This window comes from Burkholderia sp. MSMB1078WGS (assembly GCF_001528895.1).
GTDB lineage: Bacteria > Pseudomonadota > Gammaproteobacteria > Burkholderiales > Burkholderiaceae > Burkholderia.
In genome coordinates this window covers 57043-113940 of the sequence record NZ_LPDI01000085.1, presented here as the reverse complement: position 1 = coordinate 113940, position 56898 = coordinate 57043, and the positions used below count along the sequence as shown (strand labels likewise).

At 67.1% G+C, this 56898-nt stretch carries 53 protein-coding genes and 1 pseudogene (1 of these 54 only partly in view); 38 read left to right on the top strand and 16 right to left on the bottom strand.

Features of this window, described 5'->3' with window-relative positions; translation table 11 throughout:
- Together WT24_RS21005 and WT24_RS21000 are read right to left on the bottom strand one after the other, a co-directional pair.
- A protein-coding gene (locus tag WT24_RS21005; protein ID WP_060035756.1) for a mechanosensitive ion channel family protein crosses the window boundary here: on the bottom strand, positions 1 to 1597 show its 5' portion. The gene continues 866 nt to the left of window position 1, outside the view; 1597 of the gene's 2463 nt are visible here — the first part of the coding sequence; its start codon is at positions 1595 to 1597; the stop codon falls past the left edge of the window.
- A 338-nt stretch (positions 1598 to 1935) separates the two neighbouring features.
- Complete coding sequence (locus tag WT24_RS21000; protein WP_156441853.1) at positions 1936 to 2901, bottom strand: LLM class oxidoreductase; 966 nt, start codon at positions 2899 to 2901, stop codon at positions 1936 to 1938.
- Positions 2902 to 4096: 1195 nt separating this feature from the next.
- On the opposite strand from WT24_RS21000, the gene WT24_RS20995 reads away from it, so the two are divergent.
- The 4 genes from WT24_RS20995 (at position 4097) to WT24_RS20980 (ending at position 7692) form a co-directional block, all read left to right on the top strand.
- Positions 4097 to 4999, top strand: coding sequence for an NAD-dependent protein deacetylase (locus WT24_RS20995; RefSeq protein ID WP_059793967.1), 903 nt, complete (start codon positions 4097 to 4099; stop codon positions 4997 to 4999).
- Positions 4996 to 5637 (top strand): DUF938 domain-containing protein, encoded by a 642-nt coding sequence (locus tag WT24_RS20990; RefSeq protein ID WP_060035755.1) that lies wholly within the window; start codon positions 4996 to 4998, stop codon positions 5635 to 5637. The genes WT24_RS20995 and WT24_RS20990 overlap by 4 nt, the downstream gene beginning before the upstream one ends.
- Before the next feature lie 97 nt (positions 5638 to 5734).
- Positions 5735 to 7147: an NADP-dependent phosphogluconate dehydrogenase gene (gndA, locus tag WT24_RS20985; protein ID WP_060035754.1), complete on the top strand. Its 1413-nt coding sequence runs from the start codon at positions 5735 to 5737 to the stop codon at positions 7145 to 7147.
- 200 nt (positions 7148 to 7347) lie between these two features.
- Positions 7348 to 7692, top strand: a complete 345-nt coding sequence (locus WT24_RS20980; RefSeq protein WP_034205207.1) for a DUF4148 domain-containing protein — start codon at positions 7348 to 7350, stop codon at positions 7690 to 7692.
- Between the two features lie 111 nt (positions 7693 to 7803).
- On the opposite strand, the gene WT24_RS20975 is transcribed toward WT24_RS20980, so the two are convergent.
- The gene (locus tag WT24_RS20975) at positions 7804 to 8124 is read right to left on the bottom strand and encodes a hypothetical protein (RefSeq protein ID WP_011694691.1); all 321 of its coding nucleotides are present in this window, start codon (positions 8122 to 8124) and stop codon (positions 7804 to 7806) included.
- Positions 8125 to 8552: 428 nt separating this feature from the next.
- Here WT24_RS20975 and WT24_RS20970 point away from each other — a divergent pair, with 428 nt between their 5' ends.
- Positions 8553 to 9287, top strand: a complete 735-nt coding sequence (locus tag WT24_RS20970) for a peptidoglycan DD-metalloendopeptidase family protein (protein WP_059501179.1) — start codon at positions 8553 to 8555, stop codon at positions 9285 to 9287.
- A 65-nt stretch (positions 9288 to 9352) separates the two neighbouring features.
- On the opposite strand, the pseudogene WT24_RS20965 reads toward WT24_RS20970, so the two are convergent.
- Positions 9353 to 9987 (bottom strand): annotated as a pseudogene (locus tag WT24_RS20965) (Pr6Pr family membrane protein).
- Positions 9988 to 10212: 225 nt separating this feature from the next.
- On the opposite strand from WT24_RS20965, the gene WT24_RS20960 reads away from it, so the two are divergent.
- The 5 genes from WT24_RS20960 to WT24_RS20940 all read left to right on the top strand — a co-directional run bounded on the left by WT24_RS20960 (position 10213) and on the right by WT24_RS20940 (position 15843).
- Positions 10213 to 10749, top strand: coding sequence for a cytochrome b (locus tag WT24_RS20960; RefSeq protein ID WP_060035753.1), 537 nt, complete (start codon positions 10213 to 10215; stop codon positions 10747 to 10749).
- A gap of 155 nt (positions 10750 to 10904) precedes the next feature.
- Positions 10905 to 11273 (top strand): DUF2946 domain-containing protein, encoded by a 369-nt coding sequence (locus WT24_RS20955; RefSeq protein WP_059793920.1) that lies wholly within the window; start codon positions 10905 to 10907, stop codon positions 11271 to 11273.
- 83 nt (positions 11274 to 11356) lie between these two features.
- Positions 11357 to 13489 carry a TonB-dependent copper receptor gene (locus WT24_RS20950; protein ID WP_060035752.1) on the top strand — a complete coding sequence of 711 codons (2133 nt, stop codon included), beginning with the start codon at positions 11357 to 11359 and terminating at the stop codon, positions 13487 to 13489.
- Positions 13490 to 13710: 221 nt separating this feature from the next.
- Positions 13711 to 14805 (top strand): triacylglycerol lipase, encoded by a 1095-nt coding sequence (locus WT24_RS20945; protein WP_060035751.1) that lies wholly within the window; start codon positions 13711 to 13713, stop codon positions 14803 to 14805.
- A 3-nt stretch (positions 14806 to 14808) separates the two neighbouring features.
- Positions 14809 to 15843 (top strand): lipase secretion chaperone, encoded by a 1035-nt coding sequence (locus WT24_RS20940; RefSeq protein ID WP_060035750.1) that lies wholly within the window; start codon positions 14809 to 14811, stop codon positions 15841 to 15843.
- Positions 15844 to 15873: 30 nt separating this feature from the next.
- On the opposite strand, the gene WT24_RS20935 is transcribed toward WT24_RS20940, so the two are convergent.
- Positions 15874 to 17394, bottom strand: a complete 1521-nt coding sequence (locus tag WT24_RS20935; protein ID WP_060035749.1) for a PLP-dependent aminotransferase family protein — start codon at positions 17392 to 17394, stop codon at positions 15874 to 15876.
- A 107-nt stretch (positions 17395 to 17501) separates the two neighbouring features.
- Between WT24_RS20935 and WT24_RS20930 the strand changes: the two genes are divergently transcribed.
- The 5 genes from WT24_RS20930 to WT24_RS20910 all read left to right on the top strand — a co-directional run bounded on the left by WT24_RS20930 (position 17502) and on the right by WT24_RS20910 (position 23639).
- Complete coding sequence (locus tag WT24_RS20930) at positions 17502 to 18602, top strand: ABC transporter ATP-binding protein (protein ID WP_060035748.1); 1101 nt, start codon at positions 17502 to 17504, stop codon at positions 18600 to 18602.
- Positions 18603 to 18678: 76 nt separating this feature from the next.
- Positions 18679 to 19725 carry an ABC transporter substrate-binding protein gene (locus tag WT24_RS20925; protein ID WP_059501171.1) on the top strand — a complete coding sequence of 349 codons (1047 nt, stop codon included), beginning with the start codon at positions 18679 to 18681 and terminating at the stop codon, positions 19723 to 19725.
- 111 nt (positions 19726 to 19836) lie between these two features.
- Positions 19837 to 21093: an ABC transporter permease gene (locus WT24_RS20920; RefSeq protein WP_060035807.1), complete on the top strand. Its 1257-nt coding sequence runs from the start codon at positions 19837 to 19839 to the stop codon at positions 21091 to 21093.
- A gap of 37 nt (positions 21094 to 21130) precedes the next feature.
- The gene (locus tag WT24_RS20915; RefSeq protein WP_027782591.1) at positions 21131 to 21967 is read left to right on the top strand and encodes an ABC transporter permease; all 837 of its coding nucleotides are present in this window, start codon (positions 21131 to 21133) and stop codon (positions 21965 to 21967) included.
- A 253-nt stretch (positions 21968 to 22220) separates the two neighbouring features.
- Positions 22221 to 23639: an MFS transporter gene (locus WT24_RS20910; protein ID WP_082742251.1), complete on the top strand. Its 1419-nt coding sequence runs from the start codon at positions 22221 to 22223 to the stop codon at positions 23637 to 23639.
- Between the two features lie 63 nt (positions 23640 to 23702).
- Here the strand turns inward: WT24_RS20910 and WT24_RS20905 are convergent, their stop codons facing one another.
- Positions 23703 to 25436, bottom strand: a complete 1734-nt coding sequence (locus WT24_RS20905) for a protease pro-enzyme activation domain-containing protein (protein ID WP_060035747.1) — start codon at positions 25434 to 25436, stop codon at positions 23703 to 23705.
- Positions 25437 to 26086: 650 nt separating this feature from the next.
- Here WT24_RS20905 and WT24_RS20900 point away from each other — a divergent pair.
- From WT24_RS20900 to WT24_RS20890, 3 genes are read left to right on the top strand one after another with little or no spacing between them, the layout of a single operon-like run.
- Positions 26087 to 26410 (top strand): helix-turn-helix transcriptional regulator, encoded by a 324-nt coding sequence (locus WT24_RS20900; RefSeq protein ID WP_059501169.1) that lies wholly within the window; start codon positions 26087 to 26089, stop codon positions 26408 to 26410.
- The gene (locus WT24_RS20895; protein WP_060035746.1) at positions 26410 to 26841 is read left to right on the top strand and encodes an SRPBCC domain-containing protein; all 432 of its coding nucleotides are present in this window, start codon (positions 26410 to 26412) and stop codon (positions 26839 to 26841) included. Before WT24_RS20900 ends, WT24_RS20895 begins: the two co-directional genes overlap by 1 nt.
- Positions 26838 to 27269, top strand: a complete 432-nt coding sequence (locus WT24_RS20890; RefSeq protein WP_059501167.1) for a DUF1801 domain-containing protein — start codon at positions 26838 to 26840, stop codon at positions 27267 to 27269. Before WT24_RS20895 ends, WT24_RS20890 begins: the two co-directional genes overlap by 4 nt.
- Positions 27270 to 27402: 133 nt before the next feature.
- Here the strand turns inward: WT24_RS20890 and acnA are convergent, their stop codons facing one another.
- From acnA to WT24_RS20865, 5 genes are all read right to left on the bottom strand, one after another.
- A complete protein-coding gene (acnA, locus tag WT24_RS20885) occupies positions 27403 to 30120 on the bottom strand; it encodes an aconitate hydratase AcnA (RefSeq protein ID WP_059501166.1) in 2718 nt (905 codons plus the stop codon).
- Between the two features lie 48 nt (positions 30121 to 30168).
- The gene (locus tag WT24_RS20880; protein WP_059501165.1) at positions 30169 to 31620 is read right to left on the bottom strand and encodes a bifunctional 2-methylcitrate dehydratase/aconitate hydratase; all 1452 of its coding nucleotides are present in this window, start codon (positions 31618 to 31620) and stop codon (positions 30169 to 30171) included.
- Positions 31621 to 31642: 22 nt separating this feature from the next.
- The gene (locus tag WT24_RS20875) at positions 31643 to 32158 is read right to left on the bottom strand and encodes a hypothetical protein (RefSeq protein WP_059501164.1); all 516 of its coding nucleotides are present in this window, start codon (positions 32156 to 32158) and stop codon (positions 31643 to 31645) included.
- Between the two features lie 230 nt (positions 32159 to 32388).
- Positions 32389 to 33396 (bottom strand): CoA ester lyase, encoded by a 1008-nt coding sequence (locus tag WT24_RS20870; protein WP_060035745.1) that lies wholly within the window; start codon positions 33394 to 33396, stop codon positions 32389 to 32391.
- Positions 33397 to 33579: 183 nt separating this feature from the next.
- Positions 33580 to 34566: a malate dehydrogenase gene (locus WT24_RS20865; protein ID WP_006487742.1), complete on the bottom strand. Its 987-nt coding sequence runs from the start codon at positions 34564 to 34566 to the stop codon at positions 33580 to 33582.
- A 288-nt stretch (positions 34567 to 34854) separates the two neighbouring features.
- On the opposite strand from WT24_RS20865, the gene WT24_RS20860 reads away from it, so the two are divergent.
- From WT24_RS20860 to gltA, 7 genes are all read left to right on the top strand, one after another.
- Entirely contained in the window at positions 34855 to 35679 is an 825-nt protein-coding gene (locus tag WT24_RS20860; RefSeq protein WP_082741959.1) for a GntR family transcriptional regulator, read from the top strand.
- Positions 35680 to 35847: 168 nt separating this feature from the next.
- A complete protein-coding gene (sdhC, locus tag WT24_RS20855; RefSeq protein ID WP_034205188.1) occupies positions 35848 to 36264 on the top strand; it encodes a succinate dehydrogenase, cytochrome b556 subunit in 417 nt (138 codons plus the stop codon).
- Between the two features lie 4 nt (positions 36265 to 36268).
- A complete protein-coding gene (sdhD, locus tag WT24_RS20850; protein WP_006487767.1) occupies positions 36269 to 36637 on the top strand; it encodes a succinate dehydrogenase, hydrophobic membrane anchor protein in 369 nt (122 codons plus the stop codon).
- 3 nt (positions 36638 to 36640) lie between these two features.
- Positions 36641 to 38416 carry a succinate dehydrogenase flavoprotein subunit gene (gene sdhA, locus WT24_RS20845; RefSeq protein WP_034205187.1) on the top strand — a complete coding sequence of 592 codons (1776 nt, stop codon included), beginning with the start codon at positions 36641 to 36643 and terminating at the stop codon, positions 38414 to 38416.
- Positions 38417 to 38437: 21 nt separating this feature from the next.
- On the top strand, positions 38438 to 39139 hold the full coding sequence (locus WT24_RS20840; protein ID WP_006479352.1) for a succinate dehydrogenase iron-sulfur subunit: 702 nt from the start codon (positions 38438 to 38440) through the stop codon (positions 39137 to 39139).
- 7 nt (positions 39140 to 39146) lie between these two features.
- A complete protein-coding gene (locus WT24_RS20835; protein ID WP_034205186.1) occupies positions 39147 to 39419 on the top strand; it encodes a succinate dehydrogenase assembly factor 2 in 273 nt (90 codons plus the stop codon).
- 54 nt (positions 39420 to 39473) lie between these two features.
- Positions 39474 to 40775, top strand: a complete 1302-nt coding sequence (gltA, locus tag WT24_RS20830) for a citrate synthase (protein WP_034205185.1) — start codon at positions 39474 to 39476, stop codon at positions 40773 to 40775.
- Positions 40776 to 40865: 90 nt separating this feature from the next.
- Here the strand turns inward: gltA and WT24_RS20825 are convergent, their stop codons facing one another.
- Positions 40866 to 41843 (bottom strand): AraC family transcriptional regulator, encoded by a 978-nt coding sequence (locus tag WT24_RS20825; RefSeq protein ID WP_060035805.1) that lies wholly within the window; start codon positions 41841 to 41843, stop codon positions 40866 to 40868.
- A 71-nt stretch (positions 41844 to 41914) separates the two neighbouring features.
- On the opposite strand from WT24_RS20825, the gene WT24_RS20820 reads away from it, so the two are divergent.
- The 5 genes from WT24_RS20820 to WT24_RS20800 all read left to right on the top strand — a co-directional run bounded on the left by WT24_RS20820 (position 41915) and on the right by WT24_RS20800 (position 46860).
- A complete protein-coding gene (locus tag WT24_RS20820) occupies positions 41915 to 42304 on the top strand; it encodes a VOC family protein (RefSeq protein ID WP_060035744.1) in 390 nt (129 codons plus the stop codon).
- A gap of 110 nt (positions 42305 to 42414) precedes the next feature.
- Positions 42415 to 43665 carry a DUF1479 domain-containing protein gene (locus WT24_RS20815; RefSeq protein WP_060035743.1) on the top strand — a complete coding sequence of 417 codons (1251 nt, stop codon included), beginning with the start codon at positions 42415 to 42417 and terminating at the stop codon, positions 43663 to 43665.
- A gap of 209 nt (positions 43666 to 43874) precedes the next feature.
- Positions 43875 to 44633 (top strand): dimethylarginine dimethylaminohydrolase family protein, encoded by a 759-nt coding sequence (locus WT24_RS20810; protein ID WP_059501371.1) that lies wholly within the window; start codon positions 43875 to 43877, stop codon positions 44631 to 44633.
- Positions 44634 to 44730: 97 nt separating this feature from the next.
- Positions 44731 to 45195 (top strand): Lrp/AsnC family transcriptional regulator, encoded by a 465-nt coding sequence (locus tag WT24_RS20805; protein WP_060035742.1) that lies wholly within the window; start codon positions 44731 to 44733, stop codon positions 45193 to 45195.
- 102 nt (positions 45196 to 45297) lie between these two features.
- Positions 45298 to 46860 (top strand): amino acid permease, encoded by a 1563-nt coding sequence (locus WT24_RS20800; protein ID WP_060035741.1) that lies wholly within the window; start codon positions 45298 to 45300, stop codon positions 46858 to 46860.
- Between the two features lie 83 nt (positions 46861 to 46943).
- Here WT24_RS20800 and WT24_RS20795 read toward each other — a convergent pair whose 3' ends face one another.
- The gene (locus WT24_RS20795; protein ID WP_060035740.1) at positions 46944 to 47858 is read right to left on the bottom strand and encodes a LysR family transcriptional regulator; all 915 of its coding nucleotides are present in this window, start codon (positions 47856 to 47858) and stop codon (positions 46944 to 46946) included.
- Between the two features lie 204 nt (positions 47859 to 48062).
- Here WT24_RS20795 and WT24_RS20790 point away from each other — a divergent pair, with 204 nt between their 5' ends.
- Complete coding sequence (locus tag WT24_RS20790) at positions 48063 to 49448, top strand: MFS transporter (protein ID WP_060035739.1); 1386 nt, start codon at positions 48063 to 48065, stop codon at positions 49446 to 49448.
- Positions 49449 to 49591: 143 nt separating this feature from the next.
- Positions 49592 to 49990 carry a hypothetical protein gene (locus tag WT24_RS20785; protein ID WP_059783990.1) on the top strand — a complete coding sequence of 133 codons (399 nt, stop codon included), beginning with the start codon at positions 49592 to 49594 and terminating at the stop codon, positions 49988 to 49990.
- A 27-nt stretch (positions 49991 to 50017) separates the two neighbouring features.
- Here WT24_RS20785 and WT24_RS20780 read toward each other — a convergent pair whose 3' ends face one another.
- The 3 genes from WT24_RS20780 to WT24_RS35430 form a co-directional block, all read right to left on the bottom strand.
- Positions 50018 to 50743: a glutathione S-transferase gene (locus WT24_RS20780; RefSeq protein WP_060035738.1), complete on the bottom strand. Its 726-nt coding sequence runs from the start codon at positions 50741 to 50743 to the stop codon at positions 50018 to 50020.
- 121 nt (positions 50744 to 50864) lie between these two features.
- Positions 50865 to 51038, bottom strand: coding sequence for a hypothetical protein (locus tag WT24_RS35435; protein ID WP_257127535.1), 174 nt, complete (start codon positions 51036 to 51038; stop codon positions 50865 to 50867).
- Positions 51035 to 51565, bottom strand: a complete 531-nt coding sequence (locus WT24_RS35430) for a hypothetical protein (protein ID WP_257127534.1) — start codon at positions 51563 to 51565, stop codon at positions 51035 to 51037. The genes WT24_RS35435 and WT24_RS35430 overlap by 4 nt, the downstream gene beginning before the upstream one ends.
- A gap of 15 nt (positions 51566 to 51580) precedes the next feature.
- Here WT24_RS35430 and WT24_RS20770 point away from each other — a divergent pair, with 15 nt between their 5' ends.
- The 6 genes from WT24_RS20770 to leuB all read left to right on the top strand — a co-directional run bounded on the left by WT24_RS20770 (position 51581) and on the right by leuB (position 56835).
- Complete coding sequence (locus WT24_RS20770) at positions 51581 to 52402, top strand: hypothetical protein (protein ID WP_060035737.1); 822 nt, start codon at positions 51581 to 51583, stop codon at positions 52400 to 52402.
- 35 nt (positions 52403 to 52437) lie between these two features.
- Complete coding sequence (locus WT24_RS20765; protein ID WP_059501152.1) at positions 52438 to 53196, top strand: hypothetical protein; 759 nt, start codon at positions 52438 to 52440, stop codon at positions 53194 to 53196.
- Positions 53197 to 53412: 216 nt separating this feature from the next.
- On the top strand, positions 53413 to 54822 hold the full coding sequence (gene leuC / locus WT24_RS20760; RefSeq protein WP_059501151.1) for a 3-isopropylmalate dehydratase large subunit: 1410 nt from the start codon (positions 53413 to 53415) through the stop codon (positions 54820 to 54822).
- A 3-nt stretch (positions 54823 to 54825) separates the two neighbouring features.
- A complete protein-coding gene (locus WT24_RS20755; protein WP_034205173.1) occupies positions 54826 to 54972 on the top strand; it encodes an entericidin A/B family lipoprotein in 147 nt (48 codons plus the stop codon).
- Between the two features lie 65 nt (positions 54973 to 55037).
- Positions 55038 to 55688 (top strand): 3-isopropylmalate dehydratase small subunit, encoded by a 651-nt coding sequence (gene leuD / locus WT24_RS20750; protein ID WP_059501150.1) that lies wholly within the window; start codon positions 55038 to 55040, stop codon positions 55686 to 55688.
- 79 nt (positions 55689 to 55767) lie between these two features.
- Positions 55768 to 56835 (top strand): 3-isopropylmalate dehydrogenase, encoded by a 1068-nt coding sequence (leuB, locus tag WT24_RS20745; RefSeq protein ID WP_060035736.1) that lies wholly within the window; start codon positions 55768 to 55770, stop codon positions 56833 to 56835.
- Positions 56836 to 56898 lie beyond the last annotated feature (63 nt).

Below are 56898 nucleotides of genomic sequence, written 5' to 3'. Positions count from 1 at the left end.
GCGCGACGATCGCCGCGATCGCGATCGTCACCAGCGCGGAGGCGAGCCGGTGGCCGATCGTACCCGTCTCGAACGCGCGGAAGATCGGCACGCCCCAGATCTGCAGCAGCAACAGGACGGTCACGACGCCGAGCGCGCCCGACACGATCCGGCGCAGCAGCGGGTAGTAGCGGTACGCGTGCAGATGAACGAGCGTGCGCTCGTCCTCGCGGCGCTGGAACAGCCGTGCGAGCGCGCCGAACACGACGATCGACACCATCCGCATCGCGATCATCACGGCGATCGAGCGGCCGCCGAGCGTGATCAGCACGCGGTAGCCGTTGTGGACGTCGAGCGCCCACACGAACCACAGTGCCATCACGATGAAGACCGAGACGGGCGCCCACGCGTCCGCGAGTGCGTTGCCGACGACCGTGAAGGTCGGACGATCCGCGCCGGCGGCACGGATCCGGGCCGCGACCGGCCGGCGGCACTGGAGGATCAGCACCGAGATCATCACGTGCCCGACGAGCGCGACGGCCTTCAGCAGCGCGACATGGCCTGCTTCGGTCAGGCCGAAGTTCGCGGCGATCTCGACGGCCGCCGTGCACGCGCCGACCACGATCGCGATCCGCGCGATCGAGCGTTGCGCGAACTCGGCCCATGCATCGCTGATATGCAGCAGCCGCAATTGCCGTGCGTCGGGCTGGAAGAACAGCCGGCTGACGATCGTGACGAGCCGGCAAATCACGTAGGTGTCGATCAATGCTTCGAGCGCGGATTCGATCGGCGTGCCTGCTTCGACGAGCAACGACATCGTCAGGCTCGCGACACCGACGAACACGAGCAGCGGCACCACGCGCAGCGCGAGACTGACGAGCGCGCGCGGCATCCGGTGCAGCAGCGTGGTGTGCCGGCGCGCGTGGCCTCGGCTTGGGGAGGGCGCGGTGTCCGCAGCATTGGCGGCTGCGGTGTCGGGCGGGGTGGACGTGTCGGGCGGCGGCGCGTGATCCTCGTCCGATGCGTCGGAATCGGGCGCGGGGCTGCGCGATGCATCGGCGCGGCGCGCGGCCACCGTCGCCAGCGCGCGTCGCAGCAGCCGCTTCGCGAGCCATTCGACGATGAGCGCAGGCAGCAGCACCGCGAGGAGGATCCCGAGCGTGCGAGTCAGATCCGCACGCTGGTCGGCGCGCGCGAGCTTGTCGTGCCACCAGCTTCCCACCGAACCGATGTCGAGCAGCGAGCGCAGCGATTCCTGCAGCGCGTTGCCGATCTGGGCGGCCCAGCGCGATCCCTGGCGGACGAGCATCGATGCGAGCCCGTTCGACGTGAGCGCGGCCGGCGCCGCCGCAGCCGATGCGCCGCTGGCCGCAGACGCCGCGCTTGCCGGCACGGCGGGCGCGCTCAGCGCGCCGACGGCCGCGATGGCGCGCAGCGTCGTTTCGACCTGCGCGCGCTCGCGCGGGTTTTCCAGCACATTCAGTGCCTGTCGCGCCTCTTGCGGCGTCAGCGCGGGCGTGGCGTCGGAGGCGGCCGACGCGGCGGCCGGCACAGGCGTGGCCGCGTGGGCGGCCGAGACGACGGCGGCGAGCAGCCAGCCGAGGAGGATATGTCGCATGGCGTGGGCATGCGGGTGCGTCTCGTCACGCGGCCCGCGAGGCTGAATGATGGACGGAAGTTAACATGATCGCGATCGGAACCGAATAGTTCCGTCGCCGGCTGTTCGATCGGGCGTAAGCGAGGCGGCGCGGGCGTTGGCGAGGCATGCGCGCAAGCCGTGTGCCGGATGCAGGCTGCCGATCGTCCGATATCGGCGGGAACGTCCTGCTTGCCTGGTCGTAAGGCGTCTGTAACGCGTGTACGCCGGTGCCGATCGGCGAGGCGCCGCGGCGCGAGCGTTCGTCCGGCCACGACCGACGCTTGCACCGCATCGTATGGATCGGGATTCCTGACAAATCACGCTCGCTCGTCATGAAATACCGGCAAGACATGCTCGGCGATTTCTTCGATGACGTCGCGCACGGGCCGGTCCGATCCAGGGTTCAGCGTGACGTGGTGCGTGCCCGCCGCGCGCATCTCGTGCAGGATGTCGACCAACGCGCGCCGCCCGGTTGCATAACCGAGCGGCAGCGCGGTGGTCGGCGTATCGGGATGCGTGGCGAGATCGAGCCGCATCGATACGCCGAATGCGCGAAATTCCGGCGACGCGAGCCGGTCGACCGCCGCGCGCCACATCGAATAGCGGGCACGCTGCGTATCCGGATCGCGGTGATACGTCATCCAGCCGATCGAATGCCGGGCGATCCAGTCGACGCTCTGTCCGCCCGAGCCGACCGCGAGCATCGGCACCGCATCGCCGCCGCGCGGCAGCAGCGTGAATTCGGGCGCATCGGGCGGCGCGTGGTCGGGCAGCACGCGCGACGGCACGCCGAGCGCGGCCGCGACGACGTCCCAGTGCGCGCGATAGCGGTCGCGCCGGGTTTCCGCGTCGACGCCGAACGCCGCATATTCGGGCGGCCGGTCGCCCGAGCCGAGCCCCAGGATGAAGCGCCCGCCCGACAGCGTCGCGACCGACAGCGCGCCTTTCGCGATATGCAGCGGATGACGCAGCGGCAGCACGATCGCGCCGCTGGCGAGCGCGATCCCGCGGGTGCGCGACGCCAGCGCGCCGAGCAGTACCCACGGGTCGAGGTGGCCGACCGGGTCGGGATAGTCGGCGCTGTTCAGCGGCACGTCGCGAATCCACAGCGCGCGAAAGCCGAGCGAATCGGCCAGCGCCGCGAGTTCGAGCTGTTCGTTGAAGTCCGCGACGATGCGGCCGCTGCGAAGCAGCGGAAGCGTGAGGCCGATCGACAGCCGTCCCGCCGAGAAGACACGATGCGCGACGTCGGGGCGGGTGGGAGTGGGGGTGGGGATGGTCATGGCGAATCCTTGGCGGCGAGGCAGCGGGAACGCGCGGCGTTCAGTGTCCGAATGCTAGCGTGTTTGCGCGATGCACGAGCGGGACGGGCAAGCCTCGCGCAGCCTGACCCGCAGCGTCGCGCCGTGCGGCGCGAGTCCGGTCGTGACGCCATGCACTGCGATGCGCGGTTGCGACCGGTGCGATAGACCGGCGTGCGGGAGCCGATATCCAGCCGGTGCTTCGTGTCGGACATGCGGCGCGTGCGGGTTCCGGCCGGGCGGTGGCGAATCGCGGGAACGAGTGAGGCCGGCCGGTCGCGTCCGATCGCGGCGCGACGTCGGATGTGGGGCGTAAGGTGATCGGCCACGCCGCACGGCGACGACGCGACGATGCCGGCGGTGCGTTTCAGTTTCGAAACGTTCGCGCTTTCCGACGGGGCGCGATGCCTGCCCGCGGCCCGCGAGGCCTTGCCGCATGAAGCATGGTGCGCTCCTTGCATGGTTGTATGGGCCGTGAGTGCGATCGCGGGTGCAGTCGGCTCGGCAATCGCTTCAGTGGGTCGGACATATCGAACACGGGGACAAGAGAATGAAAAAAGACCGAAACGCAACGCATCGTGTTGCAAACATGAATCGCCGACCTGCCAGGGTATTCGCTTCGCCGTTGATTGCGGCGACGTGAGCGAGCGGCTTTCCGTTCCATCCGGGTAATCGGTTTCGTTCCGAACGATGGCGTGCAGGCGTGACGCACGAGTCCGACCGGTGCCGGTCGGCCGTCGGCGGCGAACCGCGTGCAGGCGGATGGCCCCGGCCGGATCCCGGAATCGTCATACCTTGGCGCAACGACGTCGTCGCGCGGCGCATGCGTTTGCACGCCGCGCATTGCGCGGGCACGACGAGCGCACCGAACGGGATCGGGTCGGGAAAGCCGGCGACGCGCCGACGTGCGCGGCCGGGCGGAACACGCGGAGTCAGGGGGAACGTCCGTCGAATGCGGCATGACGGACGTCGCAACATTGTGCTGTCAGTTGATCCACTACCCCGATGGATCAATTGTTGAAGCGCCCGTCGCCGAGCGGCGGCGGGCGTCTTTTTGCGTGCCCGCGTGCCATGGCGGCGGCCAGCCCGATCGCACGGCGTTCTGTATCATGTGCTGGCGTGCGTGGCGGCCCGTGCGGGCGCACGGCCTGCCGGCGCGACCGATCACGTTGCCAACATGAACGATAACGCCTTGCCCGATTCTTCCATCGTCGACGCCGATCCGGCCGCGCTCGATGCGCTGCAGACGTTCGTCGAGCGTCATCCTCGCCTGCTCGTGCTGACCGGCGCGGGCATCAGCACCGATTCCGGCATTCCCGGTTACCGCGACCGCAATGGCCAATGGATGCGCTCGCCGCCGATTCAGCTTCACGAATTCCTCGGCTCCGACGCCGCGCGGCGCCGCTACTGGGCGCGCAGCATGATCGGCTGGCCGGTCGTCGGCCGCGCGCGGCCGAACGGGTCGCATGTCGCGCTGGCGCGGCTCGGCGGCGCGGGCCGGATCGAGCGCCTCGTCACGCAGAACGTCGACGGCCTGCATCAGCGCGCGGGCAGCGGCGACGTGATCGAGCTGCACGGCGGCATCGACGGCGTCACCTGCCTCGAATGCGGCGCACATCATGCGCGGGCCGCGATCCAGACCGTGCTCGAAGCCGACAATCCCGAGCTGCTGGGCGCGCAGGCCGAGCCGGCCGCGGACGGCGACGCGCATCTCGAATGGGCCGCGCTCGATACGTTCCGCATCCCGGCGTGCCCCGCGTGCGGCGGCCTGCTGAAGCCGGCGGTCGTGTTCTTCGGCGAGAACGTGCCGCGTGAGCGCGTGGCGCTGGCGTCGCAGGCGCTCGAGGCAGCCGACGCGTTGCTCGTCGTCGGCTCGTCGCTGATGGTGTATTCCGGCTACCGCTTCTGCGTGTGGGCGCAGGCGCAGCACAAGCCGGTCGCCGCACTCAATCTCGGCCGTACGCGCGCCGACCCGATGCTGACGCTGAAGGTCGAGGCGCGCTGCGCTCCCGCGCTCGACGCACTCGTGGCGCGGCTGGGGCTCGGGCGCAACAGCGACACGAAGGAGCATGCATCGTGACCGGCGCCGCTACTTCGCCCGATCCGTCCGCACGGCTGTCGGCGCCGGCGGCCGAACGCAATCGCGGCCCGATCCTCGACGTGCTGCGCCGCGTGCTGCCCGCGAGCGGCAGCGTGCTCGAAATCGCGAGCGGCACGGGGCAGCACGTCGTGCACTTCGCGCAGGCGTTGCCGGGCTTGCACTGGCAGCCGAGCGATCCCGATGCGCACGCGCGGCGTTCGATCGCCGCGTGGGTCGCGCATGCGGCCCTCGAGAACGTCGCCGGGCCGCTGGCGTTCGACGTACGCGACACGCCGTGGCCGGTCGCGGCGCTCGACGCGATCGTCTGCATCAACATGATCCATATCTCGCCGTGGGCCTGCACCGACGCGCTGTTCGCGGGTGCGTCGCGCGTGCTGCGGCCGGGCGGCGTGCTGTTCCTGTACGGTCCGTACCGTCGCGAAGGCCGGCATACGGCGCCGTCGAACGAAGCCTTCGACCGGCAGTTGCGCAGCCGCGACCCGTCGTGGGGCGTGCGCGATCTCGAGACCGTGGTCGCGCTCGGCCTCGATCGCGGGCTCGACTGCATCGAGGTCGTCGAGATGCCGGCGAACAACCTGAGCGTCGTGTTCCGGCGCCTGCCGCACGCGGAGCAATGACACGCAAGCGGGCAGCGCCGCCGGGTTTCCACTATCCTTTCGCCTGTGCGCGCGGCCCGGCTCGGGTCGCGCCCCGTTTTTTCCGGAGAATTGACTAATGGGCAAACAAGCAATCGGTGTGATCGGGCTCGCGGTGATGGGCCGCAATCTCGCACTCAATATCGAGAGCCGCGGTTACGCGGTGTCGGTGTACAACCGCAGCCGCGAGAAAACCGACGAACTGATCGCCGAATTCCCCGGCCGCAATCTGGTGCCGACCTATACGCTCGAGGAGTTCGTCGCGTCGCTCGAAACGCCGCGCCGGATCCTGATGATGGTGAAGGCCGGGGAAGCGACCGATGCGACGATCACATCGCTCAAGCCGCTGCTCGAGAAGGGCGATGTGCTGATCGACGGCGGCAACACGCACTTCACCGACACGATCCGCCGCAACCAGGAACTCGCGCAGTCGGGCCTGCATTTCATCGGCACCGGCGTGTCGGGCGGCGAAGAGGGCGCGCTGCGCGGCCCGTCGATCATGCCCGGCGGCCAGCGCGACGCGTACGACCTTGTCGAGCCGATCCTCAAGCAGATCGCCGCGAAGGCGCCGTCGGACGGCGAGCCGTGCGTCGCGTACATGGGCCCGGACGGCGCGGGCCACTACGTGAAGATGGTTCACAACGGCATCGAATACGGCGACATGCAGCTGATCGCCGAAAGCTACTCGGTGCTGAAGGACGTCGCGGGCCTGACCAACGACGAACTCGGCGCGGTGTACACCGAATGGAACCAGGGCGAGCTCGACAGCTACCTGATCGAGATCACGTCGAAGATCTTCGGCAAGAAGGACGAGGAGACCGGCAAGCATCTCGTCGACGTGATCCTCGATCGCGCCGCGCAGAAGGGCACCGGCAAGTGGACGAGCCAGAATGCGCTGGATCTCGGCGTGCCGCTGCCGCTCATCACGGAGTCGGTGTTCGCGCGCGTGCTGTCGTCGCTGAAGACCGAGCGCGTCGCGGCCAGCAAGATCCTGTCGGGCCCGGCTGCCGCGCCGTTCGACGGCGATCGTGCCGCGTTCGTCGAAGCGGTGCGCCGCGCGCTGTACCTGAGCAAGGTGATCTCGTACGCGCAGGGCTTCGCGCAACTGCGCACGGCGTCGGAAGAGTACGGCTGGAACCTCGATCTCGGGACGATCGCGAAGATCTTCCGCGCGGGCTGCATCATCCGCGCGCGCTTCCTGCAGAAGATCACCGACGCGTACGCGAAGGATCCGGCGCTCGCGAACCTGCTGCTCGACCCGTACTTCAAGGACATCGCCGCGAACTACCAGGCGTCGCTGCGCGACGTCGTGGTGGCCGCGGTGAAGGCCGGCGTGCCGGTCCCGGCGTTCGCGTCGGCGGTCGCGTACTTCGACAGCTACCGTTCCGAGCGGCTGCCGGCGAACCTTGTGCAGGCGCAGCGAGACTTCTTCGGCGCGCATACGTTCGAGCGCACCGACAAGCCGGGCAGCTTCCACGCGAACTGGTCGTAACCGGCGTGCGGCGGCGGCATTGTTGCGAAAATCTATTCTTTGAATAGGGTTTTTCTATCCCGGATGCCGACATTGTTGGCTCCGGGGAAACAGTGTTTTCGCTCTTTCATGGTTTTCCCTAGGTGCTGACGGGACTAAACTCTGTTCCATCGCTGCAGACATGGTGTGTGCGGCGGAGCAAAAAAATCCCGGAGGTAATCATGAAATCGCTGATCGCAACGTTCGCTGCTGCTGCTGTCCTCGCCGTCCCCGCCGTCTCGTTCGCCCAACAGAACGCGCCCGTCACCCGTGCACAGGTGAAGGCCGAGCTGGTCCAGCTGCAACAGGCCGGCTACAAGCTGGGCAGCGACCGGACCAACTATCCGGAAGGCATCCAGGCTGCCGAAGCCCGTGTGAACCCGCAACAGAACGTCGCTGCGGCCGACACGACCGGCTACGGTGCACAACCGGCCGCCGGCCAAGAGTCGGGCGCACCGGCTGCGGCCAAGACCGGCTGGCAAGTCAAGCGCATCTCGGACGGCGCACCGGTCTACAAGGGTCGTTAATGGTACGGCCGCGCTGGCGACCGCATCCGACCCCCTGTAGTACAACGGCCCGTCGTACCGCATAGCGGTACGACGGGCCGTTTTCATTGGCGGCGCGCGATGCGCCGCCGTTCAGTGCAGCGGGCGTCTGCCGCGCCCGATATCGCGAAACAGCGCTTCGGCGGGTTCCAGTACCTGCAGCCACGTTTCGTCGTAACCGCTCAGCGTATCGAGTGCGTCGCGCAGCCGTTCGATCGCGAGGACCGGCAATTCGACGCTGTGGCGCGTGGCGCCCGTCAGGTGCGTGACGCTCGCCAGCTGGACGAGCGCATCGGCCGCTTCGGCGACGTCGGTCGCGAACAGCAGGTGCCGGTTGAGCAATTCGACCAGACCGCTGGAACCGGCGAAATCGTCGGCGTCGAGCTGCACGGAGAGAAACGTCGCGTTATTCATTGTCATGCTCCTCGTTGTCGTTGGATCGCGCTGCGCATCGTCGAGTATAGGCGGCGATCGAAGCGGAGAATATGACGGGGCCGATACGGTCGGCGAGGATGACGGCACCCCGCAGGGAAACCTTCGAAGCCCCGGCCGAGCGGCCCGCCTGGCACGGCTCGCGGCCCGCCGGCGCGCCCGCGCGACGCCGCAAGATTGTTTCCGGATCCGCCAACTGTCGGGGCCTCGACCGCGACAAATGGTATCTTTGCCGATCGGGACGCGCGAAAAAGGGGCCGGTGAGCTCATTCGCGCCGACGTCCCGCTGTGGAAACTGACGGCCGCGACAGCGGTCGGATACTGGTTGATCCGGCCGTTCGGCCGGACATCGTGCGTCGCGTGCCGGGGGGGCGGTGGGCGGCGCAACGACGGCAAATCCGGGAGGACCCTTGAGAGAAACTATTCCCATCCACGACGCGCTCACGCGCTGGCTGCCGCAGGCGGCGCTCGTTGCCGCGGCCATCGCGCTTGCGGGCTGCACGATGACGCCGTGGACCGACAGTTGGCAACCCACGCGTCAACCGGCGCCCACGTCGGCTGCGACGCCGGGCGTGATTGCCGGCTATTACCGCGTGAACCCGGGCGATACGCTGGCGGGCATCGCGAACGCCTACGGGCAGCGCGTGCAGGACGTGGCCAGCTGGAACCACATGGCGCCCACCGACGCCGTGTCGCCGGGCCAGGTGCTGCGGGTCGCGCCGCCGCCGGCCGCGGCCTCGTACGGGCAGCCTCCCGCGGCGGCGGCCCAGCCGGGCTCGCTCGCATGGCCGGCCACGGGCATCGTCGCGACGCCGTTCTCGGCCGGCAAGACGCGCGGCGTCGTGATCGCCGCATCCGGGCCCGACCATTCGGTGCGGGCCGCGGCAAACGGGCGCGTGGTGTACGCCGGCTCCGGCGTCAAGGCGTACGGTCCGCTCGTGATCCTGAAGCACGACAACGGGCTCATCACGGCTTACGGGCACAACGGCAAGCTGCTCGTCAACGAAGGCGACGCGGTGCGCCAGGGGCAGCCGGTCGCCGAAATGGGCACCGACGCGAGCGGTCGTTCGACGTTCGAGTTCGAGGTCCGTCAGAACGGCAAGGTCGTCGATCCGATGAACTTCCTGCCGCGCAACGGCGGCTGATCGCCGGCATCGCCACGTGTGCGCCGGGTGGCGCACACGTTCCTACCTCTTTCACCCGTTCCCCTTCATCCTTCCCTGAGCGTCGCGCCGGCAGACTGTGTCGCACGATTGCCGAGCCAGCAAATGCCCAATGCGAGCGCCGCCGCGCCGAACGCGATCAGCGAACACTGGATCGCGACGGGCAGGTAGCCGTGCGGCCGCGGATCGACGAACGGGTAGGGATACCAGTTCTCCACCGCGCCGCGCACGAGCGTATAGCCGAGATAGACGACCGGAAAGCCGAGCCATGCGAATGCACTGCGGCGCGGAATCGGCGAGCGCGGTTCGACATACAGCCAGTCGCACAGCATCACGAGCGGCACGATCCGGTGCAGTACCCAGTTGTTGAACGCCGGCGTGACGTGGCGCAGTGCATCGAGCCGTGCGAGCAGGAGCTCGTAGACGATCGCGGTGATCAGTACAGCACCGCCGCGCCGCGCATCGATTCGTAGCGGGCCGAGCCGGGGCGCGCGATGCGCCACAGCCCCGCGGCCAGCATCGCGGCCGCGTAGAGGCTGCTCAATTGCGTGAAGTAGCTGAGATAGTTGCCGAGATGGAAATTCGGTAGGCGCCAGTAGTCGGCGACGCTGTGCAGCGTGGTGGACACCGCGAGCAACGCGGCGATCAGCCGGTAGGCCGCAACGAAGAACGCTTTGCTCATGATGCCCGCGCGCCGTCGCACCAAAGCTTCATCGTGCCACAGCCGCCTGCGTGCGCGATGCGGATTTTCCATAGGGCGGCCTTGCGCGGCGCGCGTCGACGATTCGTCGGATATTTGATCGCGCCGTGCAAAACCGGACGCCCATGCGGCTACAATCGCCACAGCGTTGCCAGGCGTCGGCCGGTTGCAGCTGGCGCCCTCCCCGAATACAACACGAGACGAAGCATGAAAAACATCCTCGCGAAACAGACGCGCTACAGCTCGCCCGCGATCTTCTTCCACTGGGCCATCTTCGTGCTGGTCGCGCTGGCCTACCTGGCCATCGAGATTCGCGGACCGAAAGGCAGCGACAGCCGTGCGTTCTGGATGAACGTGCATCTGACGGCCGGTACGTTGGTCCTCGTGCTGTCGGTGCTGCGCGTGCTGTGGCGGGTCGTCAGCCGCGTGCCGGAAGCGATCCCGCAGGCGGCGCTGCTGCGCTGGCTGTCGAAGCTCGCGCATGTCGCGCTCTACGTGTTCATCATCGCGCAGCCGCTGCTCGGCATCATGACGGTCAACATGGGCGGCAAGCCGGTGTCGCTCGACTGGCTCGGCGTGTCGTTCACGCTGTTCGGCCCCGACAAGGCGCTGCGGCCGACGATCAAGGAAGCGCACGAGCTGATCGGCAACGCGTTCTATTTCGTGATCGGCCTGCATGCGCTGGCCGCGCTCTACCATCACTTCATCCGGCGCGACGACGTGCTGCGGCGCATGACGCCCTGATCGTCCCGTTTCCGGAGTATGCAGCAGGCGGGGGCGCATGGTTGCGTTGGCAACCATGCGCCCCCGGTTCGTTTACTTTCGCCCGCACTGTTCACCGCGTCGAACATTCTGTAACATCTCGGCTGCCTTTACATTCCGCTTACTCGTCGCCGCGCATGCTGCACCGACATCGTCACCTGACTGCCTGGCTTGGCCTGCTCGCGATCTGGATCGCGATCGCGGCGCCGCTGGTGTCGCAGTGGCGTATCGCGCAGGCGGCCACCCCCGATGCGATCGTCTGCAGTACCGAGCATGGTGCGCATCGTTCGTCCGATACGGGCGGCATGCACGGTCATGCACTGCATCTCGACGCGTGCGGCTACTGCGGCTTCTTCGCGCATAGCCCGGCCATCGGCGCGCCTGCCGCCGCATCGGTCGACTCCATTCCCGTCGTTTCCGCTTCCGCCGTCGCGTCGCCTGCCGTCGCGGCGCGCAGCGACCGCTATCCGCGCGCCTATCCACGCGCACCGCCCGAGCGCGCCTGACGCGTTTCCCGCCGTTCCTACTTCCGCCGATATCCGTGCGGCCCGTCGAGGCCGCGTGGAGGGCGTCACTCGGGCTTTCGATCATGACCAATTTCCAGTTGCGTGCGCCGTGTGCGTCACGCAATGCCGGTGCGCGACCGCTGCCGCGCATGCTGAAACTTACCGTTCCCGCGCTGGCCGCCAGTGCGCTGGCCGCGAGCGCCGCCGCGGCCGACACCCCGCATGCGGCCGGCGCGACGGCGGACGCCGCCGCCGTGCTGTTGCCGCCCGTCGAAGTCGTCGCGTCGCCGCTGTCGACGCCGCTCGTCGTCGTCACGGATCCGAAGGCGCCGCGCCAGCCGCTGCCCGCGAGCGACGGCGCCGATTACCTGAAGACGATTCCCGGCTTCACGTCGATCCGCAGCGGCGGCACGAACGGCGACCCCGTGCTGCGCGGGATGTTCGGGTCGCGGCTGAACATCCTGGCGAACGGGATGCCGACGCTCGGCGCGTGCCCGAACCGGATGGACGCGCCGACGTCGTATATCGCGCCGGAAAGCTACGACAAGGTCACCGTCGTGAAGGGGCCGCAGACCGTGTTGTACGGTCCGGGCGCGTCGGCCGGCACCGTGCTGTTCGAGCGCGTGACGCCGCGTTTCGAGCGCCCCGGCATGCGCTTCGACGGCAGTCTCGTCGGCGGGTCGTTCGGCCGCAACGACCAGAATCTCGACCTGAGCGCCGGCACGCCGGACGTCTATGGCCGCGTGACCGCAAACCACGCGCATTCGCAGGACTACGAGGACGGCAACGGCAATACCGTGCCGTCGCAGTGGGACAAGTGGAACGCCGATGCGGCGCTCGGCTGGACCCCCGACGACCATACGCGCGTCGAGCTGACCGCCGGCACCGGCGACGGCTATGCGCGCTATGCAGGCCGCGGGATGGACGGCGCGCATTTCCGCCGCGAGACGTTCGGCCTGTCGTTCGACAAGCGGCATCTCGGCGACGTGCTCGACCGGATCGAGGCGCGCGTGTATTACAACGAAGCCGATCACGTGATGGACAACTATACGTTGCGGCAACCCGACCCGACGAGCAGCATGCCGATGCGAATGGCCTCGGAAGTGCGACGCCGCACGGTCGGCGCGCGTGCGGCCGCGACGTTTCGCTTCGGCGACGACTTCAAGCTCGAAACGGGCGTCGATGCGCAATCGAACCGGCTCGATTCTCGCGCGTCGATGGGGCAGCAGAACTACCGCGACCAGCCGTGGGGCGCGCAGGCGACGATGTGGAACGCGGGCGTGTTCGGCGAGCTGACGTGGTATGCGAGCGACGTATCGCGCGTGATCGGCGGCGCGCGCGTCGACTATGCGAGCGCACGCGACAAGCGTGCGATGCAGCGCGGCATGATGACGAGCAAGCCGAACCCGACCTTCGACGACGATCGGACGAAGGTGCTGCCGAGCGGCTTCGTGCGTTACGAGCGCGATCTCGCGTCGCTGCCCGTCACGTGGTACGCGGGGATCGGCCACGCGGAGCGTTATCCGGACTACTGGGAACTGTTCTCCGCGACGCGCGGGCCGGCCGGTTCGGTCAACGCGTTCTTGGCGGTGCAGCCGGAGAAAACCACCCAGCTCGATATCGGCGCGCAATACAGGAGCGACCGGTTCGATGCATGGGTGTCGGCGTACGCGGGCTACGTACAGGACTTCATCCTGTTCAACTATGCGGCCGGCATGATGGGGCCGACCACGCAGGCAACCAACGTCAACGCGCAGATCATGGGCGGCGAAGCCGGCGTGTCGTGGCGACCCGTCGCGCCGCTGCGCGTCGAGACGTCGCTTGCGTATGCATGGGGGCGCAACGTGGCGAGCGGCGATCCGCTGCCCCAGATGCCGCCGCTCGAGGCGCGCATCGGGGTCGAATACACGCGCGGCGCATGGTCGGCGGGCGGCCTGTGGCGCATCGTTGCGCCGCAGCATCGCTACGCGCCGAACGAGGGCAACGTGGTCGGCAAGGACTTCGGCCCGAGCGCCGGATTCGGCGTGCTGTCGCTGCATACGCAGTACAACGTCAGCAAGACCGTGCAGATCTCGGTGGGCGTCGACAACGTGCTCGACAAGGCCTACACCGAGCATCTGAACCTCGCCGGCAACGCGGGCTTCGGCTACCCGGCGAACGCGCCGGTGATGGAGCCGGGGCGTACCGCGTGGGTGCGCGTGAGCGCGAAGCTCTAGCGCGCATCGCGCATGTGCGTCGCAGCATGCGCCTGCCGGAACGCCGCACCGCCCGAACGGGCGGTGCGCGTCAACCGATTAGAGAACCGTATCTAGTCGGGGCGCAAACGTTCGCGAGTCGTGCTTCACTCCCGCAGTCGACACACACGGTGCGCGCGATGCGGCATGCGTGTCGATCCGGTGTCATTCGCACCGGCAGCACAATAATCAGGAGAACATGCATGGCCAGATCGATGCGTTCCAGGGTAATGGCAGGGGCAGTGGCATGCGCGATGAGCGTCGCGCCGTTCGCGGGGACGGCCGCGCTGATGACGCTCGCGACGACGCGCACGGCGATGGCGGCAACCGCGCCAGTCGACGACTATGCGACGACGCGCTATCCGATCATTCTCGTGCACGGGCTGACCGGCACCGACAAGTATGCGGGCGTACTCGAGTACTGGTACGGCATCCAGGAAGACCTGCAGCAGCATGGCGCGACCGTCTACGTCGCGAACCTGTCGGGCTTCCAGAGCGACGACGGCCCGAACGGGCGCGGCGAACAGTTGCTGGCGTACGTGAAGACGGTGCTCGCCGCGACCGGCGCGACCAAGGTCAATCTCGTCGGTCACAGCCAGGGCGGGTTGGCGTCGCGCTATGTCGCGGCCGTCGCGCCCGATCTCGTCGCGTCGGTGACGACGATCGGCACGCCGCATCGCGGCTCCGAGTTCGCCGATTTCGTGCAGGGCGTGCTCGCGTACGATCCGACCGGGTTGTCGTCCACGGTGATCGCTGCATTCGTCAATGTGTTCGGCATCCTGACGAGCAGCAATCACAACACGAACCAGGACGCGCTCGCGTCGTTGAAGACGCTGACCACCGCGCAAGCCGCCACCTACAACCAGAACTATCCGAGCGCGGGCCTCGGCGCGCCCGGAAGCTGCCAGACCGGTGCGTCGACGGAAACCGTCGGCGGCAACACGCATCTGCTGTATTCGTGGGCCGGCACGGCGATCCAGCCGACGCTTTCCGTGCTCGGCGTGACGGGGGCGACGGACACGAGCACCCTTCCGGTCGTCGATCCGGCGAACGCGCTCGACCTGTCGACGCTCGCGCTGTATGGCACGGGCGCGGTGATGATCAATCGCGGCTCGGGCCAGAACGACGGGCTCGTGTCGAAGTGCAGCGCGCTGTACGGCAAGGTGCTGAGCACGAGCTACAAGTGGAACCATCTCGACGAGATCAACCAGTTGCTCGGCGTGCGCGGCGCGTATGCGGAAGATCCGGTCGCGGTGATCCGCACGCATGCGAACCGGTTGAAGCTCGCGGGCGTGTGATCGATGGCGGCACGTGAAGGGCGCGCGCCGCTGGCGCGGCGCGTGGCGATCTATGGTGTCGCGGGGCTGGCGGCGGTTGCCGGCGTCGCGATGTGGAGCGGTGCGGGATCGCATCGCGGCACGGGCGCCGCGGGCGATGCGCCGGCGGCGGCAGCGGTGGGCGGCGTGGCGGCTGCCGCACCGCATCCCGCCGTGCCGGCGAGTGCGGGCCTGCCGCCGTCGCTCGCCGGTTCCAGCGCACCACGGTTGCCGCTCGATGCGGGCGGGCATCTAGCGAAGTCGCGCGCGGTGCGCGATTTCTTCGACTATTGCCTGAGCGCGCAGAGCGACCTGAGCGCGTCCGCGCTCGATGCGTTCGTCGTACGCGAGATCGCCGCGCAGCTCGACGGCACGGTCGCGCAGGCCGAGGCGCTCGACGTGTGGCACCGGTATCGCGCGTATCTCGATGCGCTCGCGACGTTGCGCGATGCCGGAGCGGCCGACAAGTCGGACCTGGGCGCGTTGCAGCTTGCGCTGGATCAGCGCGCGTCGATCGCGTACCGCACGCTCGGCGACTGGAGCCAGCCGTTCTTCGGTGCGGAGCAGTGGCGGCAGCGCTACGACCTGGCACGGTTGAAGATCGTTCAGGATCGCTCACTGACGGATGCGCAGAAGGCCGAGCGGCTCGCGGCGCTCGAACAGCAGATGCCGGCCGACGAACGCGCGGCGCAGCAGCGGGTGGACCGGCAGCGCGCCGCGATCGACCAGATCGCGCAATTGCAGAAGAGCGGCGCGACGCCCGATGCGATGCGCGCGCAACTGACGCAGACGCTCGGCCCCGAGGCGGCGGCACGCGTCGCGCAGATGCAGCAGGACGATGCGTCGTGGCAGAGCCGTTACGCGGATTATGCGGCGCAGCGTGCGCAGATCGAATCGGCCGGTCTGTCGCCGCAGGATCGCGACGCGCAGATTGCCGCGCTGCGGCAGCGCATGTTCACGAAGCCCGGCGAAGCCGTGCGCGCGGCATCGCTCGATCGTGGAGCGGGCAGCGCGCATTGACGAATCGGGTGTCGCCGTATGCGGCGGGCTTCATGCCGCGCGCGTGATGTCTCGCGGCAGATGGTGCTCGATGGTATCGGCGAGCGTGTCGAACGCGGGGCGGATGCCTTCGTGCGCGACGCATGCATAGCCGAGCAGCAGGCCCTGTCGCGCGGTGTCGAGGTTGCTGTAGTAGCTGGTGAGCGGGCGCACGATCACGCCCGCGTCGAATGCGCTCTGCGTGACGGCGCGATCGTCGCACGCGTCGGGCAGGCCGAGCACCAGATGCAGGCCGGCTTCGTCGCCCATCACCGGCAGCGCGTCGCCGAAGCGCGCGCGGATCGCGTCGATCATCAGTTGCCGGCGCTCGCCGTACAGCGTGCGCATTCGTCTGACGTGCGAAGTGAGATGGCCGTCCATGATGAATTCGGCGAGCACGGCCTGCTGCATCAACTGGCCTTCGCGATACAGCTCCGACAGCCCGGTGCGGAAGGTGTCGACCAGATGCTCGGGCACGACCATGTAGCCCATCCGCAGCCCCGGGAACAGCATCTTGCCGAGACTGCCGACGTAGATCACGCGGCCGCCATCGTCGAGCCCCTGCAGCGACGCGAGCGGGCGGCTGCCGTAGCGGAATTCGCTGTCGTAGTCGTCCTCGATGATCCAGCAGCGGTGCTGGCGCGCATATTCGAGCAGCATGCGGCGCCGCGCGAGACTCATCACCATCCCGAGCGGGTACTGATGCGACGGCGTGACGAGCACGAGCCGCGGCGGACGCTGCATGTCGCTCGCGCGCGGGTCGAGCCCTTCCTGGTCGACCGGCACCGGCGCGAGCGTGAGGCCGGCCGCCTGCAGGACGCTGCGCACGCCCCAGTAGCAGGGTTCCTCGACCCACGCGCGATCGCCGATGTCGGACAGCAGCCGCACCGCGAGATCGATCGATTGATGGATGCCCGTCGTGATGATCACCTGGTCCGGCGAGCATTTGACCGAGCGCGCGACGCGCAGGTAATCGGCGAGCGCGCGCCGCAGCGGCCGGTAGCCGCCGCCCGGCGCATAGGTCAGCAGTTCCGGATTGGCCTCCTTCCACAGCCGCGCCTGCAGGCGGCTCCACGTGCGGCTCGGGAATTCCGACACGTCCGGCACTCCTGGCATGAACGCCCCCCACTGGCGCCGCGAGACGCCTGCATGCTCGATCAGTTGCCGCCCGCGCATCGACAGGCTGCCCTGCGCGTCGGGCGGCGGCGGTTCGTCCGCGACCGACGACGGCGCGGCGCCCGGCGCGCGGATCGCGGCGGCGTCCGGCCGCGTGTCGGCCACGTAGGTGCCGCTGCCGGTCGTCGTCAGCACATAGCCTTCGGCCGTCAACTGGTCGTACACGTGCAGGACCGTATTGCGCGCGATCGACAGGTCGCCCGCGAGCGTGCGCGAACTCGGCAGCTTTGTTCCCGGCCCCAATTCTCCGGTCAGGATGGCCTGCTGCATCAGTTGCAGCAGTTGCCGGTACATCGGTTCGGGCGAACTGCGGTCGATGCGGGCGGAGAGCCAGTCGGCGACGATCACGGTATCCAAAGTGGTCCTACTTGGAATATTGAAATGGTTCCCTATTGTAGAACCGTGCGCGCCGTATAGTGACTCGCATCTCAAAATCAATTGCGCGGAGCCAGGGGGACAGCACGATGAAGTCCGATGATGTGATCGTCAGCTTTCGCGGCGTGCGGAAGACCTACGACGGCGAGACGCTCGTCGTCAAATCGCTCGACCTCGACATCCGCCGCGGGGAATTCCTGACGCTGCTCGGGCCGTCCGGCTCGGGCAAGACGACCTGCCTGATGATGCTCGCCGGCTTCGAATTCCCGACGGGCGGCGAGATCCGCCTCGACGGCGAGCTGCTGAACAACGTGCCGCCGCACAAGCGCAACATCGGCATGGTGTTCCAGAACTACGCGCTGTTTCCGCACCTGACGGTCGAGCAGAACGTCGCGTATCCGTTGACGGTACGCAAGCTGCCCGCCGCCGAGCGCGCGGAGCGCGTCGCGCATGCGCTGAGGATGGTGCAGATGGAGCGCTTCGCGAAACGCTATCCGGCGCAACTGTCGGGTGGCCAGCAGCAGCGCATCGCGCTGGCGCGCGCGCTCGTGTTCGAGCCGAAGCTGGTGCTGATGGACGAGCCGCTCGGCGCGCTCGACAAGCAGTTGCGCGAACACATGCAGTACGAACTGAAGGCGCTGCACGAAAAGCTCGGCGTGACCTTCGTGTACGTGACGCACGACCAGGGCGAGGCGTTGACGATGTCCGATCGCGTCGCCGTGTTCGACAAGGGCATCGTGCAGCAGCTCGACACCGTCGACCGCCTGTACGAATCGCCGTGCAACGAATTCGTCGCGAACTTCATCGGCGACAGCAACCGGCTGCGCGGCACCATCGCGCGCGTCGACGGCGAATTCTGCGAATTCCGGCTCGACGACGGCACGAAGCTCGTCGGCCGCCATATCGGCGAAGCCGCCGAGGGCGCAGCGGCCGTCGCGTGCATCCGCCCCGAGCGCATGAGCCTCGCGGCGCACGGCGCGAATGGTGCGAACGGCACCGCCAATTGCGTGAGCGGCGAGGCGCGCAGCCTCATCTATTTCGGCGATCACGTGCGCATGCGCTGCGCGCTGCCCGGCCAGGACGAATGTTTCGTGAAGGTGCCGCTCGGCACCGGCGCGCTCGACGCGTTTTCGCCCGGCGCGCCCGTCTCGCTTGCGTTCTCGCCCGAACATTTGCGCGTATTCGCGTGAGCACGGTTTACCTAGTTTTCCGCAGCACGTCGTCAACAACAAAGCCCACTTCCACCACGAGAGGAGAGGAACCATCATGAAACGAGCAAGCTTCACCGCGCGCCGCACGGCGCTCGCGCTGGCACTGGCCGCGTTCGGCGCATCGGCCACGGCTGCCGAGCTCACGGTCGTCAACTTCGGCGGCGCGAACGGCGACGCGCAGAAGGTCGCATTCAACCAGCCGTTCGAGAAGGCGACCGGCAACAAGGTCACGGCCGTCGAATACAACGGCGAGCAGGCGAAGGTGAAGGCGATGGTCGAGGCGAAGCACGTCAACTGGGACGTGGTCGAAGTCGAATCGGGCGACCTGAACCGCGGCTGCGACGAAGGGCTGTACGAGAAGCTCGACTGGTCGAAGATCGCGAAGAAATCCGACCTGATCCCGGAATCGCCGCAGGTGTGCGGCGTCGGCTTCTTCGTGTGGTCGACGGCGCTGTCGTACAACGCGGACAAGCTGAAGTCGGCGCCGACCGGGTGGGCCGACTTCTGGAACGTGAAGAAATTCCCCGGCAAGCGCGGGATGCGCAAGGGCGCGCGCTACAACCTCGAATTCGCGCTGATGGCCGACGGCGTCGCGACGAAGGACGTCTACAAGGTGCTCGGCACGAAGGCCGGCCAGGATCGCGCGTTCAAGAAGCTCGACGAGCTGAAGCCGTACATCCAGTGGTGGGAAGCGGGTGCGCAGCCGCCGCAGTTCCTCGTCGCCGGCGACGTCGTGATGTCGACCGCGTACAACGGCCGCATCGACGCCGCGCAGAAGGAAGGCAAGAACCTGAAGGTCGTGTGGAACGGCAGCATCTACGACCTCGACTACTGGGCGATTCCGAAGGGCTCGCCGAACAAGGCGCTCGCCGAGCAGTACATCGCGTACACGCTGACGCCGAAGCCGCAGCAGGCGTATGCGCAGCACATCGCGTACGGCCCGGCGAACATCGCCGCGATCAAGTCGCTCGACGCGAAGACGCTCGCGAACCTGCCGAACTCGCCGGCCAACGGCAAGAACGCGGTGCTGGAGGACATCGGCTTCTGGACCGACCACAGCGACGAGCTCGAACAGCGCTTCGCCGCGTGGGCAACGAAGTAACCGGTCAGGCATCCTCACGGGTGTCGCGATGCAACCGGCCGCGCGACGCGTCGATCGCGTCGCGCGGCATTCCGCCGGAACGTGCCCGGCCGGAGAGAACCGTTGAATACGATGACGATCGCGCCTTCCTCGCCGTCGACCGCCGCGCTCAAGCGCGAGCTGAAGGCCGCCGAGGCCCGCAAGCGCACGATGGCGCTGCTGCTGGTGGCGCCGCTCGCGATTTTCCTGCTGCTGATTTTCGTCGTGCCGATCGGCACGCTGCTCACGCGCGCGGTGCAGAACCCGGAGATCGCGACCGCCTTGCCGAACACGGTCGCCGCGTTGTCGGGCTGGGACCGCAAGACGCCGCCGGCGGACGCCGCGTATGTCGCGCTCGCGGCCGACATGACCAAGGTGGCCGACAGCGAGGCGATGGGCGCGCTCGCACGGCGGCTGAACACCGAGATTCCCGGCTATCGCTCGCTCGTCGCGAAGACGGCGCGTGCGATGCCGCTGAAGGGCGACGGCGACGCGGCGCCGACGCCTGCGCAGGCGCGCGCCAAGCTGATCGACCTCGATGCGCGTTGGGGCGAGCTCGCGTACTGGCAGGCGATCGCGAAGAACGGCAGCCAGGTGTCGCCGTTCTACCTGCTCGCGGCGCTCGATCACAAGCAGGATGGCTTCGGCCGCATCGTGCAGGCCGATCCCGACCAGTCGATCTACCTCGCGATCTTCGGCCGCACGTTCGTGATCGGCATCGCCGTCACGCTGTTCGCGCTGCTGCTCGGCTATCCGCTCGCATACTGGATCTCGACGCTGTCGGAGCGGCGCGCGAACCTCGCGATGATTCTCGTGCTGATTCCGTTCTGGACCTCGGTGCTCGTGCGCGTCGCCGCATGGATCGTGCTGCTGCAGAGCGAAGGGCTCGTCAACAAGGCGCTGCTCGGCAGCGGGCTGATCTCGCATCCGCTGACGCTGCTGTTCAACCGCGTCGGCGTGTACATCTCGATGACGCACATCCTGCTGCCGTTCATGATCCTGCCGCTCTACAGCGTGATGAAGTCGATTCCACCGACCTACCAGCGCGCGGCCGTGTCGCTCGGCAGCCACCCGTTTGCCGCGTTCTGGCGCGTGTACGTGCCGCAGACCTATCCGGGCGTCGGCGCGGGCGCGCTGCTCGTCTTCATCCTCGCGATCGGCTACTACATCACGCCCGCGCTGCTCGGCGGGCCGAACGACCAGATGGTCAGCTACTACGTCGCGTACTTCACGAACGTGACGATCAACTGGGGCATGGCGTGCGCGCTCGGCGGGCTGCTGCTCGCGGCGACGCTCGTGCTGTACGCGGTGTACGGGCGCTTCACGCGCACCAACGTGAGCCTCGGCTGAGCGCCGGGCACTGGAAAACGGGAAGGGGATGCCCACCATGAAACTCGCCAGGCCGCTGTTCGCGCCGCACATGTCGTTCGTCGAGCGCGCGTGGTACGTCGCGTTGCGCGTGCTCGTCGTGCTGACGCTGCTGTACCTGATCCTGCCGGTGCTCGCGATCGTGCCGCTGTCGTTCTCGTCGAGCACGTTCCTCGTCTATCCGATTCCGGGTTTCTCCACGCGCTGGTACGAGAACCTGATCGCATCGGACGAGTGGCGGATGGCCGCGAAGAACAGCTTCATCGTCGCGCCGTCGGCGACCGTCGTTGCGACCGTGCTCGGCACGCTCGCGGCCATCGGCCTGACGAAGGCCGACTTCCGCGGCAAGGGGCTGCTGATGGCCGTGCTGCTGTCGCCGATGATCGTGCCGGTCGTCGTGGTCGGTGTCGGCATGTACCTGTTCTTCGCGCCGCTCGGGCTCGCGAATACGTACACGGGGCTGATCGCCGCGCACGCGGCGCTCGGCGTGCCGTTCGTCGTGACGACGGTGGCCGCGACGCTGCAGGGCTTCAACCAGAATCTCGTGCGCGCGAGCCTGTCGCTCGGCGCGAATCCGGTCACGACGTTCTTCCGCGTGACGCTGCCGGTGATCGCGCCGGGCGTGATGTCGGGCGCGCTGTTCGCATTCGCGACGTCGTTCGACGAAGTGGTCGTCACGCTGTTCCTCGCGGGCGCTGACCAGACGACGCTGCCGCGCCAGATGTTTACGGGCATTCGCGAGAACATCAGCCCGACGATCGCCGCGCTCGCGACGATCCTGATCGTCTTCTCGACGAGCCTGCTGCTCGCGCTCGAATGGCTGCGCGGCCGCAATGCGCGGCGTGCGGTGTCGTAAATAGCGGCGCCGGCCGCCCCGTTCGGCGGGCCGTAAGGCCGCCGATCGTTGCGTCTTCAACGATGCCGCGCACCCGGCGCGGCGTGGCGAAGCTTTCATTTTGCCGACTGACGAGGCGGCCGCCTGCACGTTCGATGCGGCTCTGCAACAATACGGCTCGCGGCGCCGCGCGCTCCGTTGCCGTTGCACGGAGGATGCGGTGCCGCGCCGCTCAATCCGCGACGCTGCGCGTCGCTCGTCAGCCGAGCCCATCTTGTCCGAATTCGCTTCCCCCGCCGGCGCGCATGAGCCGGCCGTCAACTGGCGCGCGATGTCCGCCGTGCTGCTGGCCGTCGCGCTCGCGACGCTCGACACCGCGATCGCGAACACCGCGCTGCCCGCCATCGCGGCCGACCTGCATGCGTCGCCGGCCGCGTCCGTGTGGATCATCAACGCCTATCAGCTCGCGATGGTCGCGACGCTGCTGCCGTTCGCGTCGCTCGGCGACATCGTCGGCCACAAGCGCGTGTATGTCGCCGGGCTGGCGGTGTTCACGCTGGCGTCGCTCGGGTGTTCGCTCGCGTCGACGCTGCCGACGCTGACGGCCGCGCGCATCGTGCAGGGCTTCGGCGCGAGCGCGATCATGAGCGTCAACGTCGCGCTGATCCGTGGCCTGTTTCCCGCGCATCGGCTCGGGCGCGGCGTCGGTTTCAACGCGCTCGTCGTCGGCGTGTCGTTCGCGGTGGGGCCGACGATCGCGTCGCTGATCCTGTCGGTGGCCGCGTGGCCGTGGCTGTTCGCGGTGAACGTGCCGCTCGGCGTGTGCGCGCTCGCCGTGGCGATTCCGTCGCTGCCGCAGACGGCGCGCGGCAAGCATGCGTTCGATCCGGTTGCGGCGCTGTTCAACGTGATCACGTTCGCGTCGCTGATCTTCGCGCTCGGCGAATTCGCGCAGCGCGGGCCGCTGACGGTCGTGTTCGCGGCGGCTGCGATAGCCTTCTCGTTCGGCTGGCTGCTGATCCGCCGCCAGGCCGGGCATCCGGCGCCGATGCTGCCGGTCGACCTGTTCCGTCGGCCCGTGTTCACGCTGTCCGCGCTGACCGCCGTGTGCGCGTTCGCCGCGCAGGGGCTCGCATTCGTGTCGCTGCCGTTCTATTTCGAAACCGTCCTGCATCGCAACGCGGTCGAAACGGGGTTCCTGATGACGCCGTGGTCGGCGATCGTCGCGCTCGCCGCGCCGATCGCGGGGCGGCTGTCGGATCGTTATCCGCCCGGGCTGCTCGGTGCGATCGGGCTGGCGTTGCTGAGTGCGGGCATGGTGTCGCTCGCCGCGCTGCCGGTGTCGCCGGGCGTCGTCGATATCGGCTGGCGGATGATGCTGTGCGGCGCGGGCTTCGGCTTCTTCCAGTCGCCGAACCTGAAAGCGCTGATGTCGAGCGCGCCGCCCGAGCGCAGCGGCGGCGCGAGCGGGATCATCGCGACCGCGCGGCTGATCGGGCAGGCGACGGGCGCGGCGCTGGTTGCACTGTCGTTCGGGATCGCGGGGCGCCACGGGCCGACGCTTGCGTTGATGCTCGGGGCGGGCTTTGCGGGCGCGGCGAGCGTCGCGAGCGGGCTGCGGCTGTTCGCGCCGTCGCATCGGGCCGGCGCACCGGTCGTGTCGGAGCGCGTAAAGGAACCGGCGACGGAGTAGGGCACGGCACGATCCAAGCCGGCGCCCGGCAACCATCGCCGCGCGCCGGTCTTCATGCATCGCTCAGAACCCGCCGGACTTGATCAGCTGGTTGAGGTTCGCGATGTTCAGGCTGCCGAAGCCGGTCGTCGGATCCCAGCCGGTGCCTGCGTTGTAGCCGTACCCCTGATAGCCGTTGTTCCCCGACACGACGTCATAGCGCACGAGCGACGGGTTCGCCGGAATGTCCGCGTAGAAGTTGCCGGCAGGGAAGCCGAGGCCCGTGCCGTTCGCCGCGAGCAGCCGCGCCCAGAAGCCCGTGAAGATCGGCGCGGCGAGGCTCGTGCCGCCGATCTGCTGCAACTGGCCGTAGTTGTAAATGTACGCGCCCGTGCTCTGCGCGGCGTCGAACGACACGTCCGGCAGTTGACGGTTGCTGCCCGACTGCCACGCCGGCGCCGGCAGGACCGTGCTGACGCCCCCGCCCGTCGCCCACAGCTTGCCGTTCGAATCGAGCCCTTCGTTCCACACCGTCTCCTTCGAGAACGCGCCGGCCGACGTCGTGTAGAGCGTCGTGCCGCCGATCGCGAGCACGTGCGGCGACGAAGCCGGCCACGACACCGTGTAGTTCGCGCCGTCCGGGTAGCCGCGGTTGTTGCACTCGTACACGCCTTCGTCGCCGGACGATACCGAGAACGTCTGGCCCTGCGCGGCCGCCGTCGTGAAGATCTGTTCCTCGGCGTCGAGCGTGCCGTCCGCGTTCGCATCGGTTTCGCACCAGCCGAGCGAGACGTTGATCACCTTCGCGGTGTTGTCCGACACCGCACGGTTGAACGCCTGCGTGAGGCCCGTGTTGCCGGCGGCGTTGAGGTCCGCCATGTAGAACACCAGCTTGCCGACCTGGCCGCCGGCCGAGCCGACGATCGACTGGCTGTCGAGATCCCATTCGCCCTGGCCGTCCTGGTCGTCGGTGTAGCTGCCGCCCGTGCCGTTGGTCTTGACGGTCTGCGTCGCGACCGTGCCGTAGCCGTTGCTCGACGTGAACTGCTTCAGGTCCTGCAGCGTCTGCGATACGCCGCCGATCGTGATGATGCCGACGGTCACGCCGGCCGCGGTCGGCACGCCGGTCGCGTTGTAGAGGCCCGGGAATTCCTTCGGGTAGTGGCCCGTCGCCGTGCCGGCCGCGAGCGTTTGCGGCTTCGCCACGTTGCCGACGCGCAGCATCGGCCGCGCACGCGCGACACTTTGCAGCCCGAGCACCGAGCCGACGACGTCGCCGAGTGCACGCGGCACCTGCGCGGTCGACGTGTTGGCGAAGCCCGAGCGGCCCGCGTACTGGAAGTGCACGAGCGACGTGTTGAACGCGGTCTTCACCGTGCCAGCCGTGCCGTGCGCGGAAACCAGCAGCCGGTTCGGCGCGACTTCGACGTTCACGAAGCCGCTCTTGTGCAGATAGTCGACGACCGACTTCACCTGCGCGTCGGTCGGCGCGTAGTTCGCGAGGAACTGCTCGTGCGTCAGGTACTGGCGGTAATGCGCGCTGCCGGGCCGGTTCACGTCGCGCGCCAGTTGCTTGAGCTGGGCGGCGTTGCGCAGCTTCAGGCTGACGACGATGTCGGTCGTCTCGCCGGCCGCGAGTTCGAGCGACGGCGCCGCACTGCGCGCCATCAACTGCGGGCCGGTCAGAAAGGCCTTCGTATGGGTATCGACCCAATCCGTCGCCGCGTGCGCCGCCGCGGCGGCGAACACGAGCGGTGCCACGCACGCAAGGCGGCGGGGCGACGGAAGGGGAAGGGCAAACCAGGCGTTCCTTTTCATCGGGAGTCCTTTTTTAGGAGAGGCGACGTTACTGGAACCCCCGGCCCTTGTGGGGCCGCGAGCGGTGACGAGCGTAGGGCGTCGGTGCCGTTCGGGTAGCTGCCAGTTTCCATAGCTGTCAGTTCTGACAACGGGGGCGCATGAGTGCATGCGCGGCGCCGTGCGCGCCGGGAGTGGCGGCGCCGGTGAGCGGAACCGGTTCGCGGTGCGAAGGCGTGGCAACGCGCGTCGCTCCCGCGCACGCGTCGCTCGTTGCAGCATCGGAATGTGCGCGGTCGTGGACGGGCGCGCCGCGCGGATGCATGGCGTTTGCGTGTCAATGGCTGCACGTCGGATCGCACTATGTGGTCATTGGAAGCGACTCGTCAGGAACCGATTCGCGCAGGGATGTGAACGGAGCCGGCCGACCCCGAACGTTTCCCGAACTGTGGAACGGCGCATCGGCCAGTCTTGCAGGCGGCTTTCGGATCGCACGTCGTAATCGTGAATTAGAGGAAAGACTCGAATTCGGCGTCGGCTCGAGCCGGTGCGGCGCACGTGGCGGTCGTGCAGAGATCGATCCGCGTGGTGCGCGAAATTGCGCCTTGACGTATGCCGATCAGCGGATATCCTTCGATTCATAACCGATCGGTTATGAATCGAAGGACGACATGCAAACTGCTCAGGACACGCTTTTCAGAACGCTTGCCGATCCCACGCGCCGCGCGCTTTTCGAGCGGCTGTGCGCGGAGGGGGAACTGACGGTTGCCGCGCTGACGGCCCATGCGGGCGTCTCGCAGCCGGCCGTGTCGAAACACCTTGGCGTACTGAAGCAGGCCGGGCTCGTGAACGACCGTCACGAAGGCCGGCAGACGCACTACAGCGCGCAGCCGAAAGCGCTGGCCCCGTTGATCGACTGGACGAGCCAGATGGCAGGCTTCTGGCAGAGCCGGTTCGATGCCCTCGAAGATCTGCTCAAAAGGATGGATCAGTAATGAACCAAGCCACTACCGAAACGCGCTCCGTCGTCGTCGACCGGGAACTGCCCCATCCGCCGGAGAAAATCTGGCGCGCGCTCACGCAACCGCACCTGATCGAGGTGTGGCTCATGAAGAGCGACTTCGAGCCCGTCGCGGGCCATGCCTTCCATTTCCGCGCGGACTGGGGCTCGGTCGACTGCACGGTCCTCACGATCGAGCCGCATCGCACGCTGTCTTATACGTGGGCGGCGCACGGGCTCGACAGCATCGTGACGTGGACGCTCACGCCGACGCCGGCCGGCACGCACCTGCGCATGGAGCAGGTCGGCTTCCGCCCCGACCAGGAGCAGGCGTACCGCGGCGCGCAGTACGGCTGGGTACGGTTCTTCGACTCGCTCGCACAGGTGCTGTCGCGTCCCGACGAAGGCACGGAGGCCCGCGCATGAGTGCACCGGACCTCACGCCGTCGGCGCGCATCGATGCGCTGATCGCGGGCATCGCCGACTGGCGCGGCAAGACCTTGGCCGACGTGCGCCAGACGATCCTCGCGGCGCAAGCGGGCATCGTCGAGGAATGGAAATGGATGGGCAGCCCCGTCTGGTCGTGCGACGGGACGATCGCGGTCGCGAACGCGCACAAGGGCAAGGTGAAAGTGACGTTCATGCACGGCGCGCAGCTCCCCGATCCGGACAAGCTGTTCAACGACGGCCTCGACGGCAATGCGCGACGCGCGATCGATCTGTTCGAAGGCGACAAGCTCGACAAGCGGGCGTTGAAGAATCTCGTGCGCGCGGCGATCGAATACAACCGCACGCACCTGAAGAAGAACGCGCGAGGCTCGGGCGCGAAGGCGCGCGCAGACAAGGCGGCTTAAGGCACTTAAGGGCGCGTAAAGCCGCGTACAGCCACGTAAAGCACGGGCGAAAAAAAGCCCGACACGAGGTCGGGCATCCAAATCGGCCGCAACCGCCCGCGAGGCGGCTGCGGTGCCTGCAACGGCTGCGCGCTTACGCTGCGAGCAGCGAGCGCAGCACGAACGGCAGGATCCCGCCGTGCTTGTAGTAGTCGACTTCGATCGGCGTATCGATGCGCAGCAGCACCGGCACGCGCTGGGTTTCGCCGTTCTTGCGATGGATCACGAGCGTGACGTCCTGCTGCGGCTTGAAGTCGTCGCCGAGGCCTTCGATGTCGTACGTCTCTTCGCCGGTGATGCCGAGCGACTGGACGCTGTCCGCGCCCTTGAACTGCAGCGGCAGCACGCCCATGCCGACCAGGTTCGAGCGGTGGATGCGCTCGAAGCTGCGCGCGATCACGGCCTTCACGCCGAGCAACTGCGTGCCCTTCGCGGCCCAGTCGCGCGACGAGCCCGTGCCGTACTCCTCGCCCGCGAACACGACGGTCGGCGTGCCGGCGTCGACGTACTTCATCGCTGCGTCGTAGATCGACAGCTGTTCGCCGCTCGGCTGGTGGATCGTCAGGCCGCCCTCGACGCGCGTGCCGTCGGCCTTCGCCGGGATCATCAGGTTCTTGATCCGGACGTTCGCGAACGTGCCGCGCATCATCACGTCGTGGTTGCCGCGGCGCGAGCCGTAGCTGTTGAAGTCGGCCTTCTGCACGCCGTTTTCCTTCAGCCACTTGCCGGCCGGCGAATCTTCCTTGATCGAGCCTGCCGGGCTGATGTGGTCGGTCGTGACCGAGTCGCCGAAGATGCCGAGCGCACGCGCGCCCTTGACCGTCGGAATCGATGCAGCCGGCTCCATCGAGAAGTCGTTGCCGAAGAACGGCGGCTCGGCGATGTAGGTCGACTTCGGCCAGTCGTAGACTTCGCCCGATTCGCCCTCGATCTTGCTCCAGAGGTCGCCCTTCTTGGTCAGCTTCGAGTAGTTGTCCTCGAACTTCTTCGGATCGAGCGCGAACTTGAGCAGCGCGTGGATTTCGTCGCTCGTCGGCCAGATGTCGCCGAGGTAGATGTCGCGGCCGCCCTTGCCCTTGCCGACCGGCTCGGTCATCAGGTCGCGCGTGATGTTGCCGGCGATCGCGTACGCGACGACGAGCGGCGGCGACGCGAGGAAGTTCGCGCGGATGTTCGGGTGAATGCGCGCTTCGAAGTTACGGTTGCCCGACAGCACGGCCGCCGCGACGATGTCGTTCTTCGTGATCGCTTCGTTCAGTTCCGGCGTCAGGTCGCCCGCGTTGCCGATACAGGTCGTGCAGCCATAGGCCGCGACTTCGAAGCCGAGCTTCGACAGGTAGGGCAGCAGGCCCGTCTTCGTCAGGTATTCGGTGACGATGCGCGATCCTGGCGCGAGCGAGGTCTTGATCTTCGGATCGACCGTGAGGCCGGCCTCGACCGCCTTCTTCGCGAGCAGGCCGGCAGCCAGCAGCACGCTCGGGTTCGACGTGTTCGTGCACGACGTGATCGCGGCGATCAGCACGTCGCCGTTCTTCACGTCGACGCCGTTGCTCGTCGTGTACTGCGTGTTCAGGTCTTCCGCCTTCTTCGCGAAGCCGTTCTCCGCGACCGGCTTCGAGAACAGGTCGGTGAACGTCGACTTGACGTTGCCGATCTCGATGCGGTCCTGCGGGCGCTTCGGGCCGGCCAGCGACGGGGCAACCGTCGCCAGGTCGAGCGTCACCGTCTTCGTGTAGTCGATGTCGCCGGCCTTCGGGATGCCGAACAGGTTCTGCGCCTTGAAGTAGTTTTCGAACGCGGCGATCTCGGCCTTCGTGCGGCCCGTGCCTTCGAAGTACTCGATCGTCTTTTCGTCGACCGGGAAGAAGCCCATCGTCGCGCCGTATTCCGGCGCCATGTTGCCGATCGTCGCGCGGTCCGGCAGCGACAGCGACTGCGTGCCTTCGCCGAAGAATTCGACGAACTTGCCGACGACCTTCTCCTTGCGCAGCATTTCGGTGATCGTCAGCACCAGGTCGGTGGCCGTCACGCCTTCGCGCAGCCTGCCCTTGAGCTCGACGCCGACCACGTCCGGCGTCAGGAAATACACCGGCTGGCCGAGCATGCCGGCTTCCGCCTCGATGCCGCCCACGCCCCAGCCGACCACGCCGATGCCGTTGATCATCGTCGTGTGGCTGTCCGTGCCGACGAGGGTGTCCGGGTAGTACACGGTATCGGCGCCGTCGGTCTTCTTGTGGACGCCGCGCGCGAGATATTCGAGGTTCACCTGGTGCACGATGCCGACGCCCGGCGGCACGACCTTGAACGTGTCGAACGCCTGCATGCCCCACTTCATGAACTGGTAGCGCTCGTTGTTGCGCTGGAATTCCAGCTTCATGTTCAGGTCGAGCGCGTCCTTCTGGCGGAAGTAGTCGATCTGGACCGAGTGATCGACGACGAGATCGACCGGCACCAGCGGCTCGATCTTCTTCGGGTTCTTGCCCGTGCGCTCGGCGACGCCGCGCATGGCCGCGATGTCGGCCAGCAGCGGCACGCCCGTGAAGTCCTGCAGCACGACGCGCGACACGACGAACGGAATCTCGTCGACACGTTTCGCGGTCGGCTTCCAGTTCGCGAGCTGCTCGATGTGCTCTTCGGTGATCTTCTTGCCGTCGTAGTTGCGCAGCACGGACTCGAGCACGATGCGGATCGACACCGGCAGGCGCTCGATCTTCGTCTTCAGTTCCTTGCCGAGTTGCGGCAGCGAGTAGAACTTGCCTTTGCCGGAACCGCTGTCGAATTCCTTGAGGGTCTTGTGGAGATTGTGGGCCATGGTGATTTTCCTGGGTTTGAGGCTAGGAAACAACGTGTCCTGTGGGGGCTATATCACATACAAGTCGACGTACTCATCGACCGGCATCGCGTCGAGCTTTGCCTGGTCCAGCGACACGTCGAGAATCGCTTGTTGCTGCTTGGCCGGGAAGCGGCGGGCGAGGTTGGTGCGGAATTTGTCGACCAGCAGCGGGATGCCGTCCGCACGGCGCCGCCGATGGCCGAGCGGGTACTCGACCGCCACTTCGGCAAGCTTCGATCCGTCCGTGAACTCGATCGTCAGCGCATTTGCGATCGATCGCTTGTCCGGATCGTGATAATCCTTCGTGAACTGCGGATCCTCGACGCACACGGTCTTCGCACGCAGCGCGTCGATGCGCGGGTCGGCCGCGGCCGCGTCTTCGTAGTCGGCCGCGGTCAGCCGGCCGAACAGCAGCGGCACGGCGACCATGTACTGGATGCAGTGGTCGCGGTCGGCCGGATTGGCGAGCGGGCCTTGCTTGTCGATGATGCGGATGGCGGCCGCATGCGTGCGGATCGTGATCCGCGCGATGTCGTCGGTCGTGCGGCCCGCCGCGGCGAGCTGCGCGTGCAGTTGCAGCGCGGCCTCGGCGGCCGTCTGCGCATGGAATTCGGCGGGAAACGCAATCTTGAACAGCACGTTTTCCATCACGTACGTGCCGTACGGGCGCTGGAAGCGGAACGGCTTGCCGTCGAACAGCACGTCGTAGAAGCCCCAGGTCTTGGCGGTGAGCGCCGACGGATAGCCCATTTCACCCGTTTTCGCGATCAGCGCGAGGCGCACCGCGCGGGACGTGGCGTCGCCGGCCGCCCAGGATTTGCGCGAACCGGTGTTCGGCGCATGGCGGTAGGTACGCAGCGCGTGCCCGTCGACGAACGCATGGGAGACCGCGTTGATCAGCTCGTCGCGCGTGAGCCCGAGCAGCCGGCCGACGACGGCCGTCGACGCGACCTTCACGAGCAGCACGTGGTCGAGCCCGACCGCGTTGAACGCGTTCTCGAGCGCGAGGCAGCCCTGGATCTCGTGGGCCTGGATCATCGCGACCAGCACGTCGCGCATCGTGAGCGGCTTCCGGCCGGCCGCGCGGGCCGTGCGGGAGAGCCAGTCGGCCGTCGCCAGGATTCCGCCGAGGTTGTCGGACGGATGACCCCATTCGGCGGCGAGCCAGGTGTCGTTGAAGTCCAGCCAGCGGATCATCGCGCCGATGCCGAACGCGGCCTGGACGGGATCGAGCTGGAAGGACGTGCCGGGCACCTTCGCGCCGTTCGGTACGATCGTGCCGGGCACGACCGGGCCGAGCAGCTTGGTGCAGGCAGGGTAGGACAGCGCCTCGAGTCCGCATCCGAGCGTGTCGATCAGGCAATGACGCGCCGTCTCCAGCGCGAGCGCGCTGTCGATGCCGGGGTTCAGCACGTAGTCGACGATGTCGACGAGTACCGTATCCGGAGCAGGGCGGGCGTTGGAGACCGGGGCGGACATCGAGGGGCCGGGAGGAACGTACTTAGTTCGTTGCCGGCTTCAGTTCGTTCGCCTGCGTCGGCGCTGCGCCGCCTTGTGCCATTTCCGGCGTGACGCATTCGTCAGCGAGGCGCTCGCCGCCGTTTGCGTCGGAGAACAGCATCGCCTTGCTCGGGATCACGACCAGCTTGAAGCCGGCTGCCGGATCGTAGAACGTGTCGGCGCCCGTCGTCGTGGCCTGACGCGGCAGCTTGTAGTTCTTCTTCGCCCAGTGAACCGTGACGACCTGGTCGCGCTTCATGTCGCCGGCGAGGTCGAACGACAGACCTTCCTTGCAGGACCACTTGACCGCGCCGTCCGGTACCGGATCGACCTTGGCGGCCGCGCGTGCCTGCGCCTTCTTGCTGCGCGGGATGATGCGCTTGGCCGGCGCCGGGCGCTTGGCCGTGGCCTTCTTCGCGGTCGTGGTGGCCGTACCCTGGGCAAACGCGCTCGGAGCCGACACCAGCATCGTGGCGGACAAGGCGCCGATGGCGGTAGCGATCAGGAGTTTCTTCATGGAGTCAGAACCTTTCGATAATCAGTTGACAAGGGCCGGCAATCGAAACCGCCGGCCGGTTTGAAACTGCACGCGCCCCGAAAGCGCGCAGCGGCCGCTATTTTCACCTATTTGGCCGCGCATACATCAGGTTTTCGGGCTCCGTTACGTTTTTTGTCGTTTCGCAAACGTCTATCCGGTTCGCGAAACCGCGAATGCATGAAACTCGTGTATCGGCCGGCGGCGCACACTCAACGCGCGGCGCCTGCGGCGGCCGGCCCGAACAGCGGCGCGGCCTCGTCCGGTACGGGCTGGCCGGTGGCCCGCGCGCGGCGCAGCACCGACCAGTAATAACGATAACTCGCGCGATCGTGCAGCGTATCACCGTGGCGCGTCGGGCCCCAGTCGGTGGCCTGCGCGGCCAGCAGGATCTCGGCGGCCAGCGTGACTTCGTCGGTGCGCGGTGCGAACGCGTCGACGATCGGGCGGATCTGCGCGGGGTGGATGCTCCACATCCGCGTGAATGCGAATTCGTCGCGCGCGCGGCGTGCGTCGCCGGCGACGACGCCCATGTCGCGCACCTCGGTCGTCACGTTGTGCGACGGCGTCTTGCCGTGCGCGTGACAGGCCGAGGCGATTTCCAGCTTCGCGCGGCGTACGAGCGGATGGTCGAACTGGCCGGGCGAGCGCATCGCGGAATCGGGGATCGCGCCGTGGTGCGCGGAGACGAAATCCATCAGCCCGAAGCTCAGCGTGCCGACCGTCGGCAGCGCGGCGAGGGCGGCCGCCTGCGCGAGCGCGCCGTGCGTCTCGACCAGCACGTCGACCGCGATCGGCTGCGCGATGCCGAGCTCGCGGCGCGTGCCTTCGATGAACGCGGTCATTTCGGCCGCGTCGGCGGCGTTCGCGACCTTCGGCAGCGTGATGTAGGCGGGTACGCGGGATGCGCGCAGCACGATGCGCACGTCGTCGCGCCAGTGCGGGTGGGAAAAGTCGTGGATGCGGACGCCGACGCGGCCGAAGCGGTTCTCGGCGCTGCCGAGCAGATCGGCGACGAGCGCCGCGTGCGCGGCTTCCTGGCCGACGGCCGCGCCATCCTCGCAGTCGAACGTGACGTCGAACACGGGGCCCAGTTCGGCCTGTAGTGCGAGCGACTTGCGCATCAGCTTCTCGCTGCCCGCGTAGTGATCGCAGCAGGGCAGGATCGCGGGCGGTGACGCCCCGTCGTACAGCACTTGTGCAGGAGTGAGCGCGGCCATCTCGTCTACGTCAGGGAAGCGGGTCAACGTGGAGAAAATCGGATTCGGGCAGGTTCTGGGCCGGCGCGCGGCGGGCGCGGGCGGCAAAACGTGCGCGGATCGGATCGATCGGCAGGGCCGGCGGCGTGCCGGCCCGTGCCGAAGCCGGGCGCCCCGAAGGCCGCCCGGCGCGATGCGTGAGGCTTAATTCTTCAGCAGGTGGGCGACGCCGTCGCGCTCTTCGAGCAGCTCGGCCAGCGTGCCGTCCATCTTCTCGCGCGAGAACGCGTCGATTTCCAGGCCTTCGACACGCTTGTACTCGCCGTTTTCGCAGGTGACCGGCACGCCGTAGATGATGTCTTCGGGGATGCCGTACGAGCCGTCCGACGGGATGCCCATCGTGACCCACTTGCCGTTCGTGCCGAGCACCCAGTCACGGACGTGGTCGATCGCCGCGTTGGCTGCCGACGCGGCCGACGACAGGCCGCGCGCTTCGATGATCGCGGCGCCGCGCTTGCCGACGGTCGGGATGAACGTGTCGCGGTTCCACACGTCGTCGTTGATCAGCTTCAGCAGCGATTCGCCTTCGGCGGTCGCGAAGCGGAAGTCGGGGTACATCGTCGGCGAGTGGTTGCCCCACACGGCGAGCTTCTCGATCGACGCGACCGGCTTGCCCGACTTGGCGGCGAGCTGCGACAGCGCGCGGTTGTGGTCGAGGCGCAGCATGGCCGTGAAGTTCTTCTTCGGCAGATCCGGCGCCGACTTCATCGCGATGTACGCGTTCGTGTTCGCCGGGTTGCCGACGACCAGCACCTTCACGTCGCGGCTGGCGACTTCGTTCAGCGCAGCGCCCTGAACCGTGAAGATCTCGGCGTTCGCCGACAGCAGGTCCTTGCGCTCCATGCCCTTCGAGCGCGGACGTGCACCGACCAGCAGCGCGACGTCTGCATCCTTGAATGCCACCTTCGGATCGTCGGTGATCACGACGCCCGCGAGCAGCGGGAACGCGCAGTCGTCGAGTTCCATCACGACGCCTTTGACGGCGGCTTGGGCTTGCGGGAGGTCGAGCAGTTGCAGGATGACCGGCTGATCCTTGCCGAGCAGGTCGCCGTTCGCGATGCGGAACAGCAGGGAGTAAGCGATTTGACCTGCGGCGCCGGTGACGGCAACGCGCTTTGCGGGCTTAGCCATTGAAAATCTCCAGGACGGGTGAAGCGTTGGACGCGAGCGAAAACGCCATTCTATGCGCGTTGTGCGTAGCGTTGCATTGAAGCAGGGCGGAGGACTCGCGATGGCGGACGCGGTGAACCTGGAGACGGCCGAGGCACGTAGCCGGGGACGCGCTGTTGCACCCGCGAACCCTTGCTCGACCGGGAGTGTAGGAGCCGTCACGCGCAAAGTCAAACGGTATCATATGTCTTATATAAGACAGATGTTTTGCGGAAATTGAGTGGACGAAAAAGTGCGGTTTGTGATGAAATGCGCGCCATGACATCGAACCAGGCGAACACCGCGAATCAGACCGGCGCAGGCGGCCCAGGGCAGCCGGGCGCGGGCGATCCCGCAGCCTCGCCCGCGGCGTCCGCGTCGCCGACGTTCAGCCCGTTATACCAGCAGATCAAGTCACTGATCACGCAAAGTCTCGAATCCGGCGAATGGAAGCCCGGTGAGATCATCCCCAGCGAAGTGGAGCTCGCGGCCCGCTACAAGGTCAGCCAGGGCACCGTGCGCAAGGCGATCGACGAGCTGGCCGCCGAGAACCTCGTGGTCCGGCGGCAGGGCAAGGGCACTTTTGTTGCAACGCACAACGAGGATCGCGCGCAATTCCGCTTCCTGCGTCTGCTGGCCGACGACGGCGCCGAGCACCCGCACGTGAGCCGTCTGCTCGAATGCCGGCGCCTGCGCGCGCCGGCCGAGATCGCGCGGCAGCTCGACCTGAAGCCCGCCGATCCGGTCGTGCAGGTGCGCCGCCTGCTGGAATTCGACGGCGAAGTGACGGTGCTCGACGAGATCTGGCTGCCGGGCGCGATGTTCCGCGGGCTCACGTTCGAGCGGTTGAGCGAGTACAAGGGGCCGCTCTACGCGATGTTCGAGACGGAGTTCGGTACGCGGATGATCCGCGCGACGGAGAAGATCCGCGCGGTGGCGGCGGATCCGGCGGTGGCCGACCTGCTGCACGTGCCGGCGGGCTTCCCGCTGCTGTCGGTCGAGCGCGTGTCCTATACGTACGGGGACCGGCCGGTGGAGGTGCGTCGCGGCTGGTATGTCACAACCGGGTACTACTATCAGAATGACTTGAGCTGACGACGTTCGGCTCAGCCGCGTGCATTCGCGTTTCCCACGCTCGCGAAGCACGTTTCGGGCCGCCTTTGTTCTTGTTCGCGCAATTATCCAGAGCAGACTTTCGCTGCAGCGCGATATAAAAAGGCGCTAAAATCGCGGATTAGTGTGACAACATAGTAGGGGTCTAGCATGACTGACGCAGTAAGAAAGCCGAGGCCGGAATACCGGAACATCGGAATCGGCGACATCACGTTGAAATATCGCATGCCGCTGGCGGCGACATTGTCGATTCTCCATCGTATCAGCGGCGCGCTGCTGTTCCTGTTCCTGCCGTTCCTGCTGTTCCTCTTCGACCAGAGCCTCACCTCCGAGCTCAGCTTCGAAGTCTTCAAGGCTTTCCTCTCCAACATCGTCGTCAAGCTGATCGTCCTCGCGTTGTCGTGGGCCTTCTTCCACCATTTCTGCGCCGGCATTCGCCACCTGCTGATGGACGTCAACCACGACGCCGTCTCGAAGGAAGGCGGCAAGCGGACGGCCGTCGTCGTCTTTGTCGTCTCGATCGCGCTGACGATCGCCATGGCACTCAAACTGTTCGGAGCATTCTAAGAAAATGGCAGCCAATAACCGAATCGGCTCGAAGCGCCTCGTCGTCGGCGCACACTACGGCCTGCGCGACTGGCTCGCGCAGCGCGTCACCGCCACGATCATGGCGGTCTACACGGTCATTCTGCTCGTCCTCTTCTTCGGCGCGCACGATTTCTCGTACGAAGGCTGGGCATCGATCTTCGCCGCGCAATGGATGAAGCTCGCGACCTTCGTGATGCTGCTCTCCCTCTTCTACCACGCATGGGTCGGCGTGCGCGACATCTGGATGGACTACGTGAAGCCCGTCGGTGTGCGCCTGCTGCTGCAATCGCTGACCATCGTCTGGCTGCTCGCATGTGCGGGCTATGCCGCGCAGATTCTCTGGAGAGTGTAAAGAATGGCTGCAATCAAAACTTCCCTCCCGCGCCGCAAGTTCGACGTCGTGATCGTCGGCGCAGGCGGCTCCGGCTTGCGCGCAGCGCTGCAACTGTCGCGCGCGGGCCTGTCGGTCGGCGTGCTGTCGAAGGTGTTCCCGACGCGTTCGCACACGGTCGCCGCGCAAGGCGGCATCGGTGCGTCGCTCGGCAACATGAGCGAAGACAACTGGCACTTCCACTTCTACGACACGATCAAGGGCTCCGACTGGCTCGGCGACCAGGACGCGATCGAATTCATGTGCCGTGAAGCGCCGAACGTCGTGTACGAGCTCGAGCACTTCGGCATGCCGTTCGACCGCAACGCGGACGGCACGATCTACCAGCGCCCGTTCGGCGGCCACACCGCGAACTACGGCGAGAAGCCGGTCCAGCGCGCTTGCGCGGCCGCCGACCGTACCGGTCACGCGCTGCTGCACACGCTGTACCAGCAGAACGTCGAGGCGAAGACGCAGTTCTTCGTCGAATGGATGGCGCTCGACCTGATCCGCGACGCGGACGGCGACGTGCTCGGCGTGACGGCGCTCGAAATGGAGACGGGCGACGTCTACATCATGGAAGGCAAGACGACGCTGTTCGCGACGGGCGGCGCAGGTCGGATCTTCGCGGCATCGACGAACGCGTTCATCAACACCGGCGACGGCCTCGGCATGGCCGCGCGCTCGGGCATCGCGCTGCAGGACATGGAGTTCTGGCAGTTCCACCCGACCGGCGTGGCCGGCGCGGGCGTGCTGATCACCGAAGGCGTGCGCGGCGAGGGCGGCATCCTGCGCAACTCGAACGGCGAGCGCTTCATGGAGCGCTATGCGCCGACGCTGAAGGATCTGGCGCCGCGTGACTTCGTGTCGCGTTCGATGGACCAGGAAATCAAGGAAGGCCGCGGCGTCGGTCCGAACAAGGATCACGTGCTGCTCGACCTGTCGCACATCGGCGCCGAGACGATCATGAAGCGTCTGCCGTCGATCCGCGAAATCGCGCTGAAATTCGCGAACGTCGACTGCATCAAGGAACCGATCCCGGTCGTCCCGACGATCCACTACCAGATGGGCGGCATCCCGACCAACATCCACGGTCAGGTCGTCGGCACGTCGCGCGATCACAAGGAACCGGTCAACGGCTTCTACGCAGTGGGCGAATGCTCGTGCGTGTCCGTGCACGGCGCGAACCGCCTCGGCACGAACTCGCTGCTGGACCTCGTGGTGTTCGGCCGTGCGGCCGGCAACCACATCGTCGAGCACGTGAAGAACCAGAAGGAACACAAGCCGCTGCCGGCCGACGCAGGCGAATTCTCGCTGGCGCGCCTGGCGAAGCTCGACAAGTCGACGTCGGGCGAATACACGCAGGACGTCGCGAACGACATCCGCTCGACGATGCAGAAGCACGCAGGCGTGTTCCGCACGTCGGAACTGCTGAAGGAAGGCGTCGACCAGATGGCCGGCCTGAAGGCGCGCGTGGAAAACATCCACCTGAAGGACAAGTCGAAGGTGTTCAACACCGCGCGCGTCGAAGCGCTCGAGCTGGAGAACCTGATCGAAGTCGCCCGCGCGACGATGGTGTCGGCGGAAGCACGCAAGGAAAGCCGCGGCGCGCACGCGCACAGCGACTACGAACACCGCGACGACGAGAACTGGCTGCGCCACACGCTGTGGTACAGCGAAGGCGATCGCCTCGACTACAAGCCGGTACAAATGAAGCCGCTGACGGTCGAATCCGTGCCGCCGAAGCCGCGCACGTTCTAAGCCGAGTCAAAGGAATCCGAAATGGCAAAACGCATTTTTGAAGTCTACCGCTACGATCCGGACAAGGACGCGGCGCCGCGCATGCAGACGTACGAGCTCGAGATCCAGCATGAACGCATGCTGCTCGACGCACTGGTCAAGCTGAAGGCCCTGGACGAGACGCTGTCGTTCCGCCGTTCCTGCCGCGAAGGCGTGTGCGGCTCGGACGCGATGAACATCAACGGCAAGAACGGTCTCGCGTGCCTGACGAACCTGAACGACCTGCCGCAGAAGATCGTGCTGCGCCCGCTACCGGGCCTGCCCGTCGTGCGCGACCTGATCGTCGACATGACGCACTTCTTCAACCAGTACCACTCGATCAAGCCGTACCTGATCAACGACGCACCGCCGCCGGAGAAGGAACGCCTGCAGTCGCCGGAAGAGCGCGACGAGCTCGACGGCGTGTACGAGTGCATTCTGTGCGCGAGCTGCTCGACGTCGTGCCCGAGCTTCTGGTGGAACCCGGACAAGTTCGTCGGCCCGGCCGGCCTGCTGCAGGCTTACCGCTTCATCGCGGACAGCCGCGACACGGCCACCGGCGAGCGTCTCGACAATCTGGAAGACCCGTACCGTCTGTTCCGTTGCCACACGATCATGAACTGCGTCGACGTCTGCCCGAAGGGCCTGAACCCGACGAAGGCGATCGGCAAGATCAAGGAACTGATGGTTCGCCGCGCGGTTTAAGGTTGAGATGAGCGACGATTCGCATCAATCCGACCCGCACCGCCGTGCGCGCCTTCGCTGGCGCGCGCGGCGGGGTCTGCTGGAGAACGACATCGTGTTCGAGCGTTTCTTCGGCAGATACGAGCATGACCTCACCGATGCAGACGTAGGCGCGTTGTCGCGCCTGCTCGATCTGAGCGACAACGACCTGATGGACTTGCTCCTCGCGCGCAAGGAACCAGAAGGCGACCTAGACAGCCCGGATGTTCACCGGCTGTTGGAGATGCTGCGCAACGTGTAATCACGTTCCGCCCGTTATCGAATCCCGTTTCTTTATTTCGATTGAGGATGTGCCATGACTCCGTCTGATGTTAAAGCCACGCTATCGTTCAGCGACAACTCGCCGAGCGTCGAACTGCCGATCTACAAGGGCACGATGGGCCCGGACGTGATCGACATCCGCAAGCTGTACGGCCAGACCGGCAAGTTCACGTACGACCCGGGCTTCATGTCGACGGCTTCGTGCAATTCGGCGATCACGTACATCGACGGCGACAAGGGCGAACTGCTGTATCGCGGCTACCCGATCGACAACCTCGCGCAGAACGCTGACTTCCTCGAAAGCTGCTACCTGCTGCTGAAGGGCGAACTGCCGAACGCCGCGCAGAAGAAGGAATTCGTCGACACCGTCACGAAGCACACGATGGTGCACGAGCAGATGCACTTCTTCTTCCGCGGCTTCCGTCGCGACGCGCACCCGATGGCGGTGCTGGTGGCGGCCGTCGGCGCGCTGTCGGCGTTCTATCACGACTCGCTCGACATCAACGATCCGCGTCACCGCGAAGTGTCGGCAATCCGCATGATCGCGAAGCTGCCGACGCTCGTCGCGATGGCGTACAAGTTCAGCATCGGCCAGCCGTTCGTCTATCCGAAGAACGAACTGTCGTACAGCGCGAACTTCATGCACATGATGTTCTCGAACCCGTGCGAAGAGTACAAGGTCAACGACGTGCTGGTCCGCGCGCTCGACCGTATCCTGATTCTGCACGCCGATCACGAGCAGAACGCATCGACGTCGACGGTCCGCCTGGCCGGTTCGTCGGGCGCGAACCCGTTCGCGTGTATCGCGGCCGGTATCGCCTGTCTGTGGGGCCCGGCGCACGGCGGTGCGAACGAAGCCGCGCTGAACATGCTCGAGCAGATCGGTTCGCCGGACAACATTCCCGAATTCATCAAGCAGGTGAAGGACAAGAATTCGGGCGTGAAGCTGATGGGCTTCGGTCACCGCGTGTACAAGAACTACGACCCGCGTGCGAAGCTGATGCGCGAAACGTGCTACGAAGTGCTGAACGAACTGGGCCTGCACGACGACCCGCTGTTCAAGCTCGCGATGCAGCTCGAGAAGATCGCGCTGGAAGACGAATACTTCGTGTCGCGCAAGCTGTACCCGAACGTCGACTTCTACTCGGGCATCGTCCAGCGCGCGCTGGGTATCCCGACGTCGATGTTTACGTGTATCTTCGCGATGGCACGCACGGTCGGCTGGATCGCACAGTGGAACGAAATGATTGCCGATCCGGAACAGAAGATCGGCCGTCCGCGCCAGTTGTTCATCGGCGACACGCCGCGCGAAGCGAAGCCGCTCAACGCACGTTAAACCGTGTGCGACGCGAACGGCCGGCAGGCCGCTCGCGTCGGGCAATCGCAACGCCACGACACCCCGACGGGTCAGCCCGTCGGGGTGTTTTCATTTGCGCGGCCGACGTTGGCCCGATCCGGCGTGGCGCTCCAGCGACGGCGGCCGTGTGTCGAGTGCGGGCGCATCGTCGTCGGGTGCGTGGCCGTGCTGCTTGAAGAACTGCCGGTACGCGCCGGGCGTCGTGCCGCGCGCGGCGAGGAACTGGCGATTGAAGTTCGCGGCGTTCGGAATGCCGCAGCGCGCGGCCACCGTCGCGATCGGCCAGTCGGTGCCGACGAGATGGCGACAGGCGTGCGCGAGCCGCAGCCGTTGCACGTAGCGGCCGACACTTTCGCCGAGGTGCCGGACGAACAGCCGTTGCAGCGTGCGTTCGGACAGGTGCGCGACAGCGGCGAGTGCGTCGATGCGCAGCGGTTCGTGGAAATGCCGGTCGATCGCGTCGAGCACGCGATCGAGGCGTTCGGCTTCGGGCGCGGCCGGATCGGCCGGCGATGGCGCACCGTCGCGCTGGCCGTACGCGTGCGCGGTGGCGAGCGGTTCGCCGCCGGCTTCCGCGAGATCGGCAAGCGTGTCGAGCGTGGCCGCGAGCCTCGCGCGCGGCGACGGATCGAGCAACAGCGGCAGGCGCGCGCGCATCGCGCGGGCCGTCTCCACGTCGAAGCGCAGGCCCGGCGCCGCGCGCCGCAGCAGCGAGCGCAGCGGCGCGTATTCGGCGCAGCAGTCGGCCAGCCGCCGCACCCAGTCGCCGTCGAACCAGACGACGAGCGCGACCTCGGGCGCGTCGCGATCGATGCGCGCGTTCGACGACCACGTATGCGGCAGGTTGGGCGGCACGAGCACGAGATCGTCGTCCGCGTAGCGCGCGACATGATCGCCGATGAAGCGCCGGCCGCGGCTGTTGAGCGTCAGCGTCAGCTCGTATTCGGGGTGGCGATGCCACTCGAACGGAATGCGCGCGAGCTGACGGTGATAGACGCGGATCGAACAGCCGGGTGCGAACGTCACGTGTTCGTATTGCGGTTTCATCGCGGCCTCCGGCAGGGGCGGGCAGCGCATCGTGGCATGATCGTGAGCGATCGTCACCACGGAGCGATGCCATGTTTTCACATGTTTGCGTGGGCGTCGGCGATACGGCGCGCGCCTACGACTTCTACGCGCCGCTGTTCGCTGAACTCGGCCTGCGCCTGAAATTCCGCGAACCGGACGGCTGGTCGGGCTGGATGCCGGCCGACGCCGAGCGGCCGCTGTTCTTCTTCGGCAAGCCGCTCGATGGCCGGCCGCCCGAACCGGGCAATGGCCACACGATCGCGTTCGATGCGCCGACCCGTGCCCACGTCGATCGCTGTCACGCGCTCGCGCTGCGACAGGGCGGCGTCTGCGAAGGGCCGCCGGGCCTGCGGCCGCACTATCACCGCGACTACTACGGCGCCTATTTCCGCGACCCGGACGGCAACAAGCTCTGCGTGGCCTGCCATCGTCGCGAGTGACGCACGATTGTCAGGATTGTATCGATCATTGGCCGGATAGTGGTGATGGCGACCCTGGGCCGACCGTACGCTGACAGCACATCACGACACGCTTCAGCGAGGAGACGACGATGCAACTGACGATTGACGATCTGCCGGCCGCGATCCGCGCGGCCAAACGGGCGCTGCGCGCCGATTTGCCCGGTTATGCGGCCACGTTCCGCGAGCTGGAAGGCGATATCGCACGGCAGGTCGACGCGATCCGCCGCGCGCACGCACATGGCCGCGACGTGATTCCGGCGGTGCCGTTCGCGGATATCGCTGACGGAAAGGTGGATCCGCGGGCGATTGCCGCGATTCGCACGCATGGCGCGGTCGTGATCCGCGGCGTGTTCGATGTCCGGCAGGCGCGCGACTGGAACGACGAAATCGGCGCGTATCTGGACGCGAACCGTTTCGCCGACCGGTTGCACGCGCGCGCGGAAGACCGCTATTTCGGCAACCTCGCGTCGGGCAAGCCGCAGATCTACGGCGTTTATTGGTCGAAGCCGCAGGTCGCCGCGCGCCAGTCGCCGGCACTCACGCAGGCGCGAGTGTTCCTGAATCGCCTGTGGCGGCATGCGGACGGCGCACGTACGCATTTCGATCCCGACCAGGTGCCCGCCTATGCGGACCGGATTCGCCGCCGGCCGCCCGGCTCGACGTCGCTCGGGCTGTCGCCGCATGTCGACGGCGGTTCCGTCGAGCGCTGGCTCGGCGCGAATTTTCGCCAGGTCTATCGTCACGTGCTGGCCGGCCGCTGGCGCGATTACGATCCGTTCGATGCGGCGTTCCGTCCCGACGTCGAGGAGATTCCGTCGCCGGCCGTATGCTCGATGTTTCGCACGTTCCAGGGCTGGACCGCGCTGACGCCGCAGGGGCCCGGCGACGGCACGCTGCAGCTGATCCCGATCGCGAACGCGATGGCCTATGTCGTGCTGCGTGCGCTGCAGGACGACGTCGCCGACGACGACCTGTGCGGCGCACGTCCCGGCCGCGCGCTGTCGATCCGGCCCGAATGGCATGCGCTGCTGCTCGACGCGCTGGTACCGATCCCGCACATGGCGCCGGGCGACGCGGTGTTCTGGCACGGCGATGTCGTGCATGCGGTCGAGGATGCGCATCGCGGCAGCGGCGACAGCAACGTGATGTACATCGCCGCCGCGCCCGGCTGCGCGAAAAACGATGCGTACCTGCAACGCCAGCGCTCCGCGTTCCTGCGTGGCGACAGTCCGCCCGATTTCCCGGCCGATCATTTCGAGGTCGAATTCGACGGGCGCGCGGGGGAGGGCGAGTTGACGGCGCTCGGCCGTGCGCAGATGGGATTCGAGCCCGGCGCGTAACGCGCGTGCGGCAGGCGAAACGGCCGTGCCCGACACGGCGAGCGGTCCGTCTGCCGAATCCGCTGCGTGGTGCGCGCAATTCGACGCAATCGGCTGCCGGTGCCGCCGAAATCGACACGAATTGCACAATTTGGCTTCCGATAATGGTCCGGACACCACGCCGCCCGCCCGTGCGCCGCACGGATGCGGTGCAGACCATGGAGGAGTCGATGCAATTCACGCAAGCGATCGTTCGCCGTCCCGCGCCGTCCTGCGGCGCGGGTCTCACCACCGCCGCGCTCGGCGCGCCCGACTACGACAAGACGCTCATGCAGTTCGACGCATACTGCGACGCGCTGCGCGGGCTCGGCGTCGAGCTGACCGAACTGCCGCCGCTGGATGCGTTTCCCGATTCGCATTTCGTCGAGGACGTCGCCGTCGTCACGCCGGAATTCGCAGTGATCACGCGCCCCGGCGCGCCCGCCCGGCGCGGCGAGACGGTTCATATCGAAGCGGCGCTCGCCGCCCATCGCGACCTGCTGCCGATGCAGTCCGGCCGCCTCGACGGCGGCGACGTGATGCTGGTCGGCAAGCGCTTCTTCATCGGCCTGACGAGCCGCACCGACGCGGAAGGCATCGCCGCGTTCGACGCGCTGGTGTCGCGCCATGGCTACTCGGTCGTCGCGGTGCCGGTCGGCGCCGGCCTGCACCTGAAATCGGTCGTCAACGCGCTCGGCGACGACACACTGCTCGTCACGGAAGCGCTCGCCGCGCATCCGGCGTTCGCCGGCTATCGGCGTATCGCGATTTCCGCGGCGGACGAATATGCCGGCAACACGCTGCGCGTGAACGGCACGCTGATCACGCCGGCCGGTTATCCGCGCGTGCATGACGCGATCGCGTCGCTCGGCATGCCGCTGCACGTGATCGACACGAGCGAGTTCCGCAAGATGGACGGCGGCCTGACCTGCCTGTCGCTGCGGTTCTAGCCGATTGGCGCGCGACCGCTTCGGCCGGATAATGTGGCCCCGCGCGGAACGGCAGACGTTCCACGCATGAGCCACGACCCGACCGGAGCGAACGCGGATGACCGACAAGAAGATGCAGCTCGACAAGATCGATCTCCGGATCCTCGACATCCTGCGTACCGACGGGCGAATTTCCTACCGCAAGCTGTCGGAACTCGTGAATCTCACGCCGCGCCCCTGCCAGGCGCGCGTGGAGCGGCTCGAGGCGCTCGGCGTGATCGAAGGGTACCGCGCGGTGATCAACGCGCCGCGCGCGACCAAGCCGATCGTCGTGATCGCGCAGATCGTACTGGCTGACCACGGACGTTCGCAGGTGCCGTTCGAGGAGGAAATGCGCGCGAATCCGGCCGTGCTCGATTGCTGGCTCGTCAGCGGCACGTTCGATTTTCTCGTGCGGCTCGCGTGCGAGGATCTCGACGAATACCGGCGAATCGCGAACGCGTGGCTGGAAAGCTCGCGATTCCGGATCGAGAAGATCGTGACGACGGCCGAACTGCAGGCGATCAAGCGCAGCGTCGTGTGAGGCGACCGGCCCGGCAGGGCCGTTTTCAACGCGAATGACCGAGTCGATCGATTTGCATTCCAAATCAAATCGGTTGGCCGGGTCACCATCAGGATGAACACTATGGATGCTATGCAAGCGGCAGCGGAGACGGCCGAGCCGTCCGGGGCGACGCTGAAACGCCGTCTGCAGGGCCGCCACATCGCGATGATCGCGATCGGCGGCTCGATCGGCACGGGGCTGTTCGTCGCATCGGGCGCGTCCGTCGCGCAGGCGGGGCCGGGCGGCGCGATCGCCGCGTATCTCGCGATCGGGATCATGGTCTACTTCGTCGTCACGGGGCTTGGCGAGATGGCCGCGCTGATGCCGGTATCGGGCTCGTTCGCGATCTACGGCGAGAAGTACGTCGACGAAGGGTTCGGCGTCGCGCTCGGCTGGACTTACTGGTACAGCTGGGCGGTGACGATCGCGATCGAGCTGGTCGCCGCGCAGATCGTGATGCGCTACTGGTTTCCGGCGGTGCCGGGCGTGTGGTGGGGTGCGGGGTTCCTCGTGCTGATCTTCCTGCTCAATACGCTGTCGGTGCGCGGCTTCGGCGAAGCGGAATACTGGTTCTCGCTGATCAAGGTCGTCACCGTGATCGCGTTCATCGCGGCCGGGCTGTCGATTGCGGCCGGCGTGCTCGGCAGCGGGCATACCGGCAGCGGGCATACCGGCGCCGGCCATCCGGTCGGCTGGCGCAACTTCACGACCGGCGACGCGCCGTTCGTCGGCGGCGTGCACGCGATGATGAGCGTCGCGCTGATCGCGGGTTTTTCGTTCCTCGGCACCGAGCTGGTCGGCATCACGGCCGGCGAATCGGAAAACCCGCGCACGACGATTCCGCGCGCGGTGAAGCAGATCTTCTGGCGGATCATGCTGTTCTACGTGCTCGCGATCTTCGTGATCGGCCTGCTCGTACCGTATACCGATCCGAACCTGCTGAAGAGCGACGTGACCGACATCGGCGTGAGCCCGTTTACGCTGGTGTTCAGCCACGCGGGGTTCCCGCTCGCCGCCGGCGCGATGAATCTGGTGATCCTGACGGCCGTGCTGTCGGCCGGCAATTCCGGCACCTACGCGGCGACGCGGATGCTGTACAACCTCGCATCGGAAGGGCGCGCGCCGGCCATGTTCGCGACGCTGTCGCCGGGCGGCGTGCCGCGCAACGCGCTGTACGCGACGATGGCCGTCGGCGGGCTGTGTTTCCTCACGTCGTTGACCAACAACCAGCGCATCTATCTGTGGTTGCTGAATACGGTCGGCATCACCGGCTTCATCGCGTGGCTCGGCATAGCGGTCTGCCATTACCGGTTTCGCAAGGGCTTCCTGAAGCAGGGCTATCGGCTCGATCAACTGCCGTATCGCGCGAAGTGGTTTCCGTTCGGGCCGCTGTTCGCGATCGCGGTCTGCATCGTGATTTCGCTCGGTCAGGATTACCAGGCGTTCTTCGCGGCGCGCATCGACTGGATGGAGGTGGTGTCGATCTATGTGTGGATTCCGCTGTTCGTCGCGATCTGGTGGGCGTATCGCCGCGTGCGCAAGAGCCGGCTCGTGCGCTACGAGGAGATGGACATCGGGCAGTGGCTCACGCGCTCGGTCGAGGCCGTCGACGCGGCGGCCGTGCAGCATGGGCAGCCGCACTGATCGCCCGCTGCGCGGCGCGGCGATGGAGCCGGCCGAATCGGATGGCCGGCTGCCGTTGAAACGCGTCGCGCCGCCCCGCGCGTTCAGCGCGGCTGCTGCAACTGCGCTTTCATGAAATCCACCCACGCGCGCACTTTCTGCGGCACGTGCCGCGCCGCGACGTACAACGCGTAGACGTTTTGCCGCGGAAAGCGGTATGCGGGCAGCGCGTCGACCAGCGCACCGCTTGCGAGATCGTCGCGCACGAGCCATTCGGGCAGCAGCGCGACGCCGCTGCCCTGGCGCGCCAGTTCGCACAGCACCGACGCGTTGTCGACGACGATGCGCGGTTTCGCGTGTGGCCGGAACGCATGCTCGTTGCCCGCGCGATCGGTGAGCGTCCATTCCGCGATTCGTTCGAGCCGGCTGTGGCCGAGCTGCGGCAGGCGCGCCAAAGCGTCCGGCGACGCCGGTTGCGGAACGCCGGCGCGTGCCGGCAGGTCGGGCGCCATCACGGGCAGCACGTCGTACGTGCCGAGGCAGACGCCGCGATACGGCAGCTCGCGAAAGTGCTCGTGGCGGCCGAGCCGGATCGCGACGTCGAAGCGGTCGCGCACGAGGTCTGCCTGTGACGTATGCGTTTCGAGCCGGACGCGCAACGCCGGATGCCGCGCGGTAAATGCATGCAGCGCCGGTGCGAGGATGCGTGCCGCATATTCGACCGTCGACGTCACGCGCAGGATGCCCTCCATCCCGCCATGTTCGCCGCGCACCTCGTCGATCGCGCCTTCGGCTTCGTCGAGCACGCGCAGGCAGCGTCGGTAGAACCGCTCGCCGGCATCGGTCAGCTCGACGCGCCGCGTGGTGCGCGTGAGCAGCGTCACGCCTAGCTCGGCTTCGAGCTGCTTGATGTTGAAGCTGACGGCCGCGCGTGCCTGGTTCAGCGTGATCGCGGCGGCCGTGAACGAGCCTGCCTCGACCACGGCGCGGAAGACGACGAAACGATCGAGGCTCACCATGGTCGGGGCGCGGTCCTGTCGGTGCATGGAATCGCCCGAAGGGTACCCGAATGTGCGGTCGCGTGCGATGCGTCGAGCATTGCGGCGTGGCCGTACATGATCCGATTGTCAAAATTTTTCGACCGGACCGGTCGAATCCGGCCGCTTACCGGCCCGGCTGTCGGCCTCTACACTGCGGCGTTTCGTGATGCCCCGGCCGCCGCCATGCCAGACCGCTCCAGAATCGCCGCCGTCTATCTGCTCGGATTCGCGATCGATCTCGCGAACATGTTCATGCTGAACGCCGCATATCCGGCGCTGCAGCGCGAGCTGCACGCATCGGTCGCGCAGCTTGCGTGGGTCGGCAACATGTACGTGCTCGGGCTGACCGTCGTGATTCCGTTCGGCACGTGGCTGGCGCGTCGCTGCGGCGAGCGGCGCGTGTTTGGCGCATCGTTGCTGCTGTTCGGGGGCGGCTGCGCGGGCGTCGGTGCGGCGCCGTCGATCGACGCGCTGCTCGTGTGGCGGCTGGTCCAGGGGCTGGGCGGCGGGCTGCTGATTCCGGTCGGCCAGACGATCGCCTATCGCGCGTATCCGCCGCACGCACACGCGCGCCTCACGTCGATCGTGATGATGGTCGCATTGCTCGTGCCGGCATTGTCGCCCGCGATCGGCGGCGCGATCGTCGATCGCGGATCGTGGCGTGCGATCTTCTTCGCCATGGTGCCGATTGCGGCTGCGACCGAGGCGCTCGCGCTGGCATGGCTGCCGCGCGACGGCGCACGCGAGCGGCCTCCGCGGCTCGACTGGCGCGGGCTCGGCCTGAGCGCGGCGGCGCTGGTCGCGCTGCTGCTGGGGCTTACCGCGGCGGGGCAGCCCGGCGGGACGGCATTTCCGTGCGCGATGCTGGCGGCCGCGGCGGCAGCCGGCATCGGTTATGTGCGACACGCGCGCCGTGCGACCTCCCCGCTGCTCGACCTGCGTCTGCTCGCGCAACCGTGGTTGCGGACCGGCGTGGTGGTTTATCTCTGCGTGCCGGGCGTCTTTACCGGCGTCAATCTCGTCGCGTCGCTGTATCTGCAGAACGCCCTCGCATTGAGCGCCGCGCATGTCGGCGCGCTGATGCTGCCGTGGGCGATCGCGGCGTTCTTCGCGATCGCGACGACACGCCGCTGTTTTCCGCGCCATGGCGCGAAGCCATTGTTCGCGTGCGGAATCGCGATCGATTGTGTCGGCATCGCGTTGCTCGCGACGCCGTGGGCGCGCGTCGAAGCCATGCGCGTCGCGGCGTTCGTCGCGATGGGATTCGGCGCCAGCCTGTGCACGAGTGCGTCTCAAAGCGCGGCATTCGCCGATGTGTCGCCCGATCGGATGGGCGATGCGAGCGCGCTCTGGAACATCAACCGCCAATTGAGCTTTTGTGTCGGCGTGGCCGTGCTCGGCAGTGCGCTGAATGCGTTGCTGGCGCTCGATGCAGGCCCGCCGTCGCCGGCCCCGTACCGCTGGTGCTTCGGGCTGGCGGTGCTGCTGACGTTGCTGCCGCTCGGCTGCGTCGTGCGGCTTCCCGCGCATCGCACGCCGGCCGTGCAAGCTGTTTCATCCCGCCCCTGAGAACCCGAGAACCCGAGAACCCGAGAACCCGAGAACCCGAGAACCCGAGAACCCGAGAACCCAAGAACCCAAGAACCCAAGAACCCAAGAACCCAAGAACCCAAGAACCCAAGAACCCAAGAACCTGAGAACCTGAGAACCCCATGAATCTGCCGAATCCGTTTTTCAATGAAGTCGTCGACACGCACGTCGATATCGAACGCTGGCTGTCGGGCCGCGCGGAGCCCGGGCGGCTCGCGATGCTGATGGCGCGCTTTTCGCCGGGATTTTCGATGATCACGACGTCCGGCACGGTGCTCGATTACGCGGGCGTCGATGCGCTGTTTTCGCGCGGGCACGGCGCGCGGCCCGGGCTCGTGATCGGCATCGACGAATTGCGCGCCCTTGCGGTGTGGTCCGACGGCGCGGTGATCGGCTATCGCGAGACGCAGACCGACATGGAAGGGCGGCGCACGGTGCGCCGCTCGACGGCGTTGTTCCGGCGCGAAGCGGACGGCGTGATCGTATGGCGCCACCTGCACGAGACGCCGGTCGCCGCGTAGACGGCGAGCTGCGCGCCCGCGGGGCCGTTACTTGTCGAGCTCGGGATAGTGCCGGAAGATCCCCATGTCGTTGAACGGGATGCGGCGCTCCGATTCCAGGTAGCGCGCGACGGGCGGGTGCTGCGCGACGCGATCGTGCAGCGCGACGAGCGCCGCGATCTTGCGCTCCGCGCGCTTCATCGCTTTCGGAAACGCATAGCGCAGGCCCTCGATCAACTGGAACATCGTCAGATCCGCATAGCTGAGCGCGTTACCCGCGATATAGCCGTTCTCGTGCGGATTCTGTTCGAGCACGCGATCGAAGTAGCCGAGGAATTTCGGCAGCCGGTTCTCGAGGAAATCGGCCGCGCGCTCGGCCGCTTCCGCTTTCTGGTCCTCGTAGTACAGGCCGCTGCCGATCGGATGGTGCGTGTCGTGGATCTCGGTGATGAAATCGGCGGCGGTCAGCTGGATCTGGTGGACCCACAGCCGGCCGGCTTCGTCGTCGGGCGCGAGCCCGAGCCGCGTGCCGAGAAACAGCAGGATGTTCGCGGTCTGCCCGACGACCACGTCGCCCGCCTTCAGGAACGGCGGCGCGAACGGCACGCATTCCGCTTTCGTGCTGTCCATCATGCGCATCATCGCCGACACGCCCATGCCGCGCCCCGATTCGCGCGCGACGTCGACATAGTCGGCTTCGGCCGCCTCGAGCGCGAGCCGCACGTATTCGCCGCGTCCCTGGATCTCGGGCCAGTAATAGAGTTCGTATCGCATGCTGTTCTCCTGTTCGTTGCACCGGATGCTGCCGGCTGCTTGACGGTGGGGCGGCCATGCGGCGCCCGCTGCGAATAGACAGTCTAGGAGATCGCCGGAAAAGTGCCGTGCGCGTCGTGCGTCATGCGCCGCGTTCGCCGCCTTCGGGGCCGTAGAACAACACCCATGTCGAGAAATCGTCGGAGAAGCCGGTGAAGCGATGCTCGGCGTGCGCGGGCACGAACAGCGCGTCGCCGATCACGACGTCGCATGCGCGTCCGTCGACGACGAAGCGCGACATGCCGGCGGCGATCACGTCGATCTCGTCGCGCGCATGCGGTTTCTGCTCGTCCTCGATGCGCGGCTCGTACCGCCCGACGTCGCGCGGGCCATGCCGAAACGGCGTCGTGAACAGCGTGCTTCGTCGAGCCGAGCAAGCGATTCGTTCAGCCCGAACGCCATCGTCGTGTGCTCCGGATCGGATCGTGGGAACGTGCGTTGCGCCGTCGTATCGCGAAATCCGGAGAGGGCCGTGCCGTGCGCGACGATGCCCGCGCATCGCGTGCTTGCCACCAGTGAAACGGCGGCTGCGTTCGCTCGCCACGGATGAAACGCACGCGTCCGTCGATGAAACGGCATGACGATCGTCAGCCTTCGATCGACAGGTTCACCGCCATTTAATAAACGCCCACTACGATCCAGCATCGTCGATCGACGGGGTGCCGCGATCCGCTCCGCGCGTCGATCCTGTCGCCCGTTTTCCAGCCGGGCGACGTGCCCGATGGTCATTTCCCTGAACCCGCGATTTGCAACGCCGCGACTTGCTGCCGGCGTCGTTCGCATCGTTTCCTGTCTCTTATGAATCTGAATGCGTCGGTTTCTTCACGAAGAAAATTTCTTGCTGCCGCACCCGCCGTTGCGGCAGCCCCGCTGCTGAGCGCATGCGGCGGCGACGACGTCACGTCGGCACCCGTGACCGATAGCGCGCTCGCCGCGCAGATGTCGGCGAAACTGAACGCCCAGCTCGGCGATGCGGCGACGGTCGATGCGATCGTGCCGGCGATCACCGATGTCGGCTTCACGTGGACGCTGCCGACGGTGCCGGCCGCACGGATCGGCGCGATCGTCGCGTACAGCTTCGGCAATCGTCCGAACGCGGCGAGCGGCAATACATCGAGCACCGGCGGCAACCAGTCGGCGCTGCCCGATCCGGGGCCGGTGAACGAAGCGCTCGCGGACGCCGTGTACCGCATCCGCCAGTTGAAACCCGTCAAGGTCTACGCGCAGTGGGAAATCGCGCGCTTTCTCGTATCGAAATACGGGCTGGGCGCCGACGTGCTGACGTCGATCGAGCCGGTGATCGCGAGCGACGGTTCGATCGTGTACCTGAGCACCGCGGGTGTCGCGGCCGTGGCCGTATCGCGCGCGGGCGGTGCGGCGGCGATGGGCACGGTCGCGGTGGTCGGCCATCGCGATCATGCGAAGCGCTGCATCCAGACCTCGCAGCAGGCGGGCATGCAGGCGGCGGCGGTTGCCGAGGTGCCGCTGCCGACGACGTACGACCCGCAGTCGGGCCAGCCGTGGACGCGCAACCGCAGCCTCTATCTCGTACACGACATGTATGCGCAGATGCTGACGCACGCGATGACCGCGACGATGCAGGCTTTCCCGAAGGGCTGATGCTCCCCGTTGTTTTTCATTCGAATCCCGTGACCATGACGAACCGCCGCCATTTCCTGGCCTCTACCTCATTGCTCGCCGCATCGTGTGCCGCCGCCGCACCCGCTTTCGCGAGCGACGCCCCCGTTTCCGATGCGGAACTGCAGCGCCAGATGCTCGGCAAGCTGACCGACGAACTGAACGATCGCGCGACCGCCGCCGACGAAACCGGTTACCTGCTCGACACGTTTTTCTCGTGGACGCCGCCGACCGTCGACGCCACCGCGATCGACACGATCGTCGCGTTCGCCTTCGGGAATCGCGCCGGGGCATCGGCCGCCGCGCCGGTGCCGGGGCCCGTGAACGAGGCGATCGCCGATGCCGTGTTCCAGCTTCGGCAGAAAGTCGCGGCGCCGATCTTCGCGCAGCAGGAAGTCGCGAGCGTGCTCGCGTCGAAGTACGGACTGACGGCCGGCGTGACGTCGATCGCGACGCCCGCCGCGGTCGCGGGCAGCCCGATACCGACGCCCGATGGCGTGGCCGCCGCGATCGTCAGGCGGGCCGGGTCGGCCGCGGCGCTCGGCAAGGTCGGCGTGGTCACCCATCGCGATCAGGCGTCGATTGCCGTGCGCGTATCGAACGCGGCGGGGATGCAGGCGGCGGTGCCGGCGGGACTGTCGCTGCCGGGCGTCTACGACGCATCGGCGCAGCAGGCGGCGATGCGGCGGCGCGATCTTTACCTGATGAGCAATGCCGGCATGCAGCTCGCGATGCTGCGGCTCGATCTGATCAATCGCGAATATCCGAACGGCTAGGCGAGGGCACGGATACGGGCGCCGCACGCGCGCTCGCCGCGCGCCGGCTCGTGCGTGCCCCGTTTTGGCTGGTAATGCCGATACAGGTATTGGCACTACCAGCCAAACCACTGTTTTTAATGGGTTTTTTCGCGTCCGGCCTGCGCCGTGGCGCGTTGTGCGTGGCATAATCGACCGCATCCGCAAGGCTTGTAGTCACAACGACCCCGCATACCCATGGCACAGACTCTCTACGACAAACTGTGGAACACCCACGTGGTCCACACCGAGGAAGACGGCACGACCCTGCTCTACATCGACCGTCAACTGCTGCATGAAGTCACGAGCCCGCAGGCATTCGAAGGGCTGAAGATCGCGCAGCGCCCGGTGTGGCGCATCAGCGCGAACCTGGCCGTGTCGGACCACAACGTGCCGACGACGGACCGCAGCCACGGCATCGCCGATCCCGTCTCTAAGCTGCAGGTCGACACGCTCGACGCGAACTGCGACGCGTTCGGCATCACGCAGTTCAAGATGAACGACGTGCGCCAGGGCATCGTCCACATCATCGGGCCGGAGCAGGGCGCGACGCTGCCGGGCATGACGATCGTGTGCGGCGATTCGCATACGTCGACGCACGGCGCGTTCGGCGCGCTCGCGCACGGCATCGGCACGTCGGAAGTCGAGCACGTGCTCGCGACGCAAACGCTCCTGCAGAAGAAGAGCAAGAACATGCTCGTGAAGGTCGAGGGTGCGCTGCCGCGCGGCTGTACCGCGAAGGACATCGTGCTCGCGATCATCGGCAAGATCGGCACCGCGGGCGGCACGGGCTATGCGATCGAATTCGGCGGCTCGACCATTCGCGCGCTGACGATGGAAGGCCGCATGACCGTCTGCAACATGGCGATCGAGGCCGGCGCGCGCGCGGGCATGGTCGCCGTCGACGATACGACGATCGATTACCTGAAGGGCCGTCCGTTCGTGCCGACCGGCGCGGAATGGGATCAGGCCGTCGAATACTGGCGCCAGTTCAAGTCGGACGAAGGCGCGCAGTTCGACCGCGTGGTCGAGCTGAATGCGGCCGAGATCGTCCCGCAGGTCACGTGGGGCACGTCGCCGGAAATGGTCACGTCGATCGACGGTCGCGTGCCCGATCCCGAGCGCGAAAAGGATCCGGTCAAGCGCGACGCGATGGAGCGTGCGCTGGCCTACATGGCGCTCGAGCCGAACACGCCGATCGAATCGATCAAGGTCGACAAGATCTTCATCGGCTCGTGCACGAACGCACGGATCGAGGACATCCGCGCGGCCGCGTACGTCGTGAAGAAGCTGAACCGCCGCGTCGCACCGAACGTGCGGCTCGCGATGGTCGTGCCGGGCTCGGGCCTCGTGAAGGCGCAGGCCGAGCGCGAAGGGCTCGACAAGGTGTTCACCGATGCGGGCTTCGAATGGCGCGAGCCGGGCTGCTCGATGTGCCTCGCGATGAACGCCGACCGGCTCGATCCGGGCGAGCGCTGCGCGTCGACGTCGAACCGCAACTTCGAAGGCCGGCAGGGCGCGGGCGGTCGCACGCACCTCGTGAGCCCCGCGATGGCGGCGGCCGCGGCGATCGAAGGTCACTTCGTCGACATTCGCCAGCTGGGGTAACGCGTGACGGCATCGAAGCTCATCGCGCGGCTGGTCGCCGCGCTGGCGCTCGCGGGGCTGGGCGTCGGTCTGGCCGGCTGCAATACCGTCCGAGGCTTCGGCGAGGACGTCCATGCCGCCGGCAACGCGCTGCAGCGCGCCGCGGACTGACGCCACCCGAGAATTTGTCGATGGGTGCCGGCCGCGTGCCGGCCCTTCAACCGGATAGACGGATCATGGAAAAATTCACTGTACATACCGGCGTCGTGGCGCCGCTCGATCGCGAGAACGTCGACACCGACGCGATCATCCCGAAGCAGTTCCTGAAGTCGATCAAGCGCACGGGCTTCGGTCCGAACGCGTTCGACGAATGGCGCTATCTCGATCACGGCGAGCCGGGCCAGGACAACTCGAAGCGTCCGCTGAACCCGGATTTCGTGCTGAACCAGCCGCGCTATCAGGGCGCATCGGTGCTGCTCGCCCGCAAGAACTTCGGCTGCGGCAGCTCGCGCGAGCACGCGCCGTGGGCGCTGCAGCAGTACGGCTTCCGCGCGATCATCGCGCCGAGCTTCGCGGACATCTTCTTCAACAACTGCTACAAGAACGGTCTGCTGCCGATCGTGCTGACCGAGCAGCAGGTCGATCACCTGTTCAACGAGACGGTCGCGTTCAACGGCTATCAACTGACGATCGACCTCGACGCGCAGGTCGTGCGCGCGGCCGACGGCCGCGAGTATCCGTTCGAGATCGCCGCGTTCCGCAAGTACTGCCTGCTGAACGGCTTCGACGACATCGGCCTCACGCTGCGCTACGCGGACAAGATCCGCCAGTTCGAAGCGGAGCGGCTCGTGAAGCAGCCGTGGCTCGACACCAAGCTGGTCGGCTGATCGCGCGTTGCGGGCGCGCCGCGCGTGCGCCCGCCCGCCTGCCTGCTTCCCCAATACCCTATCCAGTCAGGAATTTCGCATGAAGATTGCAGTGCTGCCGGGCGACGGCATCGGTCCGGAAATCGTCAATGAAGCGGTGAAGGTGCTGAACGCACTCGACGAGAAGTTCGAACTCGAACAGGCGCCGGTCGGCGGCGCGGGCTACGAGGCGAGCGGCCATCCGCTGCCCGACGCGACGCTGGCGCTCACGAAGCAGGCCGATGCGATCCTGTTCGGCGCGGTCGGCGACTGGAAGTACGACTCGCTGGAGCGCGCGCTGCGCCCCGAGCAGGCGATCCTCGGGCTGCGCAAGCACCTGGAGCTGTTCGCGAACTTCCGTCCGGCGATCTGCTATCCGCAGCTCGTCGATGCGTCGCCGCTGAAGCCCGAGCTCGTCGCGGGCCTCGACATCCTGATCGTGCGCGAACTGAACGGCGACATCTACTTCGGCCAGCCGCGCGGCGTGCGTGCGGCGCCGGACGGCCCGTTCGCCGGCGAGCGCGAGGGCTTCGACACGATGCGCTATTCGGAGCCGGAAGTGCGCCGCATCGCGCACGTCGCGTTCCAGGCCGCGCAAAAACGCGCGAAGAAGCTGCTGTCGGTCGACAAGTCGAACGTGCTGGAGACGTCGCAGTTCTGGCGCGACATCATGATCGACGTGTCGAAGGAGTACGCGGACGTCGAGCTGTCGCACATGTACGTCGACAACGCGGCGATGCAGCTTGCGAAGGCGCCGAAGCAGTTCGACGTGATCGTCACCGGCAACATGTTCGGCGACATCCTGTCGGATGAGGCATCGATGCTGACGGGCTCGATCGGCATGCTGCCGTCGGCGTCGCTCGACAAGCACAACAAGGGCCTGTACGAGCCGTCGCACGGTTCGGCGCCGGACATCGCGGGCAAGGGCATCGCGAACCCGCTCGCGACGATCCTGTCGGCCGCGATGCTGCTGCGCTACTCGCTGAATCGCGCGGAGCAGGCCGATCGCATCGAACGCGCGGTGAAAACGGTGCTCGAACAGGGTTACCGTACGGGCGACATCGCGACGCCGGGCTGCAAGCAGGTCGGCACGGCTGCGATGGGCGACGCGGTGGTCGCCGCGCTGTAAGCGGACGGAAATGCAGTCCGGCAATTAAGATGAAAAGGGCGCGAACGGGCCGTAAAAATCGGC

Coding starts and splice junctions, on each gene's coding strand:
- WT24_RS21000 (WP_156441853.1), bottom strand. CDS start 2,901: ATGACCATCCCCACCCCCACTCCCACCCGCCCCGACGTCGCGCATCGT.
- WT24_RS20995 (WP_059793967.1), top strand. CDS start 4,097: ATGAACGATAACGCCTTGCCCGATTCTTCCATCGTCGACGCCGATCCG.
- gndA (WP_060035754.1), top strand. CDS start 5,735: ATGGGCAAACAAGCAATCGGTGTGATCGGGCTCGCGGTGATGGGCCGC.
- WT24_RS20980 (WP_034205207.1), top strand. CDS start 7,348: ATGAAATCGCTGATCGCAACGTTCGCTGCTGCTGCTGTCCTCGCCGTC.
- WT24_RS20975 (WP_011694691.1), bottom strand. CDS start 8,124: ATGAATAACGCGACGTTTCTCTCCGTGCAGCTCGACGCCGACGATTTC.
- WT24_RS20960 (WP_060035753.1), top strand. CDS start 10,213: ATGAAAAACATCCTCGCGAAACAGACGCGCTACAGCTCGCCCGCGATC.
- WT24_RS20955 (WP_059793920.1), top strand. CDS start 10,905: ATGCTGCACCGACATCGTCACCTGACTGCCTGGCTTGGCCTGCTCGCG.
- WT24_RS20950 (WP_060035752.1), top strand. CDS start 11,357: ATGACCAATTTCCAGTTGCGTGCGCCGTGTGCGTCACGCAATGCCGGT.
- WT24_RS20945 (WP_060035751.1), top strand. CDS start 13,711: ATGGCCAGATCGATGCGTTCCAGGGTAATGGCAGGGGCAGTGGCATGC.
- WT24_RS20940 (WP_060035750.1), top strand. CDS start 14,809: ATGGCGGCACGTGAAGGGCGCGCGCCGCTGGCGCGGCGCGTGGCGATC.
- WT24_RS20930 (WP_060035748.1), top strand. CDS start 17,502: ATGAAGTCCGATGATGTGATCGTCAGCTTTCGCGGCGTGCGGAAGACC.
- WT24_RS20925 (WP_059501171.1), top strand. CDS start 18,679: ATGAAACGAGCAAGCTTCACCGCGCGCCGCACGGCGCTCGCGCTGGCA.
- WT24_RS20920 (WP_060035807.1), top strand. CDS start 19,837: ATGACGATCGCGCCTTCCTCGCCGTCGACCGCCGCGCTCAAGCGCGAG.
- WT24_RS20915 (WP_027782591.1), top strand. CDS start 21,131: ATGAAACTCGCCAGGCCGCTGTTCGCGCCGCACATGTCGTTCGTCGAG.
- WT24_RS20905 (WP_060035747.1), bottom strand. CDS start 25,436: ATGAAAAGGAACGCCTGGTTTGCCCTTCCCCTTCCGTCGCCCCGCCGC.
- WT24_RS20900 (WP_059501169.1), top strand. CDS start 26,087: ATGCAAACTGCTCAGGACACGCTTTTCAGAACGCTTGCCGATCCCACG.
- WT24_RS20895 (WP_060035746.1), top strand. CDS start 26,410: ATGAACCAAGCCACTACCGAAACGCGCTCCGTCGTCGTCGACCGGGAA.
- WT24_RS20890 (WP_059501167.1), top strand. CDS start 26,838: ATGAGTGCACCGGACCTCACGCCGTCGGCGCGCATCGATGCGCTGATC.
- acnA (WP_059501166.1), bottom strand. CDS start 30,120: ATGGCCCACAATCTCCACAAGACCCTCAAGGAATTCGACAGCGGTTCC.
- WT24_RS20880 (WP_059501165.1), bottom strand. CDS start 31,620: ATGTCCGCCCCGGTCTCCAACGCCCGCCCTGCTCCGGATACGGTACTC.
- WT24_RS20875 (WP_059501164.1), bottom strand. CDS start 32,158: ATGAAGAAACTCCTGATCGCTACCGCCATCGGCGCCTTGTCCGCCACG.
- WT24_RS20870 (WP_060035745.1), bottom strand. CDS start 33,396: ATGGCCGCGCTCACTCCTGCACAAGTGCTGTACGACGGGGCGTCACCG.
- WT24_RS20865 (WP_006487742.1), bottom strand. CDS start 34,566: ATGGCTAAGCCCGCAAAGCGCGTTGCCGTCACCGGCGCCGCAGGTCAA.
- WT24_RS20860 (WP_082741959.1), top strand. CDS start 34,855: ATGCGCGCCATGACATCGAACCAGGCGAACACCGCGAATCAGACCGGC.
- sdhC (WP_034205188.1), top strand. CDS start 35,848: ATGACTGACGCAGTAAGAAAGCCGAGGCCGGAATACCGGAACATCGGA.
- sdhD (WP_006487767.1), top strand. CDS start 36,269: ATGGCAGCCAATAACCGAATCGGCTCGAAGCGCCTCGTCGTCGGCGCA.
- sdhA (WP_034205187.1), top strand. CDS start 36,641: ATGGCTGCAATCAAAACTTCCCTCCCGCGCCGCAAGTTCGACGTCGTG.
- WT24_RS20840 (WP_006479352.1), top strand. CDS start 38,438: ATGGCAAAACGCATTTTTGAAGTCTACCGCTACGATCCGGACAAGGAC.
- WT24_RS20835 (WP_034205186.1), top strand. CDS start 39,147: ATGAGCGACGATTCGCATCAATCCGACCCGCACCGCCGTGCGCGCCTT.
- gltA (WP_034205185.1), top strand. CDS start 39,474: ATGACTCCGTCTGATGTTAAAGCCACGCTATCGTTCAGCGACAACTCG.
- WT24_RS20825 (WP_060035805.1), bottom strand. CDS start 41,843: ATGAAACCGCAATACGAACACGTGACGTTCGCACCCGGCTGTTCGATC.
- WT24_RS20820 (WP_060035744.1), top strand. CDS start 41,915: ATGTTTTCACATGTTTGCGTGGGCGTCGGCGATACGGCGCGCGCCTAC.
- WT24_RS20815 (WP_060035743.1), top strand. CDS start 42,415: ATGCAACTGACGATTGACGATCTGCCGGCCGCGATCCGCGCGGCCAAA.
- WT24_RS20810 (WP_059501371.1), top strand. CDS start 43,875: ATGCAATTCACGCAAGCGATCGTTCGCCGTCCCGCGCCGTCCTGCGGC.
- WT24_RS20805 (WP_060035742.1), top strand. CDS start 44,731: ATGACCGACAAGAAGATGCAGCTCGACAAGATCGATCTCCGGATCCTC.
- WT24_RS20800 (WP_060035741.1), top strand. CDS start 45,298: ATGGATGCTATGCAAGCGGCAGCGGAGACGGCCGAGCCGTCCGGGGCG.
- WT24_RS20795 (WP_060035740.1), bottom strand. CDS start 47,858: ATGGTGAGCCTCGATCGTTTCGTCGTCTTCCGCGCCGTGGTCGAGGCA.
- WT24_RS20790 (WP_060035739.1), top strand. CDS start 48,063: ATGCCAGACCGCTCCAGAATCGCCGCCGTCTATCTGCTCGGATTCGCG.
- WT24_RS20785 (WP_059783990.1), top strand. CDS start 49,592: ATGAATCTGCCGAATCCGTTTTTCAATGAAGTCGTCGACACGCACGTC.
- WT24_RS20780 (WP_060035738.1), bottom strand. CDS start 50,743: ATGCGATACGAACTCTATTACTGGCCCGAGATCCAGGGACGCGGCGAA.
- WT24_RS35430 (WP_257127534.1), bottom strand. CDS start 51,565: ATGCGAACGACGCCGGCAGCAAGTCGCGGCGTTGCAAATCGCGGGTTC.
- WT24_RS20770 (WP_060035737.1), top strand. CDS start 51,581: ATGAATCTGAATGCGTCGGTTTCTTCACGAAGAAAATTTCTTGCTGCC.
- WT24_RS20765 (WP_059501152.1), top strand. CDS start 52,438: ATGACGAACCGCCGCCATTTCCTGGCCTCTACCTCATTGCTCGCCGCA.
- leuC (WP_059501151.1), top strand. CDS start 53,413: ATGGCACAGACTCTCTACGACAAACTGTGGAACACCCACGTGGTCCAC.
- leuD (WP_059501150.1), top strand. CDS start 55,038: ATGGAAAAATTCACTGTACATACCGGCGTCGTGGCGCCGCTCGATCGC.
- leuB (WP_060035736.1), top strand. CDS start 55,768: ATGAAGATTGCAGTGCTGCCGGGCGACGGCATCGGTCCGGAAATCGTC.